The organism is Flavobacterium psychroterrae (genome assembly GCF_018380615.1).
Classification (GTDB): Bacteria; Bacteroidota; Bacteroidia; order Flavobacteriales; family Flavobacteriaceae; genus Flavobacterium; species Flavobacterium psychroterrae.
On the sequence record NZ_JAGYVZ010000035.1, the window covers coordinates 1 to 40,669 of the forward strand.

Here is a 40,669-nt window from a genome sequence, read left to right on the forward strand (position 1 = left end):
TAGAAAAACAACTAATAGAATAAAATAATTTTATATTTTTAAACTACTTTTTAGACACCTTTTTGAGTTCATTTATACTGCTCACTTTTATCCAGAATTAGGTGCTCACTTTATCCAGAATATCCACACTGACTTTGTAAACGCTTCTAAAAACGCGATACTTGCGGGTTTTGATGGTGTAGAACTTCATGGTGCAAATGGGTATCTGCTGGAACAATTCCTAAATCCAAATGTTAATACAAGAGAAGACGAATATGGTGGAAACCTCATAAACAGAAGCCGTTTTACATTAGAAGTTACAAAAGCAATTGCTGGTGCTATTGGTGCTGATAAAATAGGAATTCGTTTTTCTCCATTTTCTGAATTAAGTGACCAAAAAGGGTACAACACAGACGAAGTGCATCAAACTTATACTTATTTAAGTAGGGAATTGAACAAATTGGATATTGCCTATATTCATATTTCAGCCAACCCTGCAATTCCTGAAAAAACATATAAGGCAATTCGTGAAGCATTTAGTAACACTCTTATATATTGTAATGGTCTAACTCCTGAATCGGCTGAAGAACTTTTACAGAATAATACGGCAGACCTTGTTGGTTTTGGACGTGGATTTCTTGCTAATCCTGATTTTGTTAGCCGTTTAGAAAAAAATGCCCCACTCAATGATCTTGACTACAACACATTGTATTCTCCTGGTGAACAAGGTTATATCGATTATCCACTTTATACATCGAGATAATGAAAGCAATTCAATATAAAAACTACGGAAGTTCCGCTGTTATTGAACAGGTTGAAATTCCGACACCATCTATCCAAAATGAAAATGATGTTTTAATTCAGGTTAAGGCTGCTGCTATAAATCCTATAGATATTAAAATACGAACGGGAATTATGAAGAAAATCCGTCCAGTACAAATGCCATTCATACCAGGAGGTGAAGCTTCGGGAATAATTATTGAAATTGGAAGTGAGGTATCAAAGTTTAAAGTGGGTGACGAGGTAATCGCTCTTACAAAGACGAGTGCTTATGCCCAATATGTAACTGTGAATGAAAACGCTGTTTTACTAAAACCACAAAGTTTGTCTTTTGAAGAGGCCGCTTCAATAAGTGTAAATATAGGTACTGCACAATCTGTTTTATTTACAGAAGGAAAATTGGAGAAAGGGCAAAAAGTTTTAATTCAAGGAGGTGGCGGTGCTGCTGGTGGCGCAATGGTGCAAATGGCAAAAGCTGCCGGAGCATATATTATCGCTACGGCTTCTGGAAACGGAGTTGCTTTGGCAAAAAGTCTAGGTGCAGACGAAGTAATTGATTATAAATTATATGATGTAAGTACTATTGCTACAGATGTTGATCTGGTGGCGGATACAGCAGGTGGTGAAGCTCAGGAAAAACTTTTTCAAGTGTTAAAGCAAGGAGGTAGATTATTAAGTATTGTCTCACCACCATCACTGCTACTGGCAGAAAAATTCAACGTTAATGCTCGATTTGTAGCTTCCGACATTTCTCTCAAGAGCTTAGAAAATGGCATTGATCTGATAGGAACGGGAAAATTTAAGACAATTGTTTCCAAAACATTTAAACTTGAAGAAGCTGCAATTGCACAGGATTTTTTAACAGTTGGCGGGGTAAACGGAAAGGTAGTTTTGCTTGTAGAATAAAAAAATAAAAGATAAAAAATGGAAAATAAAAAAGTTATCATTGCCGGTGCAACGGGATATCTGGGAAGTCAGATCGTAAAAGAGTTACTTATACAAGGAGCAAATGTTACTGCTATGGTTAGAGCCAGTAGTGATAGAAGTAAACTGATAGAAATAGGGGTTGAAAATTTTGTTGTAGGCGATATGATGGATACAGCTTCTTTAAAACTCGCCTTGTCACCCGAGCATAGTTTTGACGTAATAGTTGCTAGTGCAGCGGGATATACACGTCGTCAGAAAGGCGACAGCGCAACTACAGACACAATTGGCTACAAAAATCTGGTTGATGCTACTAAAAATGCGGGAATTCCTCGTTTTGTATTGATCTCAATCCTCGAATCGGACAAAGCTATAAAAGTACCCCATTTTCATAACAAATTCCTAATCGAAAAATACCTTATAGAAAAAAAGCAACCCTACATTGCCCTTAGACCGGGAGCGTTCTTGGATCAAACGCCGGATTTTATAATTGATAAAATTAAGAAAGGAATACTACCTACATTTTTAACTGGAACATACGGGATTATCTATACACCACAATTAGCTAAATATACTGCTATGGCAGCTGTTATTTTGCCTGATACAGAGTTAAACACTTCCATAGATGTAGGTTGGGACAGACCTGTAAACGAACAGATACTGAAAACCGCTTTTGGAACTGTCCTAAAAAAGAATATTCAAGCTAAGCCAGTTATGCCGCCATTCGTACTTAAATTTATCCTGCCTGTTGTTGGGAAATTTAATGATAACATTTATGATATGATTCAAATGATAAAATGGATCGATACTGGTATTTATATTAGCAAAAACACTCAAAAACAGAAAGAACTTTTTGGAGAACTTCCAACTGTTGAAGAAAGTATAAGACAATATTGTTGCGACAAGGGATTAATCTGAAGAATTATGAGAGGATACTACTCTTTAATTTTTTTTTCATTAAATTAACTATCTAAAATTTAAATTTATGGATTTAGAAACTTTTAGAAATCATTGCCTTTCGTTGAAGCTGGTAAATGAAAAAATGCCATTTGATAAGGCAAAAGGGGACTATGCTAAAAACTTGCTGGTATTCTCCGTGTTCGACAAATGGTTCTGCTTTTTCAATGTTGATGCATTTGACTTTTGTGACATTAAGTGTGACCCAGAAGAATCAGAACAACTTCGAGACATTTATGAAGGGATAAGACCTGGTTACCATATGAATAAAAAGCATTGGATCAGTATTTATTTTAACCAGGATGTACCAGATTCCAAAATTTTAGAACTCGTGAATAAATCCTATGATTTGGTGGTGAAAGGTTTAACCAAAAAACAGCGTGAGGAATTAAAAAACATGTCGTAGAAACAAGCAAAGTGTGCCTCTAATTAAGCATTACAGGCCATATAAAAAAGATTACAAATAATTTTACATTTGAACAAAAGACTAAGACTATGACAACTAAAAAAATACCTGCTTACGAGCAAAATTATACAACAGAAGAACATAAACTTGCTGAACACATCATCGGGTTGGAAAAAGCAGCACTTGACAAATGGTTCAATGGTGACATTTCCGGGTATGAGCAACTTTGGTCTAAACGCAGCTTTACCTATTTTGATGCAGTCGTTACAGAACGAGTAGACGATCATGCCACTATTGCTAAATTTTTAGAAACGATTAAAGGCAAGTTGTTTGCCGACTCCTATGATTTTCGTAGTCCTCGTGTACAAATAGGAAAGGATATGGCTGTGCTTACTTTTCAGGTTTTCGCAAAAACCAACCTTATAGATATGGAATATAATTGCATCGAAGTATATCAAAAAGAAGAAGATAATGAATGGCGGGTAATTCATTCTACATGGTCATTTATCCGACCGATGGACAAGAAATTCAGTGAAGAAAAAAATATTGTATAAATCTTAAGCTTATAAAAGCCTGCAACATTTTTTGTATGTTTGTGATGCTATTTATAATTAATAAATCAATGTATCAAAATCTTCTATCATACATTAATCAGCATACAACTATGCCACTTACCAGTGTTGAAATAGGTTTGATTGAAGCTGCTTTTCAACCAAAAAAGTTGCGAAAAAAACAATACTTTTTACAAGAAGGTGATGTTAGTAAATATGCTGGTTTTATTGTAAAAGGGGCTATGCGACAATACAGTGTTGATGAAAGAGGTGTAGAACATATTGTACATCTTTATATTGAGAATTATTGGGCAAATGATCGCGAAAGTTCAATAATGCTTACGCCTTCAAAATATAATATTGATGCTTGGGAAGATACCGACTTACTCATTGTTACAAGAGCAGATATGCTCGATCTTATTGACAAAATTCCTGCCTTGGTAAAAATGATACGATCAATGGACGAGAGAAATGCCATTGCCAACCAACGCAGATTAAGCTCTACTATTAGCAATACCGCAGAAAAACGCTATGAAGAGTTTGCTGAAAACCATCCACAATTTATACAACGTTTTCCCCAACATCTTATTGCTTCTTTTTTGGGTATTACTAAAGAAACCTTGAGTAGAATTAGGAAACAATCCATAAAATAGATTTCTATTTTTTAAGTTTTATGCAAACCGTTGACAAATGTCAACGGTTTTTTTTATCATATCTCATTTATATAAGAACTAATTCTGGTGCAACTTTGCCTTATCAAAATGATAAAAAACATTAAAATTTAAACAAAAATGGAAAATTCAAAAAATACCCAAGCAACTCAATTACTTCAAAATACTATAGATAGATTTCTTGCCAAAGACATGAAAGGCTGGTCAGATCTTTGTGCTGAAGATGTAGTTGCTGAATTCCCTTTTGCTCCAGAAGGTACTCCAGCACGATTTGAAGGTCGTGAAGCTCTTTATGCTTATTTAAAAGATTATCCAAGTTATATCGATGTAAAATCATTGCCAAATCTTAAAATCTATGGTACTGATGACGAAAATGTTGCAATTGCTGAGTGGAGTGCCTCTGGAGTTGTGATAGGAAATGGGAATCCGTACGAAATGAGTTATGCAACATTTGTAACTTTTCGTGAAGGTTTAGTGGTAAACTACCGTGAATATTGGAATCCACAAGCTTTTCAAAAAGCAATGAGTGGAGGAAGCTTTGCAGAATAATAAAAAAAATTTAAAAAACCGTTGACATTTATCAACGGTTTTTTTTATCATATAGTATCGATTTAAGCCTTATTCATGATAGAAATTTGCATCAATAATAACAACAATTTAAAAATAACAAAAATGAAAAACAAAATTATTTATTGGGCAACGACAGGAATTATTAGTGCTATGATGGTATTTAGTGCTTACGGATATTTTACAAATCCAAATATGAAAGCTGCGTTCGTGCATTTAGGATTCCCTGATTATTTTAGAATTGAACTAGGTGTTTTAAAAGTTTTAGGAGCTTTAGTATTGATATTTCCAATGGTTTCAGATAAAATTAAATCATTCGCTTATTTCGGATTTGCATTGACATTTGTTTCTGCATTTATTGCACACATGGCAAGTGGTGACGCAATTTCGGTTGCTGTTGCACCTATTATCTTTCTAGTAATTCTATCAGTGTCTTATATCTTTTATAATAAAGTAAAAGCATAATTTTTTTGGATATGAAAAAGGAAACCAATTTTTCGACAAAAGGTGAAAGAACTAGCCTTGGTCCTTTGATTATCAATCGAATGTTGCCTAATACCTATACCAATAAAGTAGGTTCATTTGTGTTTCTTGACTATGTTGCCCCAGCTATTAAAGAAATCATAAATACAAAAGGGATTGGGGCGCATCCACATCGAGGCATTGCTACATTGACTTATATTCTTCAGGGCGAAGTTGAGCATTTTGACAGTGCGGGAAATACTGGAAAAATACATTCTGGTGGTGCCCAATGGATGAAGGCAGGAAATGGAGTTATACACGATGAAATTATTAATTACGATTCCAAAACTGAAAGTAAAATTATTGAAGGTTTTCAGTTTTGGATTAATTTACCCGCAAAAAACAAAGCAGAAGATCCAGTACATATTGCGATTCAGGCCAAAGAAATTCCTAAAAAAGTGTTGCTCGATGAAGCAGGTTGGATAAAAGTAATTGTAGGTAACTATGAGGATTTGAATGCTATAATTCCAAATTATGCTGAACAGTTTTTATATCATCTTCATATAGAATCAAGAAAGCAATTTTCGATAAATCTGTCACATAAAATTGAGTCTGCAGCATTTTTAACAACAAAAAAAGCTACCCTAAATGATGAAGAATTTGAAGCTGGAGAATTGGTAGAATTTGGAAGTAAAGAAGGTGAAATTGAAATAAAAAACAATTCAGATACTGCGATTGATGTTTTATTATTTGGAGGTGAGGCTTATACGGAACCTATCGTATCAGAAGGGCCTTTTGTTATGAATTCTTCAGGAGAAATTATGGAAGCATATCGAGATTTTTATGCCGGAAAATATGGGAGAATAAACTAAAATTTTAAATAGATATTTTTATTCTAGGAAACAGTCAGCCAAAAGTTTCAAATCTTCTAATAAAAGTTTCGAATTTGCTCCTGATAGGTTCTTACTTTAAACCTGCTATTTTAGCGGGTGTACTTGTTTTTATATATTTTTATTACTACAAATCACGGATCAGGTTAAAAAAAAATCCAAATTGTTTTTTTGAGGATCCACACGAAAACAGTATTATATAAAAAAACGGATTATAGTATACACCATAATCCGTTTACAAATAAAATCTAATAATTTATGAATTACCATATAGGTTTGATTCCCCTCCATCAATGGCAATAGTCTGACCATTTACATACTGACATTCATCGCTAAGCAAAAAGGCTACAAGGTTACCCACATCTTCAGGTTTACCTAACTTTCTTGTGGGATTTCTTTGTGCATATGTTGTTTCAGCTGCTTTTGGGTCGGCGGGATTTACCTGTTTAAAAGCTTCTGCTACCATTGGCGTCAGGATAGCGCCAGGTGCGATTGCATTGGTATATATCCCATCTTTACCATATTCTATGGCTGCATTTTTGGTCATACCAGAAACGGCATGTTTACTAGCCACATACGGCATCTGGTTAACAACACCCCTTATTCCGCCTACAGAAGCTACGTTTACAATTTTCCCTCCGCCTTGTTTCTGCATTACGGGGATCACGTATTTCAGGCCGTAATACACACCCATAAGATTGATGTCAATTACTTTTTTAAATACATTGATATCATAGTCTACTAATGGTGCCTGTTTTCCTTCGATACCTGCATTATTGTAAAATCCATCGATACCTCCAAACTCTTCAACTGTTTTGTCTACATAATTTTTAACTGCCTGTTCATCTGAAACGTCAGCGACGATAGTGATGATTTTTGCAGTTGGCGCAAGGGATTGGATTTCTGCTTTTGCTTTTTCAAGTGCTTCGGCATTGTAATCTACAATCGACAGGTTGGCTCCTTTTAATGCTACGGCTTTACTTGCTGCAAGTCCCAGACCCATCGCTGCTCCGGTAATAATAATTGTTTTGTCTTTAAATATGCTCATGATATATAGTATTAAAATGTATTAGTTGAAAAAATATTCATTTAAGATTGAAATTATTAGCTCATGCCTCTCCATATCATATCAAAGCAATCATCTATGAGCTGCTGGCTTAATGGAAATAATTTTTGGATGATGCCAGTAGAGCAGGAGCGCACCGCACCATCAAAAAAGCTAATAAGTATAATTGCATCTACTGCTTTTATGATTCCTTCCTGCTGTCCTTTTTCTAAAAGATTATATAGTGGCTTATTCTGTTTTTCATACTCGGCGAGTTGTTTTTCAAAATTGATCTGGATGTAGCCGGACTGTTGGTACTGGTCGATAAATACGGTTTCGTCATAATTATTGAGCCTGTAGTTGAGCATATTGATATAAATTTGCTTAAGGGATTGCCTTATTGGTACATTAATATCAAAGTCACAATACATTGCCTGTGTCATTTTATCCTCTACAGCCGCGTAGGCCAACTGTACAACTTCTTCTTTATTTTTGAAATAGATGTACAGAGTTCCGGCGGCAATTCCGGCTGTTTTACTTATGCCTGAAATAGTAACGCTTGCTAATCCCTGTTTGCCCGTAAGTACAAATACAGAATTTAAAATTTTCTCTCTTTTATCAGGATCTAATGGTCTCATACAGTAAAGTTAAATGAAATAATATTCATTTAAATGTAAATATGCAAATTATAACTTTTTTTTAAGGGAGTTTGATGCAGTAATCTTAACTGTACATTTTCATGATTATGAAATTATCGATGTCAGGTCTAAAAAGACAAATTTTTGAAAAACAATGAAATTTAAAGCACTTAATGCAATAAAAAGCATTCAAGATAATACAACCGTAGTTGCTGAGACCCGCAGCGCTTCTTTTTTTTTAAAATACTATAGTTGAATTTTCAGAAGCAAAATTGCACTATGATCCCTTATTTATCATTTTGCTGATGTTGATACTAATAATTGCTTTAAGCAGAAATCGATGTGAAATAAAACTTTGCTTATCAAAATGGTATGTATTGAAGGTGTTTTGGTATCTCGTATCGATAGCCTAAGTTTTAATTTTGTAATAGATAAAAATTAAAAAATTATTAAAATGAAAAAAGCCTTAATAATAATAGATGTACAAAAAGAATATTTTGAAAATGGTGCATTAGAACTTGTGAATCCAATTCCGGCAAGTGAAAATGCAAAAAAAATATTGGAGCATTTCAGGAAAGAAAATGGTATCGTTGTTCATGTGCAGCACATCTCCGGAGAAGGAGTTCCTATTTTTGTGCCTGGAACGCAAGGGGTAGAAATCCACGAAAATGTAAAACCACTTCAAGGCGAGAAAGTAATCACTAAAGCTTTTCCTAATAGTTTTAGAGGTACAGATTTGCTGGAATATCTGCAGTCAAATGATATCACACATTTGGTAATTGCCGGGATGATGACTCATATGTGCATTGACGCAGGAACAAGAGCGGCTTTTGATTTTGGATTTGAGTGCACGGTGATTGGTGATGCCTGCGCCACAAGAGATCTTGAGATTAACGGTCAGCATGTTAAGGCTACTGATGTACACAATGCTTTTTTAGCTGCATTGGAATTTTTTTACGCCAAGATTGTAACAACAGAAAACTATTTGCTTTCGTAAAAAACGTATAAATCTCTTTTTTATAAAATGGGCTGTAATTTATTACGGCTCATTTTTGTTGTTGTAAGCCATTTGCAAATGAATTTGTAAATTTGCGCAATCAAGTTATAATTTTCTGTGAAGAATATATTTCAAAATACGTTTGAAGGAATCATATAAAAGATTTTAATCCTTTAGATACTAAATAAATAAAATGAAAACAGTCAAATTTCATAAAAGCGAATGTGGCGTTGAAATGCTTCTCAATGTATTGCACGGAGATGCCCTGAGTGAAAGATATTTGGAACGAGATAGTTATAATACCGATTTTTTTGAAATTTTGCTTTTTAAAACCGCGAAGGGATCTTTGATTTTAAATCAGCAGAAAATCAATATTTCTGACAATACAATTGTTTTTATTTCACCTTTTCAGAAAAGGCAATGGAACTTGGAGAAAGAAGGACTGGACTTTACTGTTTTGGTTTTTCAGGAAAATTTTCTTAACGATTTTTTCTCAGACAAATTTTTCACTTATCGTCTTCTTTATTTCTATCAGTTGAATTATCGTTTAAATATTACTATTGAAAGCGATGAACTTCAAAAAGCACTGGACCAGCTTATGGAAATAAAAGCGGAACTTGTAAACGGCAGGAAAGACAGTATTCATATCATACGCTCTCTAACGTACTACCTGCTTTTGAAGTTCAACAGAGTATATGCCGAGAAAAATAATCTCTCTATCGAAAGAGCCGAGAATAATTATGCTTACCAGTTCAAACAGTTATTAGAAATGAATATTAGGGATAAACAAAGAATTGACTATTATGCAGATTTATTAAATGTCAGCAGGATTACTATTAATAATTGTGTAAAAAAACAGTTTAATGTTACCGCGACTGAACTATTGAAACAGAGATTAATGTTTGAAATAAAAAATGATCTGATACATTCCGGAAAAACAATTGCTGAGATCGCTTATGATCTTCATTTTTCGGAACCCGGACATATGATGCGATTTTTTAAAACCCAAACCGGAATAACCAGCAGCGCTTTTATTTCGGATTATCAAAAGGGAATATTTTCTTAGTTGTAAGACGGAATAGGTAAAGAAGCCAAACATTTTTTATAAATCTAAGAAAATACAAAAGTATGCAGATGAGGTCGCATGGCATTCAATCAATGAAAACTACAAGAATTTCATCCCACACATAAAATTTAAGGCGTAATAATTTCGCTTCGTTTAATCTGCCTTGCGCAGCACAAATTCTAAATATGTTCAAAAAATACACATCTAATAAAATCTATTACCAAAGTACAGTAGCACTGGCAGGACCTGTTGTAATTTCACAGCTGGGGCATACACTGGTACAGACCGCTGATACTATTATTATCGGACATTATGCCGGAACGATATCATTGGCTGCTGTTTCGCTGGTACATTCCGTTTTCATGGTGGTTTTAGTTATTGGGTTAGGGGTAGCTTACGGATTAACACCTTTAATTGCGCAGGAAAATGGAAAGTCAAATTTTAAGGAATGCGCCCGACTTCTTTCTAACAGTTTATGGCTTAATGTGGTAACTGCAGTTTTTCTTTTTTTGTTAGTATATTTTGGTTCCATGTTTGCCATGCAGCATGCTGATCAGGATCCGCAGGTAGTAGAAACGGCAAAACCTTATCTGTTAATTTTAAGTTTATCGATTTTGCCTTTGATGATCTTTCAAACATTCAAACAGTTTGCAGAAGGACTTGGTTTTACAAAACAAGCCATGAGCATCACTATTTGGGGAAATGTGGTTAACGTCGTTATTGCCGTGATTTTAGTAAAAGGATTGTTTGGTATTGAACCTATGGGAGTTAAAGGTGTAGGAATTGCAACCTTGGTAGACAGGGTTTTAATGATGCTGGTAATGGTATGGTATGTCCTTAGATCAAATCATTTTAAAATTTATTTACAGTATTTCTCCGTGAAGTTTATCGATTTTTCAAAAATACTCGATGTAGTAAAAATTGGATTACCTGTTGCTATGCAGTACGTATTTGAAATAGGAGCATTTGCAGTTGCAGCTGTAATTGCAGGTCAAATAGGTTCGACTGAGCAGGCGGCGCATCAAACAGCCATCACACTTGCTGCAATGACCTATATGATGGCTGGTGGAATTGCATCGGCTGCGACCATTAAAATTGGAAATAGCTTTGGAAAAAAGAACTACAAAAGACTTGAGAAATTTGCTTACGCTTCTTATCATTTGGTTATTATATTCATGCTTTTCTTTGCGCTTATTTTTACACTCTTTAATCAATATCTGCCTTACCTGATAACAAATGATGTTAAGGTTATAATGCTGGCTTCACAATTATTGGTAATTGCCGGAATATTCCAGCTCTTTGATGGTACACAAGTTGTGGGATTAGGAACACTTAGAGGAATGGGCGATGTCAATGTCCCTACTTTGATAACCTTTGTTGCATATTGGTTAATTGGTCTGCCATCGTGCTATGTTTTAGGTATTCATCTTAATTTAGGCGTTAAGGGAATTTGGTATGGTTTAACTCTTGGTTTATTAACATCATCTGTTCTGCTTTTTTTTAGGTTCCGATATATAATGAATATGAAACTTAGGCAAGTAAAAGAAAAATAATTAGAGCCAACAGGTTACAATGATAAATGTAAACGCATCACTACTAATGATTTTTAAGCACTTAGATTTTGATTAAAATGCTGCAGAATTTGTTTAGGCGCCGAGATAACTTCTCTGCGTATAGGATCAAACCATTCTACTTCTTTAGTAACTTCTGCACAGCATTCATTTTTTGAGTTGAAAAAGTAGCTTTTAATATTGATTTTGTCGTCTATACAGCAATGTTTCATCTCAACAAAAAAAGATTCGGTAAACATTAGATTCTTATAATTAACTAATACGTGATTTCCTTCCTGCAGATCCAGATGTAGCGTTTTAAGTTTCTCTTTTGAAAATCCGTTGGCAAACAAAAAATGATACAATAATCGAAGCGTGTATGAAACATACGCATTACTTTCCATAACCATAAAATCGTCTACGTCTTCTCCGGCTACAACATAATTTTTACAGATCATTTTATTTTTTTAGGGGTTAAAAAAAGGGTCAGCTTGGCATAAAACTGACCCCATAACATTCGTCATGTTTACTGATCTTCCAAATCAAAAAGATATTTATTTAGCTAATAGTGGTGGGTACTTTCTATTATCTAAGATTTGATTTATTTGAAAATGATCATTTAATTAATGAAAAATTATAACTGATTTTTATTTTATCAGCAATTTTTTTTCGCACCAGACTTGGTATTTCTATATCGTAATCTTCGGGTTTAACTTCAAATGAACCAACAGCATTTACTCCGTTGGCAGCTTTCGAAATTTTCATCGTTACAATTACCGGTTTAGTTTTTCCGTGAATGGTAAGATCTCCTTTTAATGTAAAGTTTTGGGGTGTATTGGTAATTTTAGAACTATCAAAATTTTCTATTTTACCTTTTAAAGTAGCTTTTGAGAATTTTTCAGATTCCATGTAATTTTCGTTGAAATGCTCCTCCATTAAAGCAACTTTAAAGCGAAAACCTTTTATAAGAACCAAAGCGGCAAAATCTCCGGTTGACTGCTCTAAAACCGCCGATACACTTTTGTTTTCGGCAGCTATTTCTTCATAAGTAGGCACAGTAGCCTGAAATTTTATAGTTCCGGTTTTTGTGATCAGTTTTTGCGCAAATCCATCGGTATTTGCAACAATAATGAGAAGCAATATAACGAAATTGATACATCCTTTTTTCATAATAATTAGTTTTCTTTTAATCCGTCTGTATTCCATTTTACAATAACATCGATATTTGCCTGAGACATTCTTCCTGCCTGAGGCATGATACCTTGTTGTCCTGTCTGTAATTGAATTCGATTTAATAAACCAGCGTTTTCAACTGCTGTTTTTACTTCAGCATATGTAGTCAGAGGTCTGAAACCTGCGGATCTTCCATTTTGGTGGCAACCTATACAATTGGCATCAATAATTGCTTTAGCATTTTTAGTATAGCTAAATGCGGCTATCGGTTCAGGATTAGGTGTTCCGGGACCTGGTGGTGTTACTGTGTCTGGCGGTGTTTCAATATCCTGAAATGTATCAGAATCACTGCAACTCGTTAATACAGCAAGTAAAATTGTGAATGCTATTAGTTTTTTCATAAGTTATAATTTTAAAATACTCTGTATAAATTAAATCCAAAAAAGAAATCTCCTTTACCCCAGTTTCCGGCTGCATTAGTAACATAACCGCTCTCACTCATGGATTGAGAATTGGTAAATATCAATTGAAAAACATGTCCGCCGGTTTCTACGTCAAGTCCTACAGATAATGGGTTTTCGTAAAAGCCAGGTTTATCAAAATTGTGCATATACTCTAAATTCACAGATAGTCTTTTAGTGATTTTATAACGTCCGCCTCCTCCAAAAGAAAACTGATTATCATTCTCAATGTCCGGATTATAAAGATTTTTATGTACAAATGAGGGCACTAATTCTAAGGATAGTTTTTCGCTTACTTTTCTGGAGATCAGTAACTGTTGTACATAAGTCATTCGATGCTTGAATTCTAAGCCAGGATATTGATCTTTTTCTAAAAACGTGTTGATATCGGCAACGCTGTAACCTACAATGTCAACCGGAAAACTGGCATTTTGTCGCATCATTCGGTATTTTAGCCCGGTTTCATACATTTTATTTAAGGTATGTCTGGAAAGACTAACTGATAACCAATCTGTAACACCATAAATACCACCCAATTTTGTAGTAGCGTTGTCTAGACCAAAAAAGCTGTCTAAACCATCTTTAACAGTTCCAAAACGATGTGAGACCACAAAGTAAAATTCTTTTTTGGCAGCCATTTTTGTGGTCTGTAATGTTACAAGCTGCAAAGCTTTAAAAGTTGCAGTAGAATAACTTTCTTCTACCTGAGTAGAATCAAGATCCTTAAGCAAATCATCTTGCGAATAGGCCATAGTAGCCAGAAAAAGGCAGATTGGGACTAAAAATTTCTTCATAATTTTTATTAATTGTGTTGTTTATTAAGCGTGCATTGGTCTAATTTAACTTCCTGAAAAAGTTCATCATAACCAATACATTTGCCTTTAAGAGTGATTTTATTATTGAGAAGCTGATTTTTTGTTTTTTGAGTAAACAAACAAAAAACAGTATTTTCAAGTATCATCACAGAATCTGTTTGCTTGGTTACCGTGCCAGTGATTTCAATAGTTTTATTGAGATATAATGCATCAGCTTTTTGCGGATTTGAGTTATAATCGTCAAGTAATTTTGTTGCCGATATACTTAAATCAGGCATTTCTGATGCTATATTGCGTGCTTCCTTAAAGAGAAATCCGTAATAAAAATAAATGCCCGACGAAACCAGTACTAATAAGATGGCAATTACAAATGCTATTTTTTTTCTTTTCATAGTGATGTTTTAATTTTTCAGGAAGAAATAAGGCTCTTTTTATTTCAAATTAGTTCAGTTTTGATTGAACTAATTTGAAATATAGGAGTGGTACTATATGAGTTTCTTTGAAATTTTATATGGCAAGCGGTGCGTCTTTTACAACCACTGGCCAAACAGCCGGAGCAGGAAAACTAATCCCTTTATTCGACCCTCTTACGCTGGCATCTTGTCCAAAATAATACAATGGCCAACCGTTGTAAACCAGTTGTGATTTACCAAATACAGTAATAACACTAAACTTAGATTTATCAAGAACAGAAGGAACAACAATCTTGTCTGTTTCGTAAATTGGCCAAACAGCATTGTTTGAAAAATCTGCTTTTGTAAAATTGTTTTTCTTGAAATTATCATTTTTAAAAGAGTATAGTGTAAGCCCTTTTGCATCTGTAAAGTAGGTAGTAGAGCCGTCGCCAACAGTATAATCTGATTTGTAGTTTTTGCCGTCATGTCCTGTAAGCTGGCTGCTTACAATCATGACAGAATAATCCGGTTTTGCTATAAACCAAACACCACCAACTCCGTCACCTGTTGTTTTACCTGCAGCCTCTTGTGTATTGGTTCCGCTAACACTTGGTGCGTAGTAATACAATGGCCACCCTTTATAGGTAAGTTGTTTTTTACCGGATGTTGTAGTTATGGTTGCAAAATCTGAAAATGTAAGTCCTGTACTTAATTTATCAGCTGTTAAATTATCTACATAAAATGGTGGCCACACGGCTTCACATCCGCCTGAACAAGAGGCTTGTCCTTTTGCATCTGCTGCAAAAAAGTATAAAGATTTTCCATCTTTATCCGAAAGATAAGACCCCAATGTTGTACTTGTAGAAAGACCAATTTCTTTTTTTGCTTCTGGAGTAGGAGCGGGATCACCATTATTGTCACTACTGCAGCTTACAAAAAATGTTGCTGCTATAAGAGCAGCTAAAGCGAATTTAATTTGTTTTGATTTCATTGTTTTACTTTTGATAAGGTTCAATAGTAAAACAGTCATGATGAAAATTACCCTACCAAAGAATTGTTATTTTATAAAAAAAAATAAAAAAAAGGGTATAATTTTTTTAAAGACCTTATAAATATTGCTATAATGAAATTCTAAAGCTCACATTTGGAGTTCTTTGCAGAGCGAATGTTTCTACTTCTTCAATGGAATTGGTTAGAGAGCTTACTCTGTAATATTCGCTGATTTCATTTTTCCGGTTAAGGATATTTAAGATGGAAACCCCTAATTTGTATTGAATTCCACCTGTCGTTTCCCATTTATAAGTAGAGGAAAGATTAACCTGTGAAAAAATATGCAGATTTGTATTGTTCGGTTTATTGTAAACCAATACAGGATCTGAAAGATCAATTTGCGAAAGATCGGGCGATGTTTTAGGTCTTCCGGACGACCATTTTGTTCCCAAAGCAATTTTGAAGTTGTTTTTCTCATAAATTCCTGCCCATGATAGAGTATGCATTAACTGGAAATTGTTGGGAAAACTCGGGTATTGATAATTAGAAAAATGGTAATTATTGTGGTTATAAGTATAACTCAACCAGGTCAAAAAGTGATTCATTTTTTTCTGAACCAGTATTTCTGATCCCCAAATTTCATAATTGCCAGTGGTTCTGACAAACTCTAACTGATTCTGAAAACCCTGGCTGGAAGTTGTAATTCCGTTTACTTTTTTATAAAAATTTTCTATATCCAGAAGCCAGTCACCCTTTTTGTAGAATAAATTTAAGGATAATTGTCTGCTTTTCTGAATAGGGACTGTGGTATTATTGGAGACAATCCAGCGTCTTTTTTCGATGCCAAAATAATCTTTTTGCAAATCAATAATTTGTTGGGAATTCTGGCTTTTCAGCTCGCCAAGCAATTCTAAATTTAAGTTTTTACTAATGCTGTAGCCCAATTGTATTCTGGGTTCTACGATGTATTTTTTAAATTTTTCAATATAATTAATTCGCGTTCCTGTCTTGAAATAGATTCCGGAAAGCGTATCGTTGTATTTTGCTTCTAAAATTAAGGCGTGGGTTCTTAGTACGTCTTTCACCCTGCGATAAAAATCAGGATTAGTCACCTGCTCTAAATTGGTAATACCTATTTCATTAAATTGATACCCGTCGCTTACACTAAATTTAGAAGTAATAGTATGGTTGTTTTCTAAACTAATACCATTATTGGTAACTGTGTTTTCCTGAATAGCGGTCTGGTTTTCACTCGTTGTTTTCTGGTTGCCCAAAAGCTCATACGAAGAGTTGTAAATATTAATTTTAGTAGTATTAAAATTGTTCCATTTTCTTTTCCATGATAAATTTCCACCATAATTCTGCTGGCGTAAAATGTTGTTTTCAGATCTGTTGATGTCATAGACAGTCGCACTTTGGAAAACTTCGAGATTATCTTTAATGGTAATTAAATCAAGTACAATTTGATCTTTGGCTCCTATTTTTTGGGCATATTTTAGCGTAGCATCGTAGAAACCAAATTTTTTATCACTTTGATAATCGATATTTTGGTTTTGTGAAAAATCAGTGATCGTAGTGTTTTGAAATATTTTGTCAAAATATTCCTTGTAAGTAGGCGTTTCTACAAAATCTGTAATGGATTTTCGTGCTGAAATTTCGATATAACTTTTCTTTGAAAGATTATATTTCGCATAAACATCGGCATTAATCATATTGATTCCAGCACTGAAACTATTTTTCTCTATTGTTTCGGGAGTAGAAGAAATAGCGACTACGCTCGAAACACTTTCGCCGTAAAATGCAGAACTTCCGTTTTTATAAATAGAAATAGTGTGTGCCAGATTTGGGTTGAAAACCGATATTAAACCAAAAAAATGCCCCGTTTGAAACATTCGTATTCCATTCCATAAAAATAAATTCTGATCGTGCGTGCCACCTCGAACATTAATGCTTGATACACTTTCGTCCAGACTGTTTACACCCGGAATTTGCTGCATAGTCTGCAAAGCATCAGGCTCAATAAGTCCAGGCAGGATACCAAATTTCTTGGGTTTAATTTCAAAGGATTCATCGGTGTTTTTTGAAATTCCCGAAGCCAGAACAGCATTGGCCTTAATTTCTTCCAGTTGCGTAATTTCAGGTTCTAATAGTATTTGAAGACAATTTTCGGGTTTAGAATTGCCTGTTACAATTCTTTTGGCTGTAAATCCTACATGACTAATGAAAAGAATATTAGCGTTTTCTTTTTTAAATTCAAAATAACCCTTTGAATCTGTTGTAACCTGAATTTTAGTGCTTAAATGGATATTGGCATTTTCAATAGGTTTTTTTTCTGTCCCGGAAAAAACGTACCCACAGATGATGTGAGGTTCCTGTTCTTTTTTATAAATATTAATGAATTGGTTGCCAATATTTTCAAACGATAAATTTGTTTTTTGGGCAAGATAGCTCAGTTTCTGGTCTAAGGAAAGTGATTTTTTTGGAGGATTTAATTGCATTCCGGCAATAAGATCTTCGGTATAATTAAAACTAACCTGATGCTGTTGTTCAATGGCAATCATAATTTTTTTAAAAGGCATCACTTTTCCTTTGTCCTGAGCAGAAAGATTCAGGGCAAGGAAAAACAGACCAAACAAAAAATGAAATGATTTGGGGAATAGCATTTATTTTTCGTCAAAAATTATTTTATTTTTCGAGACTTTTTTAGCCTTTAAATGATAGGTTGTACTAATAATTTGCAAGGCCACATCCAGATCCTGAGTTGGTAATTTTCCTGTAAAAAGCGAAGTTGTATCTTTCGCATTGAGTTCAATTGTAATGTTATATTGTCTTTGAACCTCGTCTAACAGGCTGCTGATATTTTCTTTATAAAAACAAATCTGATTGTCCATCCATTCGGGCTGCATCGCAATAATATTTCTTTTTACTTGTTTTCCGTTTTCAAAACTAACGCTTTGTCCGTGCGTTAATAACATCTGAGTATTGGCATAATTTACTTTCACGCGTCCTTCATAACAAACGACATCAAACCTGTTTTTTCGAACTTTAACATTAAATTGCGTTCCTAAAACCGATACTTTTCCAAGATTCGTATGCACTTCAAATCGTCTTCCTTTGGCTACCCTGAAATAAGCTTCTCCTTTTAATTCAAGATGCCTGTTATTGTCCCAATTCCATTTTTTATAATGTATTTCAGAACCCGAGTTTAGTACTACTTCAGAATTATCAGGCAATGAAAAAGTTGTTTTTTCTCCATAATTGGCTGTTTGCGTTTCTGGTACAATAAATTTCATCACAAGAGTAATTCCAAGAACTAATACAAATATTGCTGCTGCCCGAAACATCCATTTTTTGTATAGAGGAAACACTTTGGGAGCCGCTTTTTTCTGGCTTAGAATATTCGACAACATATCGTTTTCATCCAAATCATCTACTTCTAAATGAGCGGTATAATTTTTTATTTTCTGGTATTTTTCAAAATCAGGACTTCTTTCAAATTCAGCTAATTCCTCTTTCGTCAAATCATTGCTGAGCCATTTTGCTAATAAGCGATCTTTTTTCATTGTGCTGCTATTATAATATTAAACAAGTAGAACTAAATTTACCCTACTTTTTATAAATCAATTTCTTTACGTAAGCTTACTAAAGCTAAATGAATGCGTTTTTCAACTGCCTTTACGCTAATGTTTAATTCCAAGGCAATTTCGCTGTATTTTTTGCCGTCAATTCGATGCATCAAAAACGCGGTACGTTGTTTTTCGTTGAGGTTTTCGATTGATTTCAAAAGTTTGTCTTGAAATTGTTTTTCCTCCATAAGATATTCCGGACTTTCATTGGTTTTATCTAAACCCGTGAAATTTTTTTCATATCGCAAAACCACTTTTTGGTGCGCAATGGCATTGAGACTGCTGTTATTTGCAATGGTATAAATATAGGATTTTGCTTTTTCAAGTGGTACCGAAGCGCAGTTTTGCCAGAGTTTCACAAAAGCTTCCTGAGTCAGATCTTCTGCCTGATCCAGATTGCCAAATTTGTAAAAAAGAAAATTACGAAGTGCTTTTACGTGACTTTTGAAGAAAGACGAAAAAATAATTTCATCACAAGTGTTGGATTGGTTTTTAGGTGGCATTTAGATTTTCGATTTGTACGGTGTAAAAGTATTTGTTTTTAATTTAAGTAGGGTAAAAGCAAAGCTGATTGTTTTATAGAAGAATAAATGCTATTGGATTTTGTTAATTTAGTATCGAACAACAAATCAAAACCTTTGGTACCGAATTTATTAAAAACTAGTTTCTTTAAATTTATTACATTTGTAAAAACATAAATATGTTGCCTTTAAAAAAATATTTATCAATTGCGGTTGTCCTGTTCCTACTGTCTTGTCAAAGTGAAATTGATGAACAAGATGCTAATACACAAGGAACTGTTACCAATGTTTCGCCTCTTACTACTTACTTACAAAGGGTGGCAATGGTTCAAACCGTGCAGGATAATGTTATTGACGGCTCCAGTTACTGTACCATAAAACTACCTTATACCGTTACGGTTAACAATCAGCAAATTGCAGTAAACACAACCGGCGATTATCAAAAAGTAATAGATAATATCAATGCCAATGCTTATGATGATGATATTGTAAAAATCGATTTTCCCGTAACAATGGTGTATTATAATTACATCCAGAAACTGATTCCTAATGAAGCTGATTTTAATGACTTAATTAATTATTGGAATCTTTATCCTGATCTTTTATCTAAAATCAACGGCTTAAATATCAATTATCCCATTAGTATTAATAGTTATAACAGTGCCAATCAAATTGCAAGTTCTCAATCTATTACTAGTGATCAGGCGTTTTTTAACTTTATAAAAAATTTGAATTCGAGCGAGTATATTTCGTTGCAATATCCAATTTCAATAACTGATTACAACAATCAGACAAAATCAATTAGCAATAATCTGGAGTTCGAAAACGCCATCAAATATGCTATAGATTATTGTCCTGAAAATAATAGCGCAGCACTTGATTTTGCAGCAACCTTAACCAATGGTTCGTGGAATATTCCTTATTATTTTGATGATTCAGATAAAACTTCTTCTTATAGTGGTTATTCGTTTACTTTTAATAGTGATAAATCCGTAGTCGCCACAAAAGGGGGAATTTCAGAAATGGGTCAATGGGAAAGTACGCTACAATATGGTGTTAGAGATTTCAAAATAATTTTTAGTTCATCTGTTTTGGGTAAACTCAATAATAGTTGGAAGCTGTTTGAGTTTAATAATTCGCAGATACGATTACGCGATGTAAATGATAGTACTAATTATCTTTATTTTGAAAAAAAATAGTTATCTATTATTTTGCCATCAGGATGTTTAAACAAATTTAAATTTTTCTGAGAGAAGATCCTCTATCAATAGTTCTTCCCACTTCATACAAAATCGAGTGACCTTTACGAATCTTTAGTAAATGGTTTTCCCGGACAAATCATTTTATGGTTCTTCTTGAAAAACGTCAACTTTCTGTTTATGTATTTTTTCAAAACCTCAAACAATTATAGTGCTTTTTAAATAAATTGATTTCTAAAGATTCGTTTTTGTTTTAAAGATTTGTCGTTTAAAAAATCTATGAATTACAAGTTATAAATTGATTTGAAATTATATTTATTACTGCTTTTTTGATATCAAATCTATTAATTTAAAAATTAAGTGGATTTTCAATTTTATGTCGTTTAAAAATTATAAAAAATGATTATTTTTGTTTAACTTTATTTAGTAATTGTTAAACAATCTATGATGAAATCAATTATTGCAAAAATCGATAATAGTGTATTGAATGAGGTTCAGATCGACAGAATTATAGAAATGGCATGGGAAGACCGAACACCTTTTGATGCTGTAAAATTTCAATTTGGTCTATCTGAAAGTGATGTGAAAGCTTTGATGAAGAAAGAATTAAAGTTTAGCAGTTACAAATTATGGCGTGAAAGGGTCGAAAATTGTAAAACAAAACACGTTGCAAAGAGAACCGAAGAAATTGACAGGTTTAAATGTAACAGGCAAAGAGCAATTTCAAATAATAAAATCTCTAAGCGTTAATAAAATTTTAGCAGATGATGAAAAATGATAAACCAGATAATGTAGTTTTTTCTAATGAGCATGGTTATAATGCAAGCGTATTACCATATGCTACAAGCTTGGGTGCGCCAGTAATAAAAGCAGATGATTTAACAGGCTGGAAAAACATGGGCATAAATAAGGTTAACAAAGAATTTGAAAGCAAATTCAAGGAACTAAAAATGCAGTACCAGGATTTAATCGAAGAATTTCAGTGGAATGAATTGGTCTACAACGCCAGATTTTCTTTTGAACCTATTGTTGGTGAAATATATCATTTATACAAAGATGCAGATGGTTTTGATTTTCTCTCACTTATAGGACCCCAAGAATGGAATAAGGAACATATTGCTACTTTTAGACTTAACAGTGATAAAAAATGGATACTCATCGATTTGAAAAATTCTACTAATGAAAAACAAAATAAATTTTAAAACCAGTGATCTGGAAAAAATGGACAAACAAACTGTTGTGCATTTAATCAATAGTTTAGGCGGTTTTAAAAGCGTGGCATTGGTAGGAACTTCTGATAGTGAAGGAAATACTAATTTATCCATTTTTAGTTCTTTTTTTCATATTGGTGCTAATCCGCCATTAATAGGAATGATTTTTCGCCCAAGTCCGCCCGAGCGTGATACTATGAGAAATATTATAGATACAGGATTTTATACCATTAATCATATCAACGAAAATATTTACATACAAGCACATCAGACATCAGCAAGATACAACAAAGAAATTTCAGAATTTGATGCAGCAGGACTTAGTGCGGAATATAAAAATAATTTTCATGCTCCTTTTGTACTAGAAAGCAACATACAGTTAGGAATTCAATTTAAAGAACAAATAGATATTTCAATAAATAATACCACTATGATTATCGGGGAAATAGTTCAGATTTTTATTCCCGAAGATTGCTTGTCTGAAGATGGTTTTGTTAATTTAGAAAAAGCAAATACTGTTACTTGTTCCGGTCTGGACAGCTATCATAAAACCATACAGTTAGACAGGTTGAGCTATGCAAAGCCTGATAAGGAAATTACATCATTACTTAAAAGTTGAACAAAAAAAAGATAAATATTATGTGGTTCAAACGTGATCTTCGTTTTACAGATCACGAACCTCTTTTTTTGGCTCAGCAGGAAAACGTTGCTCTTCTTTTAGTTTATTTTTTTGAGCCTTCAATAATGGCTTACGATGATTCTGATGTACGTCACTGGCGGTTTATTTATGAATCCTTACAGGAAATGCAGTCTAAATTAAAGTCATTTGACACGCAGATTTATTATTTTCATAACGAAGTTCAAACTGTTTTTGAGCATTTATATAGTCTTTATGATGTACAAACCGTGTTTTCGCATCAGGAAATTGGCAATAAAGTCACTTTTGACAGGGATATTGCCATGCAGTCTTTTTTTGATGATCATAATATTTTTTGGAAACAATCCCAGCTTCATGGTGTAGTCAGAAAGCTGCGATCAATACAGGATTGGGATAATCGCTGGGAAAAAACAATGCGTGCAACTCCTAAAATGATTGAACTGAAAGCTTTTAAATTTGAAAATTTAGATCCTGATTTTTATCTAAAGCTAAAAGGAAAAGTACTTTCGAGTGAAATTACAAACAGAAATAAAAACTTTCAGCAGGGCGGTGAATATTGGGCATGGCGGTACTTAGAGAGCTTTGCAAAAGAGAGACACGTAAATTACAGTAAACACATTTCCAAACCCGGTTTAAGCCGAAAAGGCTGTAGCCGTTTATCTCCCTATTTAACCTACGGAAACATTAGTATGCGAATGGTGTATCAATATACTAATCAGTTTTATGAAGCATCGCCCAACAAAAGAGCCATGCTTAATTTTGTTTCGAGACTGCACTGGCATTGCCATTTTATGCAAAAATTTGAAAATGACTGTCAAATTGAATTTAAAAATATAAACAAGGATTACGATTCCTTGGTAAAACCCAAAAACAAAACTTATATAAAAGCCTGGCAGGAAGGAAAAACCGGTGTTCCTATTGTTGATGCCTGCATGCGATGTTTAGTTCAAACAGGTTATATCAATTTTAGAATGCGGGCGATGCTGGTTTCCTTTTTTACATTCAATTTGTGGCAGGACTGGAGGGAATTGCATTTTCTGGCAAGACAATTTTTAGATTATGAACCCGGAATTCATTATCCGCAGATTCAGATGCAGGCGGGTACAACAACAGGCAACACCATTAGAATTTATAATCCGATAAAAAACTCACATGAGCACGATTTGGAAGGTGTTTTTATAAAAAAATGGCTGCCTGAACTGGCTGAAATTCCATCACAATTAATTCATGAACCATGGAAATTAAATGGTATTGAACAGCAATTTTACAAATGCGAAATAGGTAAAGATTATCCAGACCCTATAGTAGATATAGAAGAAACCCGAAAATACGCAAGTGATATTGTTTGGAGTTTTAGAAATAAACAAGAAAATGCGAGGAGTTAAGAAACAAAACCTGCCAACTAAGACCTGCATTGTCTGTCAGAAACCATTTTCATGGAGAAAAAAATGGGAAAAAGTATGGAACAGCGTCAAATATTGCAGTGATAAATGTAGAAGCAATAAAAATCAATAAGACTTTAAAGCATTATTCTTGTTTTACTTTAGATGGAGAATGCGCTTAGACTTTTAATGTATATTATCGTTTTAGTCAAAATTAAAGTCGAAAGGCGACATAGCTTATTGGAATATTGAAATAATCTAAAAGATTATTGTAAAAATTAAGTATAAAACAGTGTTACATTCGTGAAAAAATTAAATCTAACTGCTATTATGTACGACAACTTGCTTCTTTTGAAAAGTATAGTGGAAACTGCACCATTTCCAATAGCAGTTTATGTCAGCGATGAATTAAAAATTCAAATAGCTAATCCTGCTATGATCACAACCTGGGGTAAAGGGGAAGATGTTATTGGGAAAAGTTACAAAGATATTCTGCCTGAACTGGAAAACCAGCAAATATTTGACCAGGTACTGAGTGTACTAAAAACAGGCTTGGCTTTCCATGCAAAAAATGCAAGGGTTGATTTGGTAATAAGTGACGTGTTATTAACGCATTATTTCAATTACAGCTTTACTCCATTATACGATTCGGATGGAAAAATATATGGTGTGATGAATACGGCGACTGATGTTACAGATTTTAATCTTGCGCAGAAGCAAATACTTAGCTCAGATGAGAGATTAAGGATGGCACTAGATTCCTCAGGTATGGGAACATACGAAATAGATCTTAAAACAAAAAAAATCAAGACATCGGGAAATTTCAATGAAATCTGGTCTATTGAAGGGGAGGTAGCCAATGAGCAGCTTATCTCAAAATTGCACTCTGATGATCAGTTATTGCGAGAAAAAGCACACAAAGAAGCCCAGATTACTGGAAAAATGTGCTATGAGGCCAGAATTTTAAATAAAGACAATTCTATTCGATGGGTTAAGATTAATGGTAAAATTATAAAGGACGAAAAGGGTAATCCTACCACTATTATTGGAATTGTACAGGATATTAATGAACAAAAGCAATTCTCTGAAGAACTAAAAAAGCAAGTTGCTGAGAATACAGAAGAGTTGCGCAGATCAAATGATGATTTGCTTCATTTTGCCAATGTAGTAAGCCATGATCTGAAAGAGCCTGTTAGGAAAATTAAATTTTTTAATGGTCTTTTAAGAAATGAAACGGAAAAGGATATTAACGAAAGTTCAAAAAAATATCTCGACAAAGTTCATTATTCGGCTGAGCGTATGCAGACTATAATAGATGGAATTTTGTCATACTCGACCATTAATAAAACAACCCAGCCAGTTGAGAATATAAATCTCGATGCAATAGTTGAAAATATAAAAATAGATTTAGAACTCGTTATAAAAGAAAAAGGAGCAATTCTCATCGCAAGTGAGCTTCCTGATATTGAAGGAGCTCCAATACTGATTCAGCAGCTTTTTTATAATCTAATCCATAATGCATTAAAGTTTTCAAAAGCAGATCAGCCACCAAGGGTTATAATATCATCTATTATCATACATAATGATGGTAACGATTTATTGCAAATTAGTATAAAAGATAACGGTATTGGATTGGATTCCAGTCATTATGAAAGGATTTTTAATGCTTTTGAAAGATTGCATTCCAAAGACCAATATGAAGGAAATGGTCTGGGTCTTGCACTTTGTAAAAAAATCGTAAAAAGGCATAATGGAGATATTAGAGCCATAGGAGAAAAAGATAATGGAGCTGAATTTATTGTTACACTGCCTTTAAAACAATTTAAAACTACTATTTAGAAATAAAATATTTTTTTGTACTCTTTTCTATTTTCTTGTTTCTGTACTTTTTTTATTTTCTCAGAATTTATTCTAAAAAAAATGCTTATAAACTAATAAATAGCTGCCGATTGTTGAAAAAATAAGAAAAATTCTGCGTCTTAAAAAGAAAGTCGGATCATTATATTTTGATGTCTTATTGTGGATAATTTAAATCGTAAACAACGATATTTTTGGTTTGCCTAATCATGACTTTAATTTTTTGATTAGCCCAGATAAAAAAAGAATTCACATAATTGACAAAGTAAATATTAAACTAATGATTCCAAAAAAAGTTAATTCAATACTAGCAAGAAATACCGAAAATGCTCCAAAAAGTATCGGACCATATTCACAAACTGTAGCTTTCTCTCATTATAATAATCTTTCGGCTCAATTACCCATCGATCCAAAATCAGGTAAATTAGTAGCGGGCGGAATAAAAGAGCAAGCTGAGCAATGTTTTAAAAATATCAAAGCAATTGTTGAAAGCATTGACCATTTAATGAGTGATGTCGTTAGAATTACTGTATTTGTTAAAAATATCAAAGACAGTATTGTTGTAGAGGAAGTTTATAAAACATATTTCTCAGCGTATGTTCCCACACTTACTATAGTTGCAGTTGCCGCTTTACCTATGGATGCATTGGTAGAAATCGAAGCGCTTGTTTCAAACGGAGAAGGTACAATTCCAAATGCACCACAAGCTGGTAATCTGATAAAACTCATTAATAATACCGGAAATGCACCAACTTGTGTTCTGTCTTCACAAACGGTATCATTCTCTCATTATAATAATCTTTCAGCTCAATTGCCTATTGATCCTAAAACTGGAAGACTGGTAATTGGCGGAGTAAAGGATCAAACAATACAATGCTTAAAAAATATCAAATCAATTTTAGAAAGTATCGATGTTCCTTTTGATGATATTGTTAAAATCAATATTTTTCTTAAAGACCTCTCAGATATTGAAGCTGTAAACGAAGTTTATACAACATTTTTTCCGGATTCGGCTATTGCCAGAGCGATAGCTTATTTTCCAGCGCGTACAGTAATTGCAGTTTCAGGTTTACCAATGGATGCTTTAGTGCAAATTGAAGCTGTAGTGTCACACGGAGATGGCACGCCTCCACAAGCTGTCGAAGACAGGCATGGAATCGTCATAAAGGCAAACAATACTAAAAATGCACCAAACTGTTCTCTATCTTCACAAACGGTAGCATTTTCTCATTACAATCATATTTCGGCACAATTGCCTTTGGATCCAAAAACAGGTGAAATTATAGTTGGTGGAATCAAAGAGCAGACGGAACAATGTTTAAAAAATGTCAATGCAATTTTAGAGAGTATCAATCACACAATAGACGATGTGGTTAAAGTAAATTTATTTCTTAAAAATATCGCGGATATTGCTGCTGTAGACGAAGTTTATACATCATTTTTCCCCGGTGGTATTCCTGCAAGAAGAACAATTGGCGTATCAGCTTTAATTAAAAACGCTTTAATCCAAATTGATGTTGTCGTATCAAATGCAGAAGGAACACCTCCGCAAATAGTACACTTAATTTAAGTAATTTTTCGCGTATTCTTTTGTGTAAACTTTAACTACTAATACAAATATTTGTAAGATTTAATTTATAAATTTATAGTCTTGAAAAAGGTGATTATTACAACAGTCACTTTTTTCAGGAAAGTAAAAACAATTATGAGAAATACATTTTTAATATTAATAACATTAGCTCTTATTGCAGTTTTATCTGTAAATAAAGTAACAGCTCATGAATATAATACAAGTGTATCACTAGTACTTAATAAAAGTAGTAATGTTTCTCCTGCCCAAAAAGAAATCATTTCTCTTTCTAAAAACAATTCATCAGTATTAAATTTTGAACAATATACTGAGACTTCAAATGAAGATGTTGTTGATGAGGATCAGAAATGTAATAATACAAAAGGATTTTTACCTCTTAATCTTTTAATGAAACAAAATGCAATTCCTTTTGCTCCTGTTTCTACTTTACAACAAAATCAAAAATATTTAGGACTTTACAATACTATAGTTAGAGTTCCTTTCTACATTTTAAACCATTCACTTCTAATTCCTTTCTCTTAAGGAGTTTCTTTTTTCAAAATCTTTTTTAAGGTAATTTATTTATCATATCAGTTTAGGCTTTGTGTCTGGATTGCGATATGACAGGTTCTCTATTGCCTTATTCCTAAATATTTTAATTTTTAAATAACACAATCATGCATTTAACACCACGAGAAATCGAGAAGCTTATGCTGCACACTGCAGGTGAACTTGCTCTAAAAAGAAAGGCCAGAGGTCTTAAATTAAATTATCCTGAAGCAATTGCTTTAATCAGTCATTATTTGCTGGAAGGTGCAAGAGATGGAAAAAGAGTAGCCCAGTTGATGCAGGAAGGCGCACAAATTCTTACTAAAGACGATGTGATGAACGGCGTTGCAGATATGATTCATGATGTTCAGATCGAAGCTACTTTTCCTGATGGAACCAAGTTAGTAACAGTTCATAATCCAATTCGTTAATCCCTAATAATATGGTACCAGGAGAGATTTTTGTAAAAGAAGGCACTATCATCTGCAATGAAGGCAGAGAAACCGTGAAATTAAAAGTAACCAATACAGGAGATCGCCCTATTCAGGTAGGTTCACATTTCCATTTTTTCGAAGTAAATAAAGCAATGAGCTTTAATCGTGAAAAGAGTTTTGGAAAGAGATTAAATATTGTTGCAAGTACAGCGGTTCGCTTTGAGCCGGGAGAAGAAAAAGAAGTAGAACTTGTTGCAATTGGGGGAAATAAAAAGGCAATGGGCTTTAATAATCTAGTTGACGGATCTGTAGATTCTGATACTAACAAAAAAGAAAGTTTAGCTAAAGCCAATGAATTAAATTTTAAGAACATTTAAGATGAGTTTAAACGTAGACAGAAAACAGTATGCAAATATATTAGGTCCAACTACTGGAGACAGAATTAGATTGGGAGATACTGAATTGATAATTGAAATCGAAAAAGATTTTACCCATTATGGCGACGAAGCTGTTTTTGGAGGGGGAAAAACAGTTCGTGACGGAATGGGACAAAATGTTTCCTGTACAAGAGATCAGGGAGTTTTAGACCTTTGTATTACCGGAGCGACTATTATTGATCACTGGGGAATTGTAAAAGCAGATATCGGGATCAAAGACGGAAAAATTGTAGCGATCGGTAAAGCCGGAAACCCCGATACTATGGATGGAGTTTCTCCCAATATGATTATTGGTGCGTCTACAGAAATTCACGGAGGTAAAGGATATATTGTAACTGCGGGAGGAATCGACACGCACATTCATTATATCTGTCCGCAACAAATAGAAACTTCTCTTTATAGTGGTATTACAACTATGATTGGCGGTGGAACAGGACCTAATGACGGAACGAATGCAACAACTTGTACACCGGGGAAATTCAACATTCAGAAAATGTTAGAAGCTGCAGAAGATTTTCCTATGAATTTAGGATTCTTTGGAAAAGGAAACTGTTCAGCAGAAGCACCATTGGCAGAACAAATTGAAGCCGGAGCTTTAGGTTTGAAAATTCACGAAGACTGGGGAGCTACAACCGGAACAATTGATACTGCATTAAAAGTGGCAGATAAATATGATGTTCAGGTCGCTATCCATACTGATACTTTAAATGAAGGTGGATTTTTAGAAGATACAATGAGAGCAATCAATGGAAGAGTAATTCATACATTTCATACTGAAGGTGCCGGTGGCGGACATGCTCCGGATATTATCAAAGCAGCAATGTATCCAAATGTATTGCCGGCTTCTACAAACCCAACTCGTCCTTATACGATTAATACAATTGATGAACATCTGGATATGTTGATGGTTTGTCACCATTTAAGTAAAAATATTCCTGAAGATGTCGCATTTGCCGATTCTCGTATTCGCCCTGAAACTATTGCAGCCGAAGATATTTTACATGATATGGGAGTGTTTAGTATTATGAGTTCTGATTCTCAGGCTATGGGAAGACCGGGAGAAGTAATTACCAGAACCTGGCAAACAGCAAGTAAAATGAGAGAGCAACGCGGTCAGTTAGAAGAAGATCAAAATACAGAACATGATAACTACCGTGCAAAACGTTACGTAGCTAAATATACAATTAATCCTGCTATCGCTCACGGTATTTCTGAGTATGTTGGTTCTGTCGAAGTTGGCAAATTAGCTGATTTGGTAATTTGGAAACCTGCATTGTTTGGTGTAAAACCGGAAATGATTGTAAAAGGCGGTTTTGTAATCGCTGCTAAAATGGGCGATCCAAATGCGTCTATCCCAACTCCTCAACCTATTATTTATAGAAATATGTTTGGAGCTCACGGTCGCGCAAAATTTGGAACTTGTGCCACTTTTGTGTCTCAGGCTTCAATTGATAACGGATCTATCGCTGCATATAAATTAGAAAAAATAATCCTTCCGGTTAAAAATTGTAGAAATATCTCTAAAGCTGATCTTATACACAATGATAAAACTCCGGTAATCGAGGTTAATCCTGAAAACTATCACGTAACCGTAGATGGTGTACATATTACTTGTGAACCGTCAGAAAAACTTCCGTTAACACAATTGTACTATTTGTTTTAATCGAATAAGAATCTTAAAAAGACTCGGCGAAAGCCTTACCATTTCAACATAAGTAAATAACTAAACACCAATACACGAATTGTCAAGCATTCACTCGTGAAAATTAATTTCATAAACTAAGTTAATCTTAAACATTAGTGCAAATTCGCGCAATTTGTGTTCAAAATTGACGCATAATATTTGTGTCGAAATGGTTAGGTATAAGCCGGCGTCTTTTTATCAAACAATAAAATTTTACATGAAATCTTTATATAAAATCAGTTTAATGGGCTTTTTTGGAGCGGTTATGTTTTCCTCTTCAATGAATGCACAAGTAATAGGCGGGAAAAGAATAAAAGAAGATGAATCAGGGCCGAAAGGTCAAATATTGATTTATGGTTCTTATGATTATTCTAAAACGAGTACTCCATCAGGAAACAGCAGTGAAATTGGAACAAGCCCTTCTGCAAATGCATCAATCCCAATAGGAGTAGGATATTTTATTAATAACAATGATTTAGTTGGGGTGAATTACGCATCAGCAAAAGATGTTGTAAATGGAAAAACAACTTATAAGCAGAATGAAGCAGGGCTTTGGTATAGTCCATCGTTAATGTTAGGTCAGTATTTTGGCTTGATAGCACAAGTAGATGCTCATTATGTTTGGGGAAAACAATTTGATAGTTCTAACATGATGGAAAACTTTACCGGATATCGTTTACGTGCTTATCCTATGTTAGCGGTTTTTCTGGGAAGCGGCTGGGCATTGAAATTTAAGTTCGCAGAACTTTCCATGTTGCATACAAAAACAGATGAGGGCTGGACTAAAAGTACTGTTGCAGGAATAGGCGGTTCAACATTTGGAGCAGGTATTTCTAAAGCAATTGATTTCAGAAAAAAATCCAAACAATAATGACTATTAGTGAAACTTTAGGCAATATTTCAGATACTGCCTTTGGCTTAAAGCCAATAGATTATCTGGACTTGGAATGGTTTGAATCTACAAAGAGAATCCAACGTAAAAAGACACGTCAGGGAGAAGATATTGCAATTAAATTCTTAAGAGAAGGTCAACGCCTTCGGGAAGGTGATATTCTTTTTGAAGATGAACAAAAAATAATCGTAGTGAATATTCTGGAGACAGAGGCTATCGTTATTTCTCCCTCTTCAATGCTGGAAATTGGTACAGTGTGTTATGAAATTGGCAATAAGCATATTCCGCTTTTTATACAACAGGACAAAGTGTTGTTGCCTTTTGAAATGCCAATGTACAGATGGCTTGAAGTAAGTGGTTTTAAACCCGAAAAACAATCCGTAAAATTGTTGAATCTTCTTAAATCCAATGTAGAACCTCATGGACACGGAAGTTTGGGTTCAACAATTTTTACAAAAATTCTAAAAATGGCAGCCCCAAAAGATGAATAACATACAATTTTTAGCAAGTCTATTGCATATTTCTGATCCTACATTGCCTATCGGCGGATATTCTCATTCTAACGGACTTGAAACTTTTGTACAAAATAAAGTTGTACACAATGCGGCAACAGCACACGAATTTGTAGAGAATATGCTTAAATATAATCTCAAATATAACGATGGAGCCTTTGTGAAATTAGCGTACGAAGCTACAGAATCTAATGATTTGAAAACAATTTTAGATCTGGACCAGGAATGTAACGCATTGAAATCTCCAAGAGAAATCCGTCAGGCAAGTCAGAAATTAGGATTGCGTTTGATTAAAATTTTCAAAAGATATGAGAATTTCCAGTTTATGGAATCTTATGAAGAAGCAGTTCGAAATCACGAAGCAAGTTCTCATTACAGCATTGTTTTTGGAATGTACTGTTGCCTGTTGAAAATTCCTTTACAAGAAGCACTTTTCGGGTTTTATTATACTTCAACTGCAGGAATGATTACCAACGCAGTAAAATTAGTACCTCTTGGACAGTTGGACGGACAGGATATTTTGTTCCGCTTGTATCCAATTATGGAACAAATAGCTCAGGAAACTATAAAATTAGAAAGAGAGCAAGTAGGTCTCTGTAATACATCTTTCGACATTCGTTGTATGCAGCATGAAAGGCTGTATTCAAGACTTTATATGTCGTAATTAAAACAAAAATTAAATTATAAAAATGGAAAATAGAAAATATATAAAAGTAGGTGTTGCCGGACCGGTAGGTTCTGGAAAAACTGCTTTATTAGAACGATTGAGCAGACATTTATACGGAACGTATGACCTTGGTGTAATTACAAATGATATTTATACTAAAGAAGATGCAGAGTTCATGGCTAAAAATAGTCTTTTACCACATGACCGTATTATTGGCGTTGAAACAGGCGGTTGTCCTCATACCGCTATTCGCGAGGATGCAAGTATGAATCTTGAAGCGGTAGATGAATTAGCAAACCGTTTTGAGAATATTGAGTTGATTTTTATTGAAAGTGGCGGTGATAATTTATCTGCAACTTTTAGTCCGGATCTTGCCGATGTTACCATCTTTATTATTGATGTTGCCGAAGGTGAAAAAATTCCAAGAAAAGGAGGCCCTGGGATCACAAGATCAGATTTATTGGTAATTAATAAAATTGATTTAGCGCCTTATGTAGGGGCTAGTCTTCAGGTTATGGAAGATGATGCAAGAAGAATGAGAAAGGGAACACCATTTATATTCTCGAATCTTAAAACTGATGTAGGTGTTCCGGAAATTATAGGATGGCTTAAAAAATATGCTTTACTGGAAGAATGTGAAGAACCCAATCTGCTAAGATAAATGGACAGTCGCCTACATATTATAGCAGGTCATAAACAAGGGTGTTCCTATGTAAAGGATCTTTATGTGACCCCTCCGTTTCGTGTAGTTTCGGTAGGACAACGAAAACAGGATAATAAACTTTATCAGATCGTGATTAGTACTTCACCCGGCATTTTGTGCGGTGACCGTTACCAACTGGATATTGTTTTAGAGAAAGGAGCTCAGTTGCAGCTTCAGTCACAATCCTATCAAAGATTATTCAATATGGAAAATGATGCTGTACAGCAACTTACTATTTCAATGGAGGATAATACTTCCTTTGCTTATGTTCCACATCCTGTCGTACCACATGAAAATTCTAATTTCAAAAGTAAAGCCGAAATCCGTATTGGTACAAATAGTCAGGTCATAATTAGTGAGATTATCACTTGTGGAAGAAAACATTATGGAGAGTTTTTTAAACTGAAAAGGTTTCAAAATCTTATAGAGATTTACCATAAAAATAAATTGGTACTAAAAGATAATGTACTTATCCAACCCAATTTGATTCCTATAAGTACAATTGGTAATCTGGAAGAATTTAGCCATCAGGGTACTTTAATCTTTTATAGCACCAAAGAAAATGTCGATAAAAATCTATTAGTCGATACGATCCATTCTATTATTGAATCTCAAAACGAAATGGAAATCGGCATTTCAGCAATGGAGGATAATGGATTTGTGATTAGAGCACTGGGACATGGAGGAGAAGTAATGTATAATTTTTTCCTAAAGGTTCAGGGAATCCTTTGGGAATTAGAATAAAATAAGTTATGAATACTACTATTTGGGCATTAATACTAAGTGCTGTATCAATAAGTTTCATCCACACCATATCTGGTCCGGATCATTATTTGCCATTTATTGTTTTGTCAAAATCAAAACAATGGAGCAAGAGTAAAACAATTCTGCTTACAATTGCCTGTGGCTTTGGTCACGTTTTGAGTTCTTTGGATTTAGGCTCTGTCGGGGTTTTTATGGGATGGCAGCTCAATAAGTTTTCATGGTTTCAGGATATCCGAGGGAATATTTCAGGTTGGGCATTGCTTGTTTTCGGACTCATGTATCTTATATATGGAATCATTCAAACTATTAAAAATAAACCCCACAAGCATTTTGATGTATTAGGAGATGATGTTTATGTTTATGAACACAATCATGGAGAAATAGTAATGCCTCAGAGCCGAATAAAAGTAACTCCGTTTGTATTGTTCATGATTTTTGTAATGGGACCGAGTGAACCACTTACACCGCTTCTTTTTTATTCGGGATTAAATCGTTCTGTTACTGAAATTGTTGCACTCGTAGTTCCATTTGCACTTACTACTGTAGCTACAATGCTTGGAATGGTTTTATTGGGGCGATACGGATATTCAACCTTTTTTAATACCGATAAACTCGAACGTTATATGGGTATTGTAAGTGGTGCAGTAGTGACAATATGTGGTATAGGAATGGTCTTTTTAGGATGGTAAAATAAAAAACAGAAAAAAATTACAATGAATAAAATTTTTATAAAAATTCCTTTTATCGACAATGTATTAAAAGGAATAGGGCAAATTATGCTTCAGGAAAACCGATGGACAGGGCTTTTGTTCCTTATTGGTATTTTTACGGGAAGCTGGCAGGGCGGTATTGCAACTCTCCTTGCGACAAGCGCAAGTACATTTACAGCTATGAAACTCGGTTATGATAAATCAGAAATCAAAGCAGGACTTTATGGTTTTAGTGCGGCTTTAGTGGGAGTTGCTCTGTCATTTTTCTTTCAGACTACAATATTGATCTGGTTTCTAATTGTTTTGGGTGGCGCCCTGGCAAGTATTATTCAGCATTTTTTTATAACCAGGAAAATTCCGGCGTTTACTTTTCCTTTCATTTTAATTATTTGGGTATTTGTTTTTGCACTCCATAATTTTACTAATATTCCACCTTCGGAAATGATCACTGCAAAACCGGTAGATTTAAATTATAGTGAGTTTATTACCCCCCTTAACGGTTTTGGAGAAGTGATATTTCAGGGAGGAGCATTGTCCGGAATCATTTTCTTTATAGGAGTTTTTATAAATTCACCTCTCGCAGCTTTATATGGTTTTGTCGGTGCTTTATTAGGAGCATATATTTCATTTACCAGAGGAGAATCAATAGAAGGAATCCATATGGGATTATTCGGATTCAATGCTGTGCTTTCCGCTATAGTTTTTTCAGGAGTAAAAAAAACAGATGGTTTATGGGTTTTGATAGCTGTATTTATTACAGTAATTATAGATGACTTATTGATTGAAAGTAATATCCTGACAGCTGTTGGAGGGGTACTTACTTTTCCTTTTGTTGCAGGAACATGCATAACGCTGCTTATTCAGAAAATTATCCCTAAGAGATTCGTCTAAGAAAATTAAAATTAGTTGCATGTATAAAATACAAATTGTTTTTCTTTTCCTAATGATGAGTAAAATGGCTTTGGCACAAAAGAAAGAAAGTCAGTCATTCATTAAAGATACGGATAACAAATTCCCAATAGAGAATGCCCAGATAGTTTACAATCACGGTGACAGCCATACTCATTCAGGATCTGATGGTTTATTTAAATATCATATTGAATCATTTCCCGACACCCTTACCATCAGTTATAAAGGATATGATGAGGTAAAGTGGATTGTTAACAATGAAAAAGAGTATAAAAATGTCATTTTTCTTCAGCATAAACCAATCCAGATTTCCGAAGTAGTAATCAACAACAATAATTTCCTTAAAGCGGTTACAAAAGTCGATCTTAATAAATTTCCGGTAAATTCTGCTCAGGATTTATTACGCAAAGTTCCAGGCTTATTTATTGCCCAACATGCAGGCGGTGGAAAAGCAGAACAGCTTTTTTTGAGAGGATTTGATGCCGATCACGGAACTGATGTCAGTGTCAATGTAGACGGAATGCCTGTGAATATTGTGTCTCATGCACACGGACAAGGATATTCAGATTTACATTTTGTTATTCCGGAAACCGTTAATAATATAGATTTTGGTAAAGGTGCCTATTATGCGGATCGCGATGATTTTTGTACCGCAGGATATGTAGACTTTCAAACTTATACCCGTTTAAAAAACAGTATGATTAAACTCGAAGCTGGTTCTTTTAATACTAAAAGAATGTTGGGAATGTTCAATATTATTGATGATCCGGAGCAAAGGGAAAATTTCTATGTTGCCACAGAATATAATTATACAGACGGGCCATTTGATGTAAAACAAAATTTTAGCAGGTTAAATATCTTCGCAAAATACAATCAGTGGCTTAATGACAATGATTATTTGAATGTTCAGTTTTCTACCTTCAATTCCTCGTGGAATGCCTCAGGTCAAAATCCTGAACGAGCCATTAATGAAGGAATTATTGATCGTTGGGGGAGTATTGATCCTACAGAAGGAGGGAGCACTTCACGCACAAATGTTCAGGTAAATTTTAAACATATTATCTCTCCATCAGAACATATTGAAGCTATGGGCTGGTATTCGAAATATAATTTTAATCTATATTCTGATTTTACATTTTACCTGAATGATCCAGTTTATGGAGATGAAATTCAGCAAAAGGATGGCAGAAATATTTATGGTACTGAATTGAAGCATATCAAAAATTTTGTCCTTCCTAACGGTTCTGTAAAAGTAATATCAGGTATTGGATTCCGAAATGACGATATTGGCACATTGCAACTTAATTATGTTTATCACCGGGATTTATTATTAGATAAAAAGATGGATGCTACCGGAGTAGAAACCAATCTCCATGCTTATTCCGGATTGATCTGGAAAACGGGAAAATGGATCGTTAATCCCGGATTAAGGTTGGATTATTTTATTTTTAATATGCATGATCTTCTCAATCAGGAACAAATGCCTGTTGGACAATCATCAAATGGAACTAGATTAAGTCCAAAACTAAATTTCTCTTATGCTGCCAATGACAAAGTTATGTGGCTGCTCAAAACAGGTATGGGTTTCCACTCTAATGATTTGAGAGTGGCAATTCCTGAAAAAGAAAATACCCTGCCTTATTCTATAGGCGCAGATTTTGGAGCGAGACTTCATCCCTTTAAAACATTGATTATTACGCCCACTATTTGGTATTTATTTCTACAGCAGGAATTTGTTTATGTAGGTGATGATGCCGTAGTAGAACCTTCCGGAAAATCAAGACGTTATGGAGTTGGTTTAGGAATCCGTTTTCAGCCGTTACAAAACTTGTATCTAAATGCAGATATTAATTATTCACATGCCAGATTTATTAATGAACCCCAAGGTGCAGATTATGTTCCGTTAGCTCCTGTATTAACTAGTACCGGATCAGTAAACTGGGATTTTCTGCAAGGATTTTCTGTGGGTTTACAATATCGTTATCTGGGAGGACGACCTGCTGTAGAAGATAACAGCATCAAAACAACTGCGTACTTTGTAAACGATTTGATACTTTCATATAATGGTGTAAAATGGGGAACTAATCTCCAGGTTAATAATTTATTAAACGTAAAATGGAATGAAGCTCAGTTTGCTACCGAAACTCAATTAAAAAACGAGGTAGCACCAGTTACAGATATTACTTATACTCCCGGAGTTCCTTTTGGAATAAAAATGGGTGTATTTTATAAGTTTTAAGCTGATACAAGACAAGCGCCACAATATTAGGACATCTTTAGAAGAATTATTTTCAAACAATTTTATATAAAATGACCGTCATAAGAATTAGAGTTATAATTTTATAATTAAAAATAATAGTATGGATATTACTCAAATTTTTGAGAACAACAGAAATTGGATCAACAAACAACTCCAAATAAACAATCATTATTTTGAAAAACTCTCAAAAGGACAATCTCCGGAATTTCTGTACATCGGCTGTTCAGACAGCCGTGTTTCTGCCGAAGAACTTATGGGATTAGAACCCGGGAAAGTTTTTGTACATCGAAACATAGCTAATATAGTTCCAAATACCGACTTAAATTCGATGTCGGTAATTAATTATGCGGTTGTACATTTAAAAGTAAAACACATTGTAGTTTGTGGTCATTATGGATGCGGTGGTGTATTTGCCGCTATGCAGCAATCAGATTTAGGAATATTAAACCCGTGGTTAAGAAATATCAGGGATGTTTACCGTATTCACCAGAAAACTCTTGATGCCATTACCGACGAAGAAGAAAAATACAAAAAATTAGTAGAATTGAATGTTCAGGAACAATGCGTCAATGTTATTAAAACTGCCGAAGTCCAAAAAGCATACAATGAAAGAAATTTAAAAGTCTACGGATGGATCTTTGATATAAGTAGCGGGAAATTAATTGACCTGGATATCAACTTCACAGAAATATTAAAAGACATTACCAAGATTTACAAAATCTCTAACTAGTATTGTTACACAAATCTCATTATATATTAAAGACGTGTTCTATTATATTGCAATAAAAACTTGAGTAGTCACAAAATATCTTTAGAACGGATTTTGACATCTATTAAAGCGAAAATTTTTCAAGATAACTATAAGCAGTTTTTCCACTCCTAATATATAAGGAGTAATTTCGCACCCACTACCCGACAGGTTTTCAAAACCTGTCGGGTTTATTTTGCTACCTATATATAGTAGGGGTTTTTATTCAACGTGTCTTGTCCTAAAAAAGGTTGACTATAATTAAGTTAATTATGTCAACAGAGAGAAAAGAATCGGAAAAATCGGAAGCCCTACAAACTTATAGTGAGGTATTTAAAAGGCAAATTGTAAAAGAATTCGAGCAGGGATTATTTACTAAAGCAGAACTTCGCAGGCGTTATAATATTCATGGAAATAGCTGTATTCCACGTTGGTTAAAAAAATATGGTAAATTTACCTATCAAGACAAACTAACCCGTGGAAGACCTATGAAAGATCCCCAATCTCAACGTATCAAAGAACTTGAGGCTCAATTAGCCAAGAGAGAACAGGAATTATTGGTTCTAAAAAAGTTTATTGAAATAGCTGAACGTGAGCTAAAAGTAGAAATTGTAAAAAAGTCTGGTTCCAAGCAGTCCAAGAAATAGGTCATATTTACAGAATTAGTCCCGAGACAATATGTCGATTGTTTGGTTATAGTAAACAAGCTTATTACAAACGAAAATCACAGCAGCTAAAATCTAGTATTGACAAAGAGCATCTTAAATCTTTGGTAATGTCCATACGTCAAAAACTACCTAAAACTGGGAGCAAAAACTTTATTTTATGTTGAAAGATGATCTTAAGAGACATCAAATAAAAATTGGCAGGGATAAATTAATTGATTTTTTAAGAGACGAATATTTATTAGTTCCAAAAGTTAGAAGGTATTATAAGACCACCAATTCTAGGCATTGGATGCGTAAATATCCAAATTTAATCAAAGAAATTAAGCTAAATGAACCTGAACAAGTTTGGGTAGCAGACATTACATATTTAAGATCTAAAGACAAAACATATTACCTGCATTTAATAACTGATGCTTATTCAAAGAAAATTGTGGGTTATTGTTTAGCTGATAATTTAATGGCTTCTTCTACATTGGAAGCTTTACGAATGGCTGTTAATAATAGAAAATACAGTCATAATCTTATTCACCATTCCGACAGAGGTCTTCAATATTGCAGTAGAGAATATACTCAATATTTATCTGAAAGCAATATACTTATAAGTATGACTCAAAATTATGATCCCTATGAAAATGCAATTGCAGAAAGGGTCAATGGTATTTTAAAGGAAGAGTTTGGATTGTTTGAAATCTTTGAAAACTTTGCGAACTTAAAAAAGCAAGTTGATGAATCTATTTTGTTTTATAATCAAATTAGAGTTCATTTATCTATAAATATGCTTACTCCAAATCAAGCGCATTTACAAAATTTGGTAAAACTAAGAGGATGGAAAAAAATAAATCGGAACAAAACTAATTTTGCTCCGATTTAACTAATTTTATATTATTAATCGAGTCAACCTTTTTCAGGACAACTCAACGGATCAATTCTGAGTCATCGGGACAAGCTTTTTGGAATTTGGAATTTGGAATTTTTTAAGATTGAAGTTTAAATAAGGAGCTATTTCCCGCTATGCGTTGCAATCTTTTGCTTTTTAAAGAAAAAAGCAAAAGGATTTCCACTTCTATCGGGGCTAGGGGAGCGGTTTCCAAAAGAACATTTGACATAAAAGAGAAATAAAACGCTCCAAAAAGCAAAACTTAGCGCCTTTGCGACTTTGCGCGAAACTATAAAATCCAATAAAATCCAGCTTTGTGTTTTATTAAGACCCACGGTAAGCCAGGAAAAGCAAAAAAAAACAAACCTTCGCGCCTTAGTGCCTTCGTGACCCAACTACCCAAAACAGGCAAAACACAACAAAATCCTTCAAAGACAAAAAAACTTCGCATTATAAAAAACTTCAAACCAGCGAGTTATAAAAAACATTGAAATTATACAATAAAAAGGCTTG

44 protein-coding genes and 1 pseudogene are annotated in these 40,669 nt (G+C 34.0%); 34 read left to right on the top strand and 11 right to left on the bottom strand.

The annotated features are described in order from the left end of the window. Positions 1-70: 70 nt before the first annotated feature. The 9 genes from KHA90_RS22680 to KHA90_RS22720 all read left to right on the top strand — a co-directional run bounded on the left by KHA90_RS22680 (position 71) and on the right by KHA90_RS22720 (position 6,169). Positions 71-742 carry an oxidoreductase gene (locus tag KHA90_RS22680; protein ID WP_317197417.1) on the top strand — a complete coding sequence of 224 codons (672 nt, stop codon included), beginning with the start codon at positions 71-73 and terminating at the stop codon, positions 740-742. Continuing rightward, positions 742-1,665 carry an NADP-dependent oxidoreductase gene (locus tag KHA90_RS22685; RefSeq protein WP_213307087.1) on the top strand — a complete coding sequence of 308 codons (924 nt, stop codon included), beginning with the start codon at positions 742-744 and terminating at the stop codon, positions 1,663-1,665. Before KHA90_RS22680 ends, KHA90_RS22685 begins: the two co-directional genes overlap by 1 nt. Before the next feature lie 18 nt (positions 1,666-1,683). Further along, the gene (locus KHA90_RS22690) at positions 1,684-2,601 is read left to right on the top strand and encodes an NAD(P)H-binding protein (protein ID WP_213307090.1); all 918 of its coding nucleotides are present in this window, start codon (positions 1,684-1,686) and stop codon (positions 2,599-2,601) included. A 67-nt stretch (positions 2,602-2,668) separates the two neighbouring features. Beyond that, entirely contained in the window at positions 2,669-3,046 is a 378-nt protein-coding gene (locus KHA90_RS22695; RefSeq protein ID WP_213307093.1) for an MmcQ/YjbR family DNA-binding protein, read from the top strand. Between the two features lie 89 nt (positions 3,047-3,135). Beyond that, complete coding sequence (locus KHA90_RS22700) at positions 3,136-3,600, top strand: YybH family protein (RefSeq protein ID WP_213307096.1); 465 nt, start codon at positions 3,136-3,138, stop codon at positions 3,598-3,600. A gap of 110 nt (positions 3,601-3,710) precedes the next feature. Beyond that, complete coding sequence (locus tag KHA90_RS22705; RefSeq protein ID WP_317197414.1) at positions 3,711-4,250, top strand: Crp/Fnr family transcriptional regulator; 540 nt, start codon at positions 3,711-3,713, stop codon at positions 4,248-4,250. Between the two features lie 138 nt (positions 4,251-4,388). Continuing rightward, complete coding sequence (locus tag KHA90_RS22710; protein ID WP_213307102.1) at positions 4,389-4,817, top strand: nuclear transport factor 2 family protein; 429 nt, start codon at positions 4,389-4,391, stop codon at positions 4,815-4,817. A gap of 123 nt (positions 4,818-4,940) precedes the next feature. Then, positions 4,941-5,300, top strand: coding sequence for a DoxX family protein (locus tag KHA90_RS22715; RefSeq protein WP_213307105.1), 360 nt, complete (start codon positions 4,941-4,943; stop codon positions 5,298-5,300). 11 nt (positions 5,301-5,311) lie between these two features. Next, complete coding sequence (locus KHA90_RS22720; RefSeq protein WP_213307108.1) at positions 5,312-6,169, top strand: pirin family protein; 858 nt, start codon at positions 5,312-5,314, stop codon at positions 6,167-6,169. Positions 6,170-6,443: 274 nt separating this feature from the next. Here the strand turns inward: KHA90_RS22720 and KHA90_RS22725 are convergent, their stop codons facing one another. Both KHA90_RS22725 and KHA90_RS22730 read right to left on the bottom strand, forming a co-directional pair. Beyond that, positions 6,444-7,235, bottom strand: a complete 792-nt coding sequence (locus tag KHA90_RS22725; RefSeq protein WP_213307111.1) for a glucose 1-dehydrogenase — start codon at positions 7,233-7,235, stop codon at positions 6,444-6,446. A gap of 56 nt (positions 7,236-7,291) precedes the next feature. Beyond that, positions 7,292-7,870 (bottom strand): TetR/AcrR family transcriptional regulator, encoded by a 579-nt coding sequence (locus KHA90_RS22730; protein WP_213307113.1) that lies wholly within the window; start codon positions 7,868-7,870, stop codon positions 7,292-7,294. Between the two features lie 454 nt (positions 7,871-8,324). Here KHA90_RS22730 and KHA90_RS22735 point away from each other — a divergent pair, with 454 nt between their 5' ends. From KHA90_RS22735 to KHA90_RS22745, 3 genes are all read left to right on the top strand, one after another. Further along, positions 8,325-8,867, top strand: a complete 543-nt coding sequence (locus KHA90_RS22735; protein ID WP_213307116.1) for a cysteine hydrolase family protein — start codon at positions 8,325-8,327, stop codon at positions 8,865-8,867. A gap of 193 nt (positions 8,868-9,060) precedes the next feature. Further along, on the top strand, positions 9,061-9,933 hold the full coding sequence (locus KHA90_RS22740; RefSeq protein ID WP_213307119.1) for a helix-turn-helix domain-containing protein: 873 nt from the start codon (positions 9,061-9,063) through the stop codon (positions 9,931-9,933). 185 nt (positions 9,934-10,118) lie between these two features. Further along, on the top strand, positions 10,119-11,486 hold the full coding sequence (locus KHA90_RS22745) for an MATE family efflux transporter (protein ID WP_213307122.1): 1,368 nt from the start codon (positions 10,119-10,121) through the stop codon (positions 11,484-11,486). Between the two features lie 53 nt (positions 11,487-11,539). On the opposite strand, the gene KHA90_RS22750 is transcribed toward KHA90_RS22745, so the two are convergent. The 9 genes from KHA90_RS22750 to KHA90_RS22790 all read right to left on the bottom strand — a co-directional run bounded on the left by KHA90_RS22750 (position 11,540) and on the right by KHA90_RS22790 (position 19,446). Beyond that, entirely contained in the window at positions 11,540-11,941 is a 402-nt protein-coding gene (locus KHA90_RS22750) for a hypothetical protein (RefSeq protein WP_213307125.1), read from the bottom strand. 157 nt (positions 11,942-12,098) lie between these two features. Next, the gene (locus tag KHA90_RS22755) at positions 12,099-12,653 is read right to left on the bottom strand and encodes a YceI family protein (RefSeq protein WP_244860544.1); all 555 of its coding nucleotides are present in this window, start codon (positions 12,651-12,653) and stop codon (positions 12,099-12,101) included. Positions 12,654-12,658: 5 nt separating this feature from the next. Continuing rightward, entirely contained in the window at positions 12,659-13,057 is a 399-nt protein-coding gene (locus KHA90_RS22760; RefSeq protein ID WP_213307130.1) for a cytochrome c family protein, read from the bottom strand. Positions 13,058-13,068: 11 nt separating this feature from the next. After that, complete coding sequence (locus tag KHA90_RS22765) at positions 13,069-13,911, bottom strand: DUF5777 family beta-barrel protein (RefSeq protein WP_213307133.1); 843 nt, start codon at positions 13,909-13,911, stop codon at positions 13,069-13,071. 8 nt (positions 13,912-13,919) lie between these two features. Beyond that, a complete protein-coding gene (locus KHA90_RS22770; RefSeq protein ID WP_213307136.1) occupies positions 13,920-14,324 on the bottom strand; it encodes an OB-fold putative lipoprotein in 405 nt (134 codons plus the stop codon). Between the two features lie 115 nt (positions 14,325-14,439). Beyond that, the gene (locus tag KHA90_RS22775) at positions 14,440-15,318 is read right to left on the bottom strand and encodes a hypothetical protein (RefSeq protein ID WP_213307151.1); all 879 of its coding nucleotides are present in this window, start codon (positions 15,316-15,318) and stop codon (positions 14,440-14,442) included. A gap of 127 nt (positions 15,319-15,445) precedes the next feature. Then, positions 15,446-17,980, bottom strand: coding sequence for a TonB-dependent receptor (locus KHA90_RS22780; RefSeq protein WP_213307153.1), 2,535 nt, complete (start codon positions 17,978-17,980; stop codon positions 15,446-15,448). Beyond that, positions 17,981-18,880, bottom strand: coding sequence for a FecR family protein (locus KHA90_RS22785; protein WP_213307156.1), 900 nt, complete (start codon positions 18,878-18,880; stop codon positions 17,981-17,983). 50 nt (positions 18,881-18,930) lie between these two features. Beyond that, positions 18,931-19,446, bottom strand: a complete 516-nt coding sequence (locus KHA90_RS22790) for an RNA polymerase sigma factor (protein ID WP_213307159.1) — start codon at positions 19,444-19,446, stop codon at positions 18,931-18,933. Between the two features lie 197 nt (positions 19,447-19,643). On the opposite strand from KHA90_RS22790, the gene KHA90_RS22795 reads away from it, so the two are divergent. The 22 genes and pseudogenes from KHA90_RS22795 (at position 19,644) to KHA90_RS22900 (ending at position 40,150) form a co-directional block, all read left to right on the top strand. Next, positions 19,644-20,663 carry a hypothetical protein gene (locus KHA90_RS22795; protein ID WP_213307162.1) on the top strand — a complete coding sequence of 340 codons (1,020 nt, stop codon included), beginning with the start codon at positions 19,644-19,646 and terminating at the stop codon, positions 20,661-20,663. Positions 20,664-21,107: 444 nt separating this feature from the next. Continuing rightward, positions 21,108-21,413, top strand: a complete 306-nt coding sequence (locus KHA90_RS22800; RefSeq protein ID WP_379785439.1) for a TIGR03643 family protein — start codon at positions 21,108-21,110, stop codon at positions 21,411-21,413. Between the two features lie 14 nt (positions 21,414-21,427). After that, positions 21,428-21,865 (top strand): DUF2452 domain-containing protein, encoded by a 438-nt coding sequence (locus KHA90_RS22805; protein WP_317197415.1) that lies wholly within the window; start codon positions 21,428-21,430, stop codon positions 21,863-21,865. Next, positions 21,843-22,493: a flavin reductase family protein gene (locus KHA90_RS22810; RefSeq protein WP_213307165.1), complete on the top strand. Its 651-nt coding sequence runs from the start codon at positions 21,843-21,845 to the stop codon at positions 22,491-22,493. The genes KHA90_RS22805 and KHA90_RS22810 overlap by 23 nt, the downstream gene beginning before the upstream one ends. A 20-nt stretch (positions 22,494-22,513) precedes the next feature. Further along, on the top strand, positions 22,514-23,917 hold the full coding sequence (locus tag KHA90_RS22815) for a cryptochrome/deoxyribodipyrimidine photo-lyase family protein (RefSeq protein ID WP_244860546.1): 1,404 nt from the start codon (positions 22,514-22,516) through the stop codon (positions 23,915-23,917). Next, on the top strand, positions 23,904-24,047 hold the full coding sequence (locus KHA90_RS22820) for a DUF2256 domain-containing protein (protein ID WP_213307170.1): 144 nt from the start codon (positions 23,904-23,906) through the stop codon (positions 24,045-24,047). Before KHA90_RS22815 ends, KHA90_RS22820 begins: the two co-directional genes overlap by 14 nt. Positions 24,048-24,217: 170 nt before the next feature. Next, positions 24,218-25,753, top strand: coding sequence for a PAS domain-containing sensor histidine kinase (locus tag KHA90_RS22825; RefSeq protein WP_317197416.1), 1,536 nt, complete (start codon positions 24,218-24,220; stop codon positions 25,751-25,753). A gap of 298 nt (positions 25,754-26,051) precedes the next feature. Then, entirely contained in the window at positions 26,052-27,341 is a 1,290-nt protein-coding gene (locus KHA90_RS22830; RefSeq protein WP_213307173.1) for a RidA family protein, read from the top strand. 135 nt (positions 27,342-27,476) lie between these two features. After that, positions 27,477-27,884, top strand: a complete 408-nt coding sequence (locus tag KHA90_RS22835) for a hypothetical protein (protein ID WP_213307176.1) — start codon at positions 27,477-27,479, stop codon at positions 27,882-27,884. A gap of 134 nt (positions 27,885-28,018) precedes the next feature. Next, positions 28,019-28,321 carry an urease subunit gamma gene (gene ureA, locus KHA90_RS22840; RefSeq protein ID WP_213307179.1) on the top strand — a complete coding sequence of 101 codons (303 nt, stop codon included), beginning with the start codon at positions 28,019-28,021 and terminating at the stop codon, positions 28,319-28,321. 11 nt (positions 28,322-28,332) lie between these two features. Further along, a complete protein-coding gene (gene ureB, locus KHA90_RS22845; protein ID WP_213307182.1) occupies positions 28,333-28,701 on the top strand; it encodes an urease subunit beta in 369 nt (122 codons plus the stop codon). A gap of 1 nt (position 28,702) precedes the next feature. Continuing rightward, positions 28,703-30,424, top strand: a complete 1,722-nt coding sequence (ureC, locus tag KHA90_RS22850; protein WP_213307184.1) for an urease subunit alpha — start codon at positions 28,703-28,705, stop codon at positions 30,422-30,424. Between the two features lie 238 nt (positions 30,425-30,662). Continuing rightward, complete coding sequence (locus tag KHA90_RS22855; RefSeq protein ID WP_213307187.1) at positions 30,663-31,316, top strand: hypothetical protein; 654 nt, start codon at positions 30,663-30,665, stop codon at positions 31,314-31,316. Next, the gene (gene ureE / locus KHA90_RS22860; RefSeq protein WP_213307190.1) at positions 31,316-31,828 is read left to right on the top strand and encodes an urease accessory protein UreE; all 513 of its coding nucleotides are present in this window, start codon (positions 31,316-31,318) and stop codon (positions 31,826-31,828) included. The genes KHA90_RS22855 and ureE overlap by 1 nt, the downstream gene beginning before the upstream one ends. Further along, a complete protein-coding gene (locus KHA90_RS22865; RefSeq protein WP_213307193.1) occupies positions 31,821-32,513 on the top strand; it encodes an urease accessory protein UreF in 693 nt (230 codons plus the stop codon). Before ureE ends, KHA90_RS22865 begins: the two co-directional genes overlap by 8 nt. 25 nt (positions 32,514-32,538) lie before the next feature. After that, positions 32,539-33,177 carry an urease accessory protein UreG gene (gene ureG, locus KHA90_RS22870; RefSeq protein WP_213307196.1) on the top strand — a complete coding sequence of 213 codons (639 nt, stop codon included), beginning with the start codon at positions 32,539-32,541 and terminating at the stop codon, positions 33,175-33,177. After that, entirely contained in the window at positions 33,178-33,963 is a 786-nt protein-coding gene (locus KHA90_RS22875; RefSeq protein WP_213307221.1) for an urease accessory protein UreD, read from the top strand. 8 nt (positions 33,964-33,971) lie between these two features. Next, positions 33,972-34,673, top strand: a complete 702-nt coding sequence (locus KHA90_RS22880; protein WP_213307224.1) for a hypothetical protein — start codon at positions 33,972-33,974, stop codon at positions 34,671-34,673. Between the two features lie 24 nt (positions 34,674-34,697). After that, complete coding sequence (locus KHA90_RS22885; protein WP_213307227.1) at positions 34,698-35,585, top strand: urea transporter; 888 nt, start codon at positions 34,698-34,700, stop codon at positions 35,583-35,585. 19 nt (positions 35,586-35,604) lie between these two features. Beyond that, entirely contained in the window at positions 35,605-37,842 is a 2,238-nt protein-coding gene (locus KHA90_RS22890) for a TonB-dependent receptor (RefSeq protein WP_213307230.1), read from the top strand. A 121-nt stretch (positions 37,843-37,963) separates the two neighbouring features. Further along, a complete protein-coding gene (locus KHA90_RS22895) occupies positions 37,964-38,593 on the top strand; it encodes a carbonic anhydrase (protein ID WP_213307233.1) in 630 nt (209 codons plus the stop codon). 290 nt (positions 38,594-38,883) lie between these two features. Beyond that, a pseudogene (locus KHA90_RS22900) lies at positions 38,884-40,150 on the top strand (IS3 family transposase). The last annotated feature ends 519 nt before the right edge of the window (positions 40,151-40,669 follow it).

Excerpts from the sequence above, each read along its gene's own strand:
- KHA90_RS22685 (WP_213307087.1), top strand. The coding sequence starts at position 742 with ATGAAAGCAATTCAATATAAAAACTACGGAAGTTCCGCTGTTATTGAA.
- KHA90_RS22690 (WP_213307090.1), top strand. The coding sequence starts at position 1,684 with ATGGAAAATAAAAAAGTTATCATTGCCGGTGCAACGGGATATCTGGGA.
- KHA90_RS22695 (WP_213307093.1), top strand. The coding sequence starts at position 2,669 with ATGGATTTAGAAACTTTTAGAAATCATTGCCTTTCGTTGAAGCTGGTA.
- KHA90_RS22700 (WP_213307096.1), top strand. The coding sequence starts at position 3,136 with ATGACAACTAAAAAAATACCTGCTTACGAGCAAAATTATACAACAGAA.
- KHA90_RS22705 (WP_317197414.1), top strand. The coding sequence starts at position 3,711 with ATGCCACTTACCAGTGTTGAAATAGGTTTGATTGAAGCTGCTTTTCAA.
- KHA90_RS22710 (WP_213307102.1), top strand. The coding sequence starts at position 4,389 with ATGGAAAATTCAAAAAATACCCAAGCAACTCAATTACTTCAAAATACT.
- KHA90_RS22715 (WP_213307105.1), top strand. The coding sequence starts at position 4,941 with ATGAAAAACAAAATTATTTATTGGGCAACGACAGGAATTATTAGTGCT.
- KHA90_RS22720 (WP_213307108.1), top strand. The coding sequence starts at position 5,312 with ATGAAAAAGGAAACCAATTTTTCGACAAAAGGTGAAAGAACTAGCCTT.
- KHA90_RS22725 (WP_213307111.1), bottom strand. The coding sequence starts at position 7,235 with ATGAGCATATTTAAAGACAAAACAATTATTATTACCGGAGCAGCGATG.
- KHA90_RS22730 (WP_213307113.1), bottom strand. The coding sequence starts at position 7,870 with ATGAGACCATTAGATCCTGATAAAAGAGAGAAAATTTTAAATTCTGTA.
- KHA90_RS22735 (WP_213307116.1), top strand. The coding sequence starts at position 8,325 with ATGAAAAAAGCCTTAATAATAATAGATGTACAAAAAGAATATTTTGAA.
- KHA90_RS22740 (WP_213307119.1), top strand. The coding sequence starts at position 9,061 with ATGAAAACAGTCAAATTTCATAAAAGCGAATGTGGCGTTGAAATGCTT.
- KHA90_RS22745 (WP_213307122.1), top strand. The coding sequence starts at position 10,119 with ATGTTCAAAAAATACACATCTAATAAAATCTATTACCAAAGTACAGTA.
- KHA90_RS22750 (WP_213307125.1), bottom strand. The coding sequence starts at position 11,941 with ATGATCTGTAAAAATTATGTTGTAGCCGGAGAAGACGTAGACGATTTT.
- KHA90_RS22755 (WP_244860544.1), bottom strand. The coding sequence starts at position 12,653 with ATGAAAAAAGGATGTATCAATTTCGTTATATTGCTTCTCATTATTGTT.
- KHA90_RS22760 (WP_213307130.1), bottom strand. The coding sequence starts at position 13,057 with ATGAAAAAACTAATAGCATTCACAATTTTACTTGCTGTATTAACGAGT.
- KHA90_RS22765 (WP_213307133.1), bottom strand. The coding sequence starts at position 13,911 with ATGAAGAAATTTTTAGTCCCAATCTGCCTTTTTCTGGCTACTATGGCC.
- KHA90_RS22770 (WP_213307136.1), bottom strand. The coding sequence starts at position 14,324 with ATGAAAAGAAAAAAAATAGCATTTGTAATTGCCATCTTATTAGTACTG.
- KHA90_RS22775 (WP_213307151.1), bottom strand. The coding sequence starts at position 15,318 with ATGAAATCAAAACAAATTAAATTCGCTTTAGCTGCTCTTATAGCAGCA.
- KHA90_RS22780 (WP_213307153.1), bottom strand. The coding sequence starts at position 17,980 with ATGCTATTCCCCAAATCATTTCATTTTTTGTTTGGTCTGTTTTTCCTT.
- KHA90_RS22785 (WP_213307156.1), bottom strand. The coding sequence starts at position 18,880 with ATGAAAAAAGATCGCTTATTAGCAAAATGGCTCAGCAATGATTTGACG.
- KHA90_RS22790 (WP_213307159.1), bottom strand. The coding sequence starts at position 19,446 with ATGCCACCTAAAAACCAATCCAACACTTGTGATGAAATTATTTTTTCG.
- KHA90_RS22795 (WP_213307162.1), top strand. The coding sequence starts at position 19,644 with ATGTTGCCTTTAAAAAAATATTTATCAATTGCGGTTGTCCTGTTCCTA.
- KHA90_RS22800 (WP_379785439.1), top strand. The coding sequence starts at position 21,108 with ATGATGAAATCAATTATTGCAAAAATCGATAATAGTGTATTGAATGAG.
- KHA90_RS22805 (WP_317197415.1), top strand. The coding sequence starts at position 21,428 with ATGATGAAAAATGATAAACCAGATAATGTAGTTTTTTCTAATGAGCAT.
- KHA90_RS22810 (WP_213307165.1), top strand. The coding sequence starts at position 21,843 with ATGAAAAACAAAATAAATTTTAAAACCAGTGATCTGGAAAAAATGGAC.
- KHA90_RS22815 (WP_244860546.1), top strand. The coding sequence starts at position 22,514 with ATGTGGTTCAAACGTGATCTTCGTTTTACAGATCACGAACCTCTTTTT.
- KHA90_RS22820 (WP_213307170.1), top strand. The coding sequence starts at position 23,904 with ATGCGAGGAGTTAAGAAACAAAACCTGCCAACTAAGACCTGCATTGTC.
- KHA90_RS22830 (WP_213307173.1), top strand. The coding sequence starts at position 26,052 with ATGATTCCAAAAAAAGTTAATTCAATACTAGCAAGAAATACCGAAAAT.
- KHA90_RS22835 (WP_213307176.1), top strand. The coding sequence starts at position 27,477 with ATGAGAAATACATTTTTAATATTAATAACATTAGCTCTTATTGCAGTT.
- ureA (WP_213307179.1), top strand. The coding sequence starts at position 28,019 with ATGCATTTAACACCACGAGAAATCGAGAAGCTTATGCTGCACACTGCA.
- ureB (WP_213307182.1), top strand. The coding sequence starts at position 28,333 with ATGGTACCAGGAGAGATTTTTGTAAAAGAAGGCACTATCATCTGCAAT.
- ureC (WP_213307184.1), top strand. The coding sequence starts at position 28,703 with ATGAGTTTAAACGTAGACAGAAAACAGTATGCAAATATATTAGGTCCA.
- KHA90_RS22855 (WP_213307187.1), top strand. The coding sequence starts at position 30,663 with ATGAAATCTTTATATAAAATCAGTTTAATGGGCTTTTTTGGAGCGGTT.
- ureE (WP_213307190.1), top strand. The coding sequence starts at position 31,316 with ATGACTATTAGTGAAACTTTAGGCAATATTTCAGATACTGCCTTTGGC.
- KHA90_RS22865 (WP_213307193.1), top strand. The coding sequence starts at position 31,821 with ATGAATAACATACAATTTTTAGCAAGTCTATTGCATATTTCTGATCCT.
- ureG (WP_213307196.1), top strand. The coding sequence starts at position 32,539 with ATGGAAAATAGAAAATATATAAAAGTAGGTGTTGCCGGACCGGTAGGT.
- KHA90_RS22875 (WP_213307221.1), top strand. The coding sequence starts at position 33,178 with ATGGACAGTCGCCTACATATTATAGCAGGTCATAAACAAGGGTGTTCC.
- KHA90_RS22880 (WP_213307224.1), top strand. The coding sequence starts at position 33,972 with ATGAATACTACTATTTGGGCATTAATACTAAGTGCTGTATCAATAAGT.
- KHA90_RS22885 (WP_213307227.1), top strand. The coding sequence starts at position 34,698 with ATGAATAAAATTTTTATAAAAATTCCTTTTATCGACAATGTATTAAAA.
- KHA90_RS22890 (WP_213307230.1), top strand. The coding sequence starts at position 35,605 with ATGTATAAAATACAAATTGTTTTTCTTTTCCTAATGATGAGTAAAATG.
- KHA90_RS22895 (WP_213307233.1), top strand. The coding sequence starts at position 37,964 with ATGGATATTACTCAAATTTTTGAGAACAACAGAAATTGGATCAACAAA.